The organism is Intestinimonas sp. RTP31139st1_F5_RTP31139_211217, from assembly GCF_040226735.1.
Lineage (GTDB): Bacteria > Bacillota > Clostridia > Oscillospirales > Oscillospiraceae > Intestinimonas > Intestinimonas butyriciproducens.
This window is the reverse complement of sequence record NZ_JBCOAQ010000003.1, coordinates 1-54,920: the sequence shown is the minus strand read 5'-3', so window position 1 is coordinate 54,920 and position 54,920 is coordinate 1. Positions and strand designations below refer to the sequence as shown.

Here is a 54,920-nt window from a genome sequence, read left to right as displayed (position 1 = left end):
CGAATAATTAGTGATATAATTATTAAAATGGGCGTTGGCTTTATAGTTCTATTATGAATCACAATCAATAAAATATGACTGCGACTGTGTATGAGGGCTGTCAGATGGGAAGCTGCTTCTTTATAGGGCATAGGGAGACACCAGATCGGGTGTACCCAACCCTGCTTGAAACCATAGAGCGCCATATCACGGAATATGGCGTATCTGAATTTGTGGTGGGGCGGTATGGCAACTTCGACCGTCTGGTGATCTGGGCACTGTCGCAGGCCAAGCGAGCGCACCCGGATATTACGCTGATGCTGATGACCCCATATTACCCAGTCAACAGAAAGGTGGATCTGCCAGAGGCGTTCGACGCTCTGTTCTATCCGCCGGATCTGGAAACGGTCCCCAAACGGCTTGCCATCGTCCGCGCAAACCGATATATGGTGGAGCGCAGCGATTTTCTCATCGCCTATGTGCGGCATCCGGCCAGCAATGCCAGAGAACTGCTGGAGTATGCCGGGACAGGAAAGAGAAAGGGAAAAATCCACATCACAAATTTGGCTGAGGAGCAAATCTCTCTTCCAAAGAAAACAGATGATGTGATATAATAAAATAGTAAAGTATACCCATTTAGAAATTTGTAACCCGAGGTCTTGCTATGGAAGAAAAACTGGGACAGTCCACGGCTGTTCTGTTCAAATATGAAAAATTGATTTTGGCTGAAGAAGAAACCACATCCGCTGGTGGATGTGGCGTCTCCCTTGCGGCCTTTTCATGCCCTGCGTCAGCCTGTCCAAGTGACAGGGTGTCGCGGGGATTTTTTATTGTCTAAACAGAGGTGATCAAGCATGAGCTTACCAAAGCGCGATGGTGTAAATGACCGTTATTATCTGATACATAAACCGGACACTTCACCAGAAGTACTGGCGGAGGCGGATCTCTGCATTCAGGATGTGCTGAACGGCACCGCCCGTGAAAATCACTCCGCCTACCCGACCGTGGTGCGAAACCACAACGGGACGCCATTTCTCCCTGATCAGCTGCTGGAGCGGTATCTGACCGAGCTGCCGTTGAAAGGATTTCCCTGTGAGGATGCTGTCTCTCTCTGCGACGCCATGCGGCGGCTGGTGGGCTGGCAGGAGATCCACTATACATTGGAGAAGTACATAGAAAAGCAGGTACAGGAACGCTACTTCCTTGTGGGAGAGCGGGATGATGGCTTTACCGTCTTTCCGCCCTGCACGGTACTGCCGGAATTGCGCCCCGAGGATGCGGATGAAGAGCTGCTGCGCTTTGCCTGCTATGTGGCGGTCTGCTGCACGGTGTATGGACAGAGCTTTGAGTATCTTAAAACCGAACACATCCTCGGCCTGGTTTCCCAGCTCCGTCCCGACATGGTGAAGCAGCTGAAAACAGCTGGCAGCGGCAAATTGCCAAAGGACATCCAGCGGCGTAAGACGGAGCATTTCACCGCCTCGGCCAACGACGCTTTCGCCACCATCCGCATTACCGCCAGGGACTGCGGCGAGGGGGCCTGTGAGGAGGCTCTCAGCTATCTGATTGAGATTTTGGAGCAGCCGGAGTTCCCCCGCAGCTACTCCATCGAGTTTCGCGGACCGGAGAAGATCTACCTGCCCATCCCCGGCCTGCCCAAGAAGGGTGTCCATCAGCTTTTTGCCTGTGCGGTGCGGTATCCCCGTCTCCATGTCCGGATGGAGAATTATGCTCGGCTGGCCATGCAGGAGGACGAGTGGTACAACAACCTCTCTGATGAGTCCTGCGCCATGCCTGGCACCTTTGCCGTGTTTGCCCTGGGACTGGAAGGGCCGAAGTGGTGGCGGCTGGTGTGCGATTACCTGGATCGCTGTGATGACGAGCACTCCTCTTTGCAAGAAAAGTTTATTCACACCTTTTTTAAGAAGTACGGGTTTACTGCTCAGTCCCTGCCGGTGTTGGTCCACGGTGTCCAGTCCATGCAGAATCTGAAGCCCGCAAAGGAGTTCCGCACCCTGATCGCCAATGAGGAGAGCCTGGATGCTCTGATGGAGATCAAAGGGCATCTGGAATATTACCTGCCGGAAGAATCCGGCAATGACAAAAGGGCGCTGGCCTACCTGTGGCGTGATGTGCTCTGGGCCATCTGGGGCACAGCCTCTGAAAACGGCGGCAGCAAGGTCATCAAGACGGCGCCCAAGGAACTGAAAGAGAAATACCAGCAGGTATTTGCGTAAGGAGAACGCCATGAAAAAGAGAACGGTCAAGGACTTTATTGCCCTGTACGCCCCGGAAGATGAGGAAAAACTGGTACTGATCCAGGACGGTGTCAGCGCAGACAAAACCTTTCTGGATACCTACTGGGCGGCGCATACCCATGCCCTCGCCATGGCGGATGCCCAGACCGGACAGGTGATCTCCGGTCGATGCTACCTGAGCTGGCCGCTGACGGACAAGGAACGGGATGCCGGCGACTATTCCAAGCGGTTTACCAAGGGCCAGATCTACCGGATCAAAGCCCGCGGCTGGAAAGGTGATGCCCTCTACGAACCTCAGTGGTATGTCACTGAGGTACTGGAGGAAGGCGTACCCTGTCCGGCACTGGAGGAGATTTGGGCGGAATACACAAAGCCCATTCTTCTGGAGGACGAAGTGCTGGGAACCCTCACGCTGGATCGTGAGATGAGCATATTCGAGGGGACCTGTAAGTGGATGGGAAAAGAAGTCCGGATCTCGTTGGATGTGGAGATTGAAAAGAAAGCGTCCTGGACCCGTGTCACCAATGTGATGAAGAAACTGGTGGCAGATCAGGAGGTGTGGGACAAGTCCCTGCGGGCGATGGCTGCCCAGAAGCTCACCGCTCAGGCCAACGAGTGGCTGGCGGACAATGACCAGACCGACCGGGAAGCGGAGAAAGACCCCATCACCGAAGATGAGTTCGCCCGGCGCATCCTGCTCACCGAGTTTACAGTATCTCCCGGCGGCCGTTTTACCGCCTGGTACGAGGACGACGATATGTTCTGGGGCCATGTGATCACTGTGGATGGAACGCTGAAAAAAGGCCCCGTTGACGCTGATATACAGGGCTGACAACAACCGTTTACAGGAGGAGGCATCCATTATGTGCGAGCACTGCCGAAACATTCAAATATGGAGAAAATTTGATGCCCCAAAGGACTACCTGGCCTGTATTGCCTATATCCAGCAGTTGGTAGGACAAGGCGAATTTGAACTGATTGCAGAGGAATCCACCTGTCCGCTGGAGAAGGTAAAGACTGAGGATGGATGGGCAGACGAAATTATGGCTCACATGATTAGGTGCAAGCACTGCGGTCAGATATTCACCTGCGTAGTCAACACCTGGCGAGGCAGCGGACACTTCAAAAAAGGCAAAGGATGAAACAGAAAAGGCGGTGAAACGATGAATCAGGCAGAAAGAGCAGAGCTGCTGGAGCAGATTGAGAAGTGGAATGATGCGGACGAGTTTGCCCGATGCATTGAGGCTATCGAAGCCATCCCAGAACGGGAGCGGGATTATCTGCTGACGCTAAAATTGGGCCGAGCCTACAGCAATCTGGCGGTGCTGAGTGACCGCGGTGCTCTTGGCGAGAACGCTGAAGTGGATGGAGATCTTCTCCGGCACGCCATTGATCTGCTGGAGTCCGTCCGCACCCAGGGTGAGAACGATCCCTACTGGAATGCTCGGATGGGCTACTCCTGCCTGATGGCATACGGCTCCACAGCCACCGCTTATGAATACGCAAAACGCTGGCTGTCCTTGGCCCCGGATGACATAGACGCCCAAAAGCTGGTGCGAGACTGCGAGGAGTATCTGGAGGAGGAAAATTCCTTGGAACTGGATTGGAACGAGCGGGAGAAGATCATCCGGCAGGAGACCATTCCCCCTGCCGATGATGACATCCTCGGCCATGTGAAAGTACATATCGACCAGCAGTTCGGTGTCTATACCCAGCTCCTCACGGACGACAGCGACCCAGATCACCCGCTGGAGATCGCCATCATCCCGCCCCGGCCGGAGCATGACTACTACACTCTGGTCACTGTCGGCCTGAGCCGGCATAGGATGGGTTTCCCGGAGGAGCGTTGGGAGGAAAAACTGGAACGGGCGGAGCTGCTCATCAATCTGCCCCGAGACTGGAAGCTGACAAAGGCGGACTGTCGGGAGGAGCGGTGGAGCTGGCCCATCCGGATGATGCTGGCCACCGCCCACTTCGCCATGGAGGACCCGGAGGTAGGGCTGGAATCCAGGACTACACTGGATGAGGGTGAGGATGGCATCCCCTTCGCGGAGAACACGGAGCTGCGTGGTGAGATCCTACTCTGTCCTGGTGTGTTTGGGACGGACTCCTTTTTCTGCCGCCTGCCGGACGGGGACGAAGTCAACTTCTATCAGGTGATTCCCCTCTATCGGGAGGAGATCCAATACAAGTTGGAGCACGGCTCGGACGCCCTGCTGGACCTCTGCCCGGACGAGAGCTTGGAGGTCATCAATCCGCACCGGCTCAATGTGGTCACAGACCGGGAGAAAATCAGTTACGACCCGGCGGAGATGGACAACGCCGCAGAGCAGATCAAGAAAATCCGGGCGCTTCACCTGCCAGTAGATGAATTGGATGCCTACAATCGGATGGCCTTCTTCCTGGGCTGGGCTATGAAACGAGGCCAAATGAGTAACCCATTCCTCTCCCGGCATCGGGAGGTGGTGGAGGCGGTTTGGGCCGGAAAGGGGCCGGACCTGCGGGCGTTCATCCTGAACAAGCTGGATGGGAAATTGTCCACTCAGTTCTTTGACCGGAGAGGCTCTGGCTTTGCTCAGTGGTACGCTCAGGACAACCGCTCCAATCCCTATATTTACCGCCGGGACTGCCGGAATATCGTCTTGGCCGAGTCCAAAGACCGTGTCTGGAACAGTATTGCGGAAAAAGATGCGGCCTACCTGCTTCTACCATACACTGAAAAAAGCCGTCAGCGTGTGGAGCAGTTGCTGGATGAGCGGTATCAACAGTATCTGGAAGCGGAATTTGCAGATGACCCCGAGAAGCGGGTGGCGCGGGCAGCGGAAGGGAAACCGGCTGTCATTCCCGACTGGGACGGCCCTCTGTTTTGCTACGCTTCCGACCGCGTCGCCCAGGATGGGTGCAAGGTGCAGATTATGGACCGGCTGTTCCCCGAGCGCGAGGATATGGGCTGGGAGAGCGGTTGGGCCTTCTACTCCGGGGATGAGGGCGATGTGTACGGCGAAGGTGATGAATACTACGAGTCGCACTGCGGCTTCTATGATATCCGGGACATCTGCCGCATCGATCCAGACATTATCCCGCTCCTGAACCTGCCCTATGGTACCATGCAGATGCGCGGAGAAGACGGAGCGTGGTATGAGGTGATACGCGACGACGAAGGCGAGGAGGAAACCTAAATGAACAGCGAGCAGATCACAGCTTTTTTACAGGAGCATTGGTACATTGCCTCAGTGGTCATCGGGGCCGTGATTTTGATTGGAGCGGTCCGCAACTGGAACTGGCTCTGCGACCCCACTGGTACGCGGGATGCCCACCGCCACAGCAGAGGATACCGGCGTGTGGTTTTCTTCCTGCTGGGCGTTCTTCTGATTGTAGTGAGTATCTGGGGATTTGTGCTGAAATTGAAGTAGGAGGATCAAAGCCATGACTCAAGAAGAACAGATCCGACTCTATCGGCTGATGGAAAAACTCAACTGGTTTTTCCACCAAGAGATGCACTACCTGAATAGAGATATTGCGGAAAAGACCGCACGGGAGTGTTACCCGGAGATTCGGGATTTTACATACGATATTTTGTGGAATGACCTGCCCAAAGAGGTGCAGGGACAACTTATGAAGGAGGACGAGACACTATGAATACTCTGATGATTTTAGAACAACTGCCTCCCAAGGGCGTAAAGAGAGAACAGGCCATTTTGGAGCTGGGCAAGGATGAAGCAAACGGCGAACTGCTGTTCCAACTTGTGAATACAGAAAAGGGTAAGTGCAAAACGGCTGCTCAGAAGGCTTTGGCGCAGCTGGAGTATGCCCCTGCTGCCCCACTGTGGGCCAAGCTGGTCAAGGGCAAATGGATGGGCAGCCATATTATGTCGGATGCCTGCTCGGATTGTGTATCGGAGCAGATTGCCCCAGTCATCCTGAAAACCCTCTCCCTGCTGTTGGATGAGGCGGATACAAAACCGCTGGAAGAGGGACAGGTGGAACAGATGAATTTCTGTTTTCATTTGATGCTGGGCAAAGCCTCCCCCAAGATGTTGGAGGTGTACCGTTTTCTGGCGGAAAATGCGGAACGGATCGGCCATCTCAAGCACACCCCCTTTTATGATGGTGACAAATGCACTACATGGCACATTTCCCAAGGACTGGGGCTCTATAAAGTAAAGCCAAAGGAAATGGAGAAGATTCCGGCTTTGATTCTGACCGCCTCCTTGATTCGAAACCCGGATACACGACTACAAGCACTGGCCGATGAACTATATGAACGCTATGGCGGCAGTTGGCTGATTCCAGTCTTTATGAAAGCAATTATCACCCAGCCCAAGGAACAGGTGTATGAAACCTATTCGCTCCTGCTGGGCACTCCCAAAGAAATCTACCTGTTCAATGCTCTGGGGATGCTGGATTACCGCTGTTATCCGGAGGACTGGACCTATGAACGCCTGGGGCCTGATGGAATGACTGCGTTCATCTTTTGGGGCCATGACCGCTACGGGTCCTATGACACGACCTTTATGTTTGAACGCTATGTGGAGCTGGATGAGCGGTGGCTTTTTGATCTGGCCAAAGACCCTGAAGGTCGAAAGCCTACGGTGACTTGGCAAAGTTACAACCGGAGTGGTGTTCTGTACGAAAGCTACGACGAAATGTTCATCAGCCTGCTGCCCCGCAAGGTGGAAAACCCGGAACTGAAGCGCATTCTACGGGACTACTTCCGCATCCGAAGCCAGAAAAAGAAGGTGGCCAAAAGCATCACCGTTTACCAGGATGCCGCCGAGCGGTTTGGCGATTAAGCAGGAATGGAGCGACTGGCATGATCGGGACAGATGAAAACCGGGCGGTGCTCTATGTGGAGGTCATCTTCTGGAGCGGCAAGCGAAAGACTCCCCCCAGTCTGATGAGTGGAAAATATTGTCCCCATTTTGTCGTCAAAGGAACCACGGAATATCTGGGGGTATGCTTTCTGGACGGAGACGAGTGTGCATTTGATGAACCGGCTTTGGGGAATGCCCAACCCCTCTATCCAGATACCATTGACTACGCTCCGCTGGAAAACAATGCGGAGTTCTTAATCTATGAGGGAGCCAATGCCGTTGGCAAGGGCCGGGTGCTGGGCCGGACCGTTCCCTATCAAGTGAAACAACAACGAAAGTAGGTGTCTTATGTACCAAATTGCATATATTGGCCGCTGGGAGACTCTCCCAGAAACGGCTGCTGCCATCTGCGACCATGACACTCCCAAGCTGGAAGCGCTGCTCCAAGGCGGTCTGGATTTAGATGTTCCCATCCAGCTCAGCGAATACATCAAACTGATGCCGCTGGAGATCGCGGTTTTTCGGAACGATGTGCCCATGATCCACTTCCTGCTGGAGCATGGAGCTGATCCCGGTCTGGCAGAGGAACAACCCCTGCTGCTCACCGCTGCCCGCTGTTGTGGGCCGGTGGTGGTGGCGCTCTTTGCTGGACAGGCCGCAAAACTCAGCCCGAAGCAGAAAGAGCGGGCCTTCCAGGAAGTGCGCTGGGGACAGCGAGCGGAGAATATCCCGGTGCTGGAGCAAGCCGGGATCACCGTGGACAAGTTTGGCGGCGAGGCATTCCGGGCCGCTGTGTCCGATGGACAGGCCGAGCTTGCCAAACTGCTGCTGGAAAAAGGGGCGGATATCAATTACCACAAGCCGGACATGATGTTCCCTTACGCCTCCACCCCAGTCACCGAGGCCGCCCGCTCCAACAATTTCCCTATGGTTCGCTGGCTCATTGAGCAAGGAGCCGACATCACCATTGCTGACAAATACGGCGACCGGCCTTACACCGTGGCAGTGCAGAACAAAAATCAGGAGCTGGCCGACTACTTAAAAGCCCTGGAGCCGGAGGACTGGCACAACGAACAGGAAAAAGCCCGGCAGCTCATGCCCTATAAGCTGCCCGCCAAGCTGGTGGAGTATCTGAAAACCGGCCCCCTTCGGCTGGAGTTTCCGGAGCAGGAATGGGTGAAGTGGGCGGAGCTCTACTCCTTCATGGATGTGCAGGAGATGACCTGGAAACGAAAAAAGCTGCTCTCCCTCATGGCGGCCATGGACAATTACAGTGACTACCTGCTGCTGTGGAGCCCCAGGGACAAAAAGCTGTGGTATCTGGATATCGAACACGAGGAGTTCCACCCTCTGGCCAAATGGGACGACTTCATCGCAGACCCTGGCCGGTATTTGAACGGAATGATCGAGGGCGAGTTTGAGGAATAAGGAGCAAACCGATGACATCAATAGATTTTTTGAACAAAGTACATAAAATCCTGGACTCCCAGGAATACAACCTCTCTTACTCTCCGGCCAAGTCCAAAAACTATATGCTGTACTGCAATGGTAACTTTATCGGCGGCCTGTTCGACGAGGAGTTGTGCTTCGTCTATGCCGACAGTGTGAGCGAACTGCTGGGACACCCGGAACCCGTCTACCGTGGCTACTCCAGTACCGCCCAGCACAGGATGCTGGTGATCCCGGAGGAACACTGGTCAAAGGCGCTGAAACTACTCTATGCCGAGAAATTTGACTGGAGCCGGTTGGTGTACGACATCACATACACCAGCATTGGCGCGGCTGTGGTGGAGGACTTCTACGACGAGAATGTGGTGTTTCTGCGCTTCTGCTTTGAAAAGGAACTGCTGAAAAAGAACCCTCTGGATCGGCAGGGCCGTATCCTTCGGATGGTCTATCTCAATCAGGATCTGACAAAAGCGGGCAAATATCTATTCCCCAGACTGATGCAGAAGTTTCTTGTTTTTACAGATCGCAACGGAAAGACCAGTCTGGAAACCATGCTGAAACGGTGGTACACCCAACTGGAGAAGGAATACCGCAATCAAACGGCGGGATAAGGAGAATGATCTATGTTTGAAGAATTTTATGAGATGTACGAGCCCGAGGAGCAGGAAGTGGTCGCTCTGATCAATCGCTGCATTGGAGGCGGATATAACTGGAAAGGAAACTTTTGGGAAATGACCGTTGTGACGCTGGGCGTGGTATTTTGTGACACCGGCAAGGTCAGCACCAAAGAGGAGCGGCTGGAGTGGCCGGTCACCGATGAGGAGCGTAACAGCGAAAAGGGCTGGGAACGCTTTCAAAACGAGCAGATCTGCCGCCTGAAGATCCGCCGGATGAAAGAGGAATGGGCAAAAGATCTGGTGGCATGGCCCTGGTGTATCTCCCAGGTGGTCAAGGCCCACGAGGACTGTCCGGAACTTCAAGCCGTTCTGGACGAGTACCACAAGCCGGTGGTGATCCAGGACCAGGTGCTGGGTGAGCTGAAGCTGGACAAGGACTATGATACCTTCGAGGGCGAAATCCAGTGGTGCGGAAAGGATGTGCTCCTTTCTCTGGAGGTCAATGCTGAAAGCAAGCCCTCCTGGACCCGCGCCCGCAGTGCCGCCAAGAAGCTGCTGGCCGACTGTGAAACCTGGGACAAAGCCATGCGGGAGCTTGCGGCAAAGAACCTGACCGAGCTGGCTAACAACTGGCTTTCCCAGGATGAGGAAAACCCCCGCGATCCGGAAACAGACCCCATCACAGAGGAAGAACTGGCCCGGCGGATCAGCATGACGAGCCTGTCCGTCACCTCCGGCGGCAGCTTCACCGCCTGGTTTGACTGCGACGAGATGTTCACCGACCATGCGGTAACGGTCTACGGTTCCTTGAAAAAGGGCCTCAAAGCTACCAACATTGAGGGGTAAGGATACGCCTATGAAACTGTATGAGTATTGGCTTGGGTTGTATCCCCTTGATTGGGAATTTTGCTTTATGCCAGTGCAAACCTATAAAAACTTCATCACAGAGCAGTATCATAAAAACCCCACTTTTTACAACATCTCAGCGGGTTCCATTGAGAAGGTATTGGCACACATTGATGTCATTTTATCTGCTGCCATGGAAGATTGGAATAATACCACGAACCATGCTGCCCTGCGTTGCCCCCCAATGATCTTTCCTCTCCCAAAGGGACAGGACAGCAATACAGCGGAATTTGCTATCATTCTCAAGATGGATAATGACGGAGATACAGTGGTCTATTCACCAATCCCATTACCCCATCTGGAAAACCAATGAGGAGGTGTATCTATGAAACTGAATTGTAAACGCATTGATTTTACATATACCCCTGGCGAGGAAATCTTCACCTTTCCCGATGAATCGGGACTGCCCTTTCTCTTCGATGTAGAGAAAGAACTGACAGCTGATCCTACCGCCATGGATGCGGTGGGAGAAATGCTGGATGAGGCGGAGAAATTGGCGGAGAAGGCCAAAGCCGCCATCAAAGCGGCGCTGGCGGACGAGGACAGCCGCTACCATAGCGTTGTGACATTTTTCATGGAGTTCCACCGGGACGATGTAGGCCCGGATATTGCGGCTGATCTTTTTCCGGGAACCGACCCATCCAAGCTGTCCTTTACTGAGATGGTGGACTTTTTGCGGCTCAAGCGGTTTGGCAGCCTGGTGGATGACGAGATGGATCAGCAAGTTTTCATTATGGATCTGTCCTTCAACCCGGAGATCACCGACGAGCTGATGGTGATCTACTTTGATTTGAACCAGGAGATTTTCTGTATTACTCATGAAAGCTGAGGAACGAAAAAGAGAAAAATATCTGCCCACACTTCTGGTTCAGCAGATCCGCCTGCAATGGTATAAAGACTGTCGGGGCGGAAACGCCGCCGCACAACGGAACCAGTATCCCAGAGCGATGCGGCTGCCGAAAGACTTCTTCTCTTACTATTCCTTTGGCCTGCCTACTCACTTTGCATCTATCGTACAGAGGCCCGATGGATTTCGGATTGATCGGGACTGTCGCAGGCTGATGGAATGGAAGCCTAATGGCACAATGCGGCTTCACCCTTTTGAACTGATTCAGCAGGAGTCTGGAATCCAGGTGCATTACCGCTATGATTGGCATATTGGTGCGATGCCGGAGCGATATACCTACGATAAGACAGGGCAAAAACAGCCCCTCAATGAGTTAGCACTGGATTTGATTCCTGGTGATTATGGTCGAGCTGTCTGCAATGGGCGGTTCCGGGACTGGGACACCGGGATCTGGTATTATGCACTGGATATTTTGAATGTGATGCCGCTTACAGAACTCACTGACTCATTGACCAGTTTTACGGACAGAGAACCCAGTAAGATATATACCAAGATCGACCGGCTGTGGTGAGGAAAGACAGGAGGATAACCACATGATTTCCACAAAAGATTTATCTGGCCTTCCCAATGCGGAGCGCCTGAAAAACTTCTGCAAAGGGCTGGCAGCTCTGGACATCATCATGGTGGAGGAGGAATGGAGCTTCATCCGCCACTATACATACAACCCCGCATGGCGAAAAGGCAAAGAGGCATTCTTTGCCACTGATGGCAGTGACCAGAGCATGATCGTCATGTTTGCGCCGGAAGGCTGTGTAATCAACGGTGTGGATTCCGAACTCTACGACTGGGAGAAAAAACTTCCCCGAATAGAAGACCTGACGGATGGGATGCCCCCTGCGTTGCAAAAGCTCATGGGCAGCCGTGAAGTCAAAAAGATGAAAAGTACCTTCTGCGTCTGGACGGAAGACGGCATCACCTGGTACTGCAATCCCATGGACGGCGAGGACGCATCCAAAGACCTGCTTCCCCTGATCGATGGCGATCCACAGACCTATGTGGAGTATGGAAAGTGGTTTTACCCAGCAGACCTGCCTTTGGAGACTGTGCGCCAGCTTGCTGATGGGGTTCCGGTGACAAAAGAACTGGTCATTGCGTTGAACCCTAAGCGCAATGAATGGGAAGAAATCAAGGCGGGCCTGGATAAGATCGGGTATCCGAATGAACTTTGACAGAAGGATGGGAGAACACAATCATGGACACGAATTTTAACGCGGCCCTTTACCAGGAAGAAATGCTGTCCCTTGTGAATACCGCCATCAAAAAGCTGAAAGCGGAGCATCCGGATTACACGGTGTTCACTATAAGCCTGACAACGGACTTTGCCTCTGGGGTAAGCGCCGTCCACTTTGACAGCCGGGCCTCCTCGGAACGGTATCTCAAGAACGAAGCAGAGCAATACCAGAAATATCTTCAGGCCGGCAATCTGAGTATGGCCGAGATGTATGCTCCCACTGGAGAGATCCGGATTACCAATCCTGCGGACTTTGAACTTCCATTCTACGCAGAGATTCAAAATGAATCCTTTTCTTTGAATTTTGAGGAGGAACAGGAAGACGAAGATTCTGAGTTGGAAGATGAAGCATCATGCGTCTACTGGGAGGAGGCTACCCCCATTCTGAAACAGGTCGCCGCTGTAGCTTATCGAACAGCCAAATCAGAACTGAATGTTGATACAGAAGCATTTGAGGTCAGTTACAATGGCCCGGAGGATTGGTATTATCCACTTGAGAAATAATGGAGGTGACCACCGTGACGAAAGAACGCATCCCCATTTCCGGCGATCTCAAAAGCAAGGTCAAGCAGCTGATGGAGTACGCCGGATGGCAGGAAGGGCGAAAAGTGGACATCTCCATTGCGGAGAAGTATTACGCCGATCATGGCGTCCCGATGATGAAGACCACCCAGCGGTTTTATCGCAAATATTTCGGCCTGTGCTGCGAGTGGTACCTGGCGCAGAAAAAGCTGAACTGGGCGGCGGACTTTGAGTTTGCTTTGTTCCCTTACCTGGTCAACGGGATCAAAAACCATTTGGAAGAAGCCTATTTCCGGGATATGTCCGGCTGTGAGCTGGCGGAAATCGAACAGGCTGCCGGTCAGAAGTGTCAGCCCATCGGTCACATCGGCTATTACTACCCGGCAGAGGTCTGGATCTCGGAGTACGGGAAACTGTATGCGAAATATGAGTATCAGGACGAGATCGAGTGCTTCCCCGATGTGTTTGCCCTGATTGAACGGGAACTGCGGCAGTGCAAATTTGATTCCGCCGCTATGAAAACCGTTGGGGCACTGGACGGAAAACCATGAAACAGGACTTTACTATTTGGCGCAATCAAATATTGCAGAATCCTCGGGACATTTCACCGCTGAAATTCGGAATATCGCAGGATGAGGTCATAGAAATCTTCGGGAATCCCGATGCCGTTTCCACCATGAGAAGCGACGGGAAACCTTTGATCCTCAAATACCATGACATTGAACTGCATTTCGATAGAAAGGCTCCTCATGGGCTCTGCTTGATTTACAGCGACGATGATATCGAGTTGAGCATCACAGCCGAGCAGGAAGAAACGCTGCAACCAATCACCAACACAGAGCCGGTGGACAACGAATTTTTCCTTCGGGATGGAGCCGTCTATTTCTCTGGCCTATATGAAAACGGCTTGTTGAAGGAGGTTGCGCCCAAAGACTTCTGCTGCTGGCATTACTGGGGCAAATCCTCTGCGGCCTGCTTTCTCGGCGGGATTCGCCTGCGTGGAGCAGACCCGGCATCGTTTCGGGTGTTAAACTATGCCTACGCGATGGACAAAACAGCCGTCTACACCACCAGCGGGAGAGTCTCAGATGCAGAGCTGGCAGCTTTCCAGGTGTTGGACAACGGCCAGAACGATTCGGGTGCGCCCCAGGGATATGCAAAGGACAGCCGGCAGGTCTACTTCCACAACGGAGACGGCAAGGTGAAGGTCATCAAGGGCGCGGAGGTGTCCTCTTTCCGCTCCTTGGGCGATACCTATTTTGCCAGAGATGAGAAGCGGATATATGCCTACGGCAAACAGCTTCCCAAAGCAGAGCTGACTTCCTGGGAACTGCTTGGGCACTGGTATTCCCGCGATGCCAGGCGGGTGTACTACCTCAACCGGGAGATCAAGGGGGCGGATCGGGACAGTTTTGTGGTATGTACCCCGCTGGACGCGGCTCCACTTGCTGATCATCTGGCCCGCGACAAAGACCATTTTTACCAGAATGATGAGATGATCGAAGAAACGCTGTGGCTGGAACGGCTGCACGAAATGACCCAAGAACCGTAAACGGAGGAAAACGGCTATGGACTATTTGAAGATATTGCACGAAAACCCTGATTTGGCGGATGAATTTGATTCGCTGTTTGACTTCTTCCTGCTGGATGAGTTGTCCCCGCGGGATGACGCGGAAGGCCGATGCACCTTTTCAATGCCCGGCATGGCCTTTGCCAGAGATGGCTCCGGCGGAGAATACCACCTGTTGGAAGATGGTTCCATTGGATATTACAGCAGCGAAGGGGAGGCTGGCCGTCTGGCTGAGAGCATGGATGATCTCTTTTCCCTGCTTGTGAGCTGTATCTGCTGGCACGACTGCTGTGACGCAAAGCAGTATGTGGATTCCAAAACACTGGAGGAGTATGGGCAGAGACAGCGCAACTGTAACTTGGAAGATATGGATGTGGACAGCTTACGGCGGGTGTCTGATGCCCTCGGCATCCCTACCGGTGAGCCGCTGGCTCCGGTTCTGGAGCGGTTCCGCAAAGCAACCCAGCGTGAGCCTGTGTACCAGTGTATATTTCACGAGGACGATGGAAGCCTGACTGAATCATACGGTTTGATGTTTGAATGAGAAAGGAGAAATCACGATGAAAGCATTTGACCCCAATTACAAACTGCTGGACGAAATGTATCAGGACGATTACTATCCTGCTTTTCTGGTGAACAAGGTAAAGGACGAGCTTCAGAAGGTCATCGACCTGTTGGAGAGCGGCGAAACCGACACCGATGCGGTGCAGGAAACGCTGGACGAGGCGGTCTGCGGCATCAACGATCTTCAGGAGGAATTTGACGAGAACGACAGCGAGATCGAAACGGTGGCGCGGGAATGTATTGCGGCAACCGTGGCCTACATTCTGGAGTGGTTTGGCATCCCCATTGACACTGAGGAGGCCATCCGGGAACGGGACTGGTGAGCCCTATGGCAGAAAAAGAACTGGCCCTTTGTGATGAGTGCGGCAGCCTGTTTTTCAAAGGCTCCTCACAGATGATGGGGCTGTGCCCGGAATGTGCCCATATTCTCTACGGCTACCCGAATTGTGACCATCATTTTCAGGATGGCCGGTGTGTGAACTGCTACTGGGACGGCTCAAAGAGTGTGTACATCAAGAAGCAGAATCAACAGGAGGAAACTGATATGCCTACGACCGAATGGCTGAACAAATACGAATCCATCAAGGATAAACTGACCTGCAAAGTTGACTTGGAGGCCCATTTTACAGAAAAAGTGATTGGGAATATGGCGGTGGATGTGCTGGACATCGGCACCGTCCATTTCCCCACCGGGCAAATCTTCGCCTGTGATCCGCTGGTGGAGCTGGAGGACACTCTGCCGTTCCTTCAAACGATCCCCGCCGGGACTTACCCGGTAAAGATCTGCGTGGTGCCCAGTGAAAAATACGGCGACCGCTACGCCTGCGTCAAGGTGGAGGTCAGCCGGGAAAAGCCTGTCCGCTATGAACTGGGCATGGTGGGCAACGAGAATCTGGACGCGGCACTGGGAGATGATGACTACTTCGGTTTCGGCGTAGATGCCGGAATGGGGTGTATTGCAGACATCCAGACCCAGGCGGCTTTCAAAACATACTGGGCCAAGCGGCTGGAGGAGGACCCGGACATCGACCCCTACAACGACCTGTTCTGCGACTTACTGGAGGAAAACGCCCAAGCCCACCCCAAATATCAGGGGGACTGCGGCGACTGGCTCAACTGGACCGTGCCGGACACGGACTGCAACCTGCCCATCTTCTCCTCTGGCTGGGGTGACGGTTACTATCCCGTCTACTTCGGCTATGATGCAAAGGGCGAAGTCTGCGCCGTGTATGTGCGCTTCATTGACATTGAAGCCAGCTACAAGGAGCAGGCGTAAGGAGGAAAACAGTAATGGAATGGCCAAAACGGGCGCGGACGGCGGACTGGGAAAACGGCGTCCTGACCCTGGATAGGGAAAAGAAATTTGAGACCCCGGAGCTGACCGCAGAGATCATGGAGCGGCTGGCCAGGTACACCCTGGTTGGCTTTCATGTAAAAGGCTGTCCTGTGACCGATGAACTGCTTGCCCCCTTTGCTGGTCACAAAAGCATGGTCAATTTCGGCGTGGAGGACGGCGCCCTCACCGACGCCTGTTTCCCTGTTTTCTCCGCTATGCCCAAACTGCGCTATCTTTTGTTGGACGGCAACGCCGCCATCCACGGCAGCGGCCTGCCCGCCTTGCAAGGCTGCAAGCTGGACCTTCTCACCCTCAACCGCACCGGGCTGGATGATGCCGGTCTGCTCCAGGCGGCCTCCATCCCCAAGCTCTCCCACATCCAGATCGACCATACCGCCGTTACCTATGAGGGCCTGCTGGCCATCGCTGGCAACAACCGCATCGAGCCGGTGGCCCATATGCAATTCACCAAGGAGCAGATGGAACACTTCTCCCAGCTCCAGCGGGAAAAGGCCAAAAATCCCGTCCAGCTGGATAAGCAGGCGGTGGAAGAATGCCGCAGGGTGCTGTCCGCTTTCTTTGCTGAGATGACGGAGTGGGAGCAGTATATGGAGCAGGCTGGATTTGAAGATGCCCAGGCTGTGCCCCGCCTGCTGGCAATCTGGGAAAAGTATGTGAGCGAAAAGCCCCGCCCGGGCTACCGGCCTCTGGGCCTCTCATACAGTGCCCAGGGTACCTACAAAGGGGAAGAATTCCTTGACGCGGAGCAGATCACCAAGAACAAGCTCTGCATCTACACCAGAGAGAAAAATACCGGCTTTGACCGCCGCTTCCTCATGAAGCGTGTGGGCGAGGGCTGGATGATCGACGCGGTGCAGGAGCGGCTGAACGGCTGGCAGCGCTCGGAATTGTGAGGCATCACATGGCTTTGGAATATAAAACCTTTGGTCCGGACGGTCAATGCAAATTGTTCGGTGTGAACATCTTTGACTACGACTGGCAAACCACCGGCAAGCGAGTAAAAGTCAAAGACCCGATCTATCACCAAGACCATACCTTCGAGGTCTGGCAGGTGGAGATTGACGGGCAGATCCACCGCTTTGCCGCTGGAGAATTCTCCAACTGCATATGGGGATTCTATCTGGAAAAGAACTGATGAGAGGAGCGTGGTGCCATGAAAGCCACCGCCGGAGAGGTCTATACAGTCTACAACCAATATCTGAAACGCTACACCGCCTGCCAGGTGGCCTATATTGCGCCGCCGGACTCGGTGAGCAAGCAGCCCTGGGCGGTGGTCCTCTCCCTGGACTGGGTGGGTGACGCCCCTCTGACGGCGGAGGAACTGCCCCAGCTCCGCCCGCTCTACAAGGACTTCATGTACTGGTCCCGTGACCTTCATCTGCTGCGGGTGCCGGTGGAGGTCCCGCCCCAGTACACGCTGGTGGGGACTCTGCCGCCCTTCACCGACCAGCCCTGCTGCTCCTACGGAGGCTGGAGTGACGGCCATGATGTGTATCTCCAGATCCGGTGGCAGGCCATCCCGGAGGAGCGGCGGCGGGCCTTCAAGGAGGCCATGGAGAGCGATGAGCAAACGGAGATCGGCGGTATCCCGGTGAAGGTCAGCAGTCATCGGGTGATGGATCAGTACGCGCCATTCAATTCGGCGCTGGAACTAAAGGCGCTGCCTTGCCTCTCCGAACTCATCTGCCAGCGGTGGCACCCGGATCTGCTGGAGTTTCTGAGGGGGAATCCCTTTATCAGTGAGCTGACCCTGCTGAACCACGGTCAGAGGACACTTGATCTGCGAGGCACCAGCATCAGAAAGCTGATGCTGGACATGACCGGGCTGGAGGAGCTGTGGCTGTGTGAGGGAACGGAGCTGCTCCTGTTTCAGAACAAGGGGCCGGACGCCTGTACCATCCATGCCCCCGAAGATGGCAGCGGCTTGACCCTCCAATTTATCGGGGAATACTGCCCGCACACGGAACTGCCGAACTTACGGGGGCTGCATGGCATCGAGCTGAAGGACTTTGATCTGACCGGGCTGGCTGCTGTCCATCCCCACCTGAAGGAACTGCGGCTCTGGGGCGCGCCGGGAAACCTGGGGAACTTCTCCGCCGTGGGAGGGTTCCGGGAACTGACGAACCTCTCCACCTTCGACCTGTTCGGCTTCGGCGCAGCTGACATCCCCACCCCGGAGCAGGTGCCGGAGCTTCGCTGGTTCTGGATGACCAGCCTGCCGGAGACGGCGGCAAAAGCGGCAAAGCAGCTCTGGAAAAGCAAGCCGGGAATGGATCTGCGGATCACTAAGGCCCGGAAACCGGAGTGGCTGGCGCAAAACCTGGACAATCCCTTCCGGGGCTGGGACGGTGCGGAGCATATCCCTGCCGCCGCTGCGAAAAAGGCAGCCAATCAATACCGCAAGACCCGTTCCCAGCTGATGAAGCTGGCCGCTGAGCCGGGCGAGGACGCCCAAGCCCAGGCACTTGAGGCGGTGGCAGCCTACACTCAGACCTTCAACAAGATGGGCTTTATCGAAACCGAGGAACGGGATGAAATTTACATGGCTCTGCGGGGGATCCTGGATGCCCTGCCAGGCGATGCACTCCAGAAAGATGCCCTGCTGGAGCAGTTTGAACAGCTGCGGGATTTTTGAGCAGGTAGCGTAAAACCGCGAAAAAACAGGAGCAGATCATGAAACGGATGCGAAGCCTGAAAGAAAAATGAGGAAAACAATATGGCACTACAAGATAAGAAAATCATGCCGCCCCTTGGCTGGCCCACCGGGAGATCGAGCGATACTCCATTGGCTGGCGCATGGGCTATGGGGAGGATTACATAGACCGATTTGACGATTGGAGTACAGCATGGCAGAAATGAAACTTTATGAACTGGAAATGCTCCGCAGCAGGATCTATCACGGGGAGCAGGAACTGATTTCCACTCTGACACCGGAGCAATTCTTTGCCCTGCTGTCTCACGACTATGATACTGGTTTTGCTGCTGGAAAAGCCTCCGCACAGAAGGAAATTCTCTGTATGCTGGCAGCGGACGGGATGCCTGTTGAGAAGATTGCGCTTCTGCTGCGGATAAAGCCAGAGAAGGTGCTGGAGATCATAGCCACCAAACAGGCCCACATTGAGAAATGCAGAAAGAGACTCAAACAGGAGGCAAAGCCATGAAAGACTTTTGCCAATACGGAAATCGTCGGGATGACGAATGGGAAATCTTGCCCTGGATACCTGATCCGCGCCCGCCCTTCAAAATCTGGGTAAAACCAGAGCAGATCGCGCCATTCTTTCTCATTCCCCACCACCCCTATGCGATCTCCCTTCTGCTAAAGATCAGCGACGGATTCCGGACAGAGAAATTCCGACGGCTGGGACTGACAGGCAGCAGCGCGGATTGGGAGCGGCTTGTCCGGGGCGTGATCCAGGAGTTCGAGGAAAATAACAGCGGCGTGGATCTGTTTCACTTTGATTCCGACGAGGATGTGTTCTGCGTGTACTCCCAATACATCGACGATTTGATGCTACTGTCCAAAATGATCCGGGCGGCCTGTGACAATGAAAAAACGATGGGGATGTATCTGAACATGAGCGAGGCTGCGAAAGCATGAAAGAGTTGACCACTCAAACAGGGATTATAGTAAAATGCAGTAAAACGGCCATTGAATTTTTCCAAAATGCTCAATCAGTGGATTTCTTCTCTGCACTGGAGATTCCGAAGGAATTCCAAGACATAGCGGTTGAGTTTTATGATTTGATTCTGGAAAACGACCATCCTACAGCTTTGCTGGGCTGTCGCGGCAATTATGATATTGCGGTACAGATAGATGAGGTAACCGGCACCATGACGGGGTGGCATTGGTTCAAATGAGGGAAATGGAATGATCGAGTACATCAAACTCTTTTGGGAGGGCGCACCGGATGGAGAGCCAGCGGTCATCCTCTATGAAGTGGATACCGAAAATGAGTGGCTGGTCCTCCGCTCCATCGACATCTTTGCAGATGGCCGCACCCGCAACATCCCTGACCTTTACGACGGCGCCATCGAGATTACACCGATCCCCACCGTGGATGAGTTGAACGCCCATGTCTGGGGTGAGGAGTTCCACGCCTGTGTAATAGAGAAAGCAGAATTTGAGTCCATCTGGGAAACTCACACCTATGATGGAGCGTTAAAGTAACCAGGAGGAGTCCCAATGAACAAATCCTTAAAAGCAAAAAATCTGCCGTTGTTCTCCATCATTGACCTGGACCAGCTGCGCCGGGAAAACCATCTGGAGGGCACAGAAGTAACAGACTTTTTCACGGCAAGGGATGGAAAAGTCTATCTTCTCATGGAACAGCCCTCCGAAACACAGGGTAAGGACTGGCTCAGCATTCCTTCCACCTATACCGCGGTGGAAATCCAGTTGGATTGGGCGGAACAGCGGGTGCTGGAAACGACGCTGTTTCCTCTTGGTCTCTTGAAGTTCCAGTTCCATTATTTGCGGCCTGCAGGTGAACACTTCCTCCTGCTGGGAGCAAGATGCGCCTATCGGGAAAACGGCCCCGACCAGAACGCCTGGATCGTCAGCCGGGACGGAGCTGTGCTGTCCCGTTTCTGCCTGGGGGATGGCATTCAAGACTGCGTGGTAAAAAAAGATGGCACCATCATTACCAGCTACTTTGATGAAGGTGTATTTGGTAATTACGGTTGGGATGAACCTCTGGGTGATTGCGGCCTGATTGCATGGACATCGGATGGAACTCCTCTCTGGAAGAATGAGAAGTATTCCATCTATGACTGCTACGCCATCAGCCTGGACGAAGAAGAAAACCTGTGGTTTTATTATTACGATGAATTCCGGCTGGTGCGGACGAACTTCAAAGAGGACTTTGTGTTTGAACTGCCAATCGAAGGAAGCGGAGCTTTTTCTGTTGCCCCGTCCGGCAATACCTTCCTGTTTCAAGGCGGATACCAGCAACGGGACAAATTCTACTTCCTTACTGCTCATGGTGATCGTCTTGGGCAAAAACAGGAGGCTATTCCCACCTGTGACGGAAACAAGGTCGCTGTGGAGCAGTGCAGCCTACTTCGCAGCCAGATGCTGTTCCTCGGGAAAAACGGTGTTCTCTATGGAGGTATTTTGGGGGGCGATGGCCTATGAAACAGACCGATATTTATACGGAGGCTCTGATCTGTCTGCGGTCGATTTTACAGACAGACCACCCGGAATTCAAAAACTGGATCGGCTGGCTGGAGCGGGATATTGAGGACTGGACCCAGCGGCGGGAGGTTTCCCACCACCTTCGGGCATACGGAGGTATGGGCTCGTTCAATGACCTACCCAGTATGCGTGGAAATCACGACTATATTTTCGGCTTTCTCAAATCAGTGTGCTATGCCTTCGGTCACCTTTATGGAAAACAGGAAGGCATTTCTCCGGAGGCACTGATGGAGGAGTGCCTGCACGATGTAGAGCAGGCCGCTTATCACCCCCATAAGGAATTGAACCGGGCCATTGCCCAACACTTGATGCAGGGCGATCTACAGGAAAATCTGGATGCTCTGTGAGGGAAACACAATGCATGACATGAATTTGGAAAAATACCGCAGTAAAATTCAAACTGCTTATAAAGCAAGCCCCTTCACAAAGGGTATCTTCCCGGAACCAGAGGATGCTGTGAAACGATTTGAAAGCAGATATGCTCCCATTCCGGCAGAGTACCGCTGGCTGCTTTTGAACTTCGGCGGCTGCTATTTGGCTGAGCCGTGGATCTTCACACTAAAGGAATTGGAGGAAGCCTACCCCACATTTCAGGATGCCTTTGTGGACTACATGAGCGAATGTGAGCATGGTCCTGTATTTCCTATTGGCGGTTTGGGTGATGGAAGTATCGTATTCCTTGACTTGGAGAGCGGCAGAGTCCAGGGTTATAACTGCGACTATTCCAATTTGGAGGAGATCGCAAATAGCTTTTCCAGTCTGCTCCTGAGCCTTGTGGAGCAGGCATTGGAGATCGGAAAACTGTGCGGAGAATCGTGAGGTGAGCACATGGCAAAGGGCATTCGTGAACGCCTGCTGAAGCAGGCAATCAAATTCCATCAATGGCAGGAAGCCACTTATCCCGGCAAAACCAGCGAGGAACTCGGCGGTGAATGGGAAGTCGATTATCCATACTGGAATGATACTTACAGTGCCTTTTGCCATATGTTGACCCAAATGGATGCAGAAACGGCAGACAGCGTCCTACTGGATGAGATGGTCTATTTAATTGCCAGGGCCAACGAAGCGGAGGGATTTATACAGGAGACCACTTCCCATCCACAATGGTTTGAGTGCCTCTGCCGCAGGGCCGCAGCTTCCAATGAGAATGAGGCCAAGTGGCAGTTTGCCGCCTATCTGCCGGAATGCTCATGTAGTCAGAAAGTCAGGGATATAATTCTGGATTTCGCAAAGGACCCCAATGAATATGTGAGCCGGCGGGCGCTTTTGGCGATGCCTGCTCTGCGTCCTGACTGTGTGGAACAGTTCGCTCCGCTGTTTTGGGAGCGCAACTGTTACTCTCCTGAACTTCAGGAATACCAGCGGATCGCCGTTCTGATTTCACTGGATGCCATCCATTCCGACCAGCTTCCACAATACTTGGAATGGGCCAAGCAGGATGGTCAGAGCTATCTGCTGGAACACGCAAAACGAATCGAAGGAGGACTTTCCATGAACGAAAAACTGTCCCGTCCCCAATTCAATCAAATGGATACCACCGAGAAGCAGGCGCTGATGGAAAGCCTGGCTGCTCGTTATACTATGACCTTTCTCGGTCTACATACCTTTGACCACTGGGGCCAGAGCTGCACCACCGGCATCTTCAAGAAAGATGGTCGGGAGTTCGTCTTTGTCCCCGGCGATACCGTCACCCTGGGCTGGGAGCAGTTTGCCGAGGGACTGAATCAGGAGAGCCGGGAGGAATTGGACTATCTGTTCCAGGAGTGGGAGATGGAACCGCAGAACCCGGAAGAGATGATCCGGGAAAGCATGGCTCCCGTTCGGCAGGCGGTCATTGGCCCCATGCTGGTGGGCCGGGAGCTGGAGGAACTGTGCTGGGAGCCGGTCAAGATGGACGATCCCAGGCTGACTGCCCACCCTGACTGGCTGAAGGAATTCCGTGATTTTGCTTGGAGTGACAGCAGCAGTCTTACCTTGCATCAGTCGGCCCGCATAGAACGGACAGAAGATGGATTTCATACCTGGATCTATCACTGCACAGACTACGATGCGCTTCTTGCCGGGCTGGAAAAGCAGGGGCTTTCGCTGCCCACAGCGGACGAGTGGGCCTACCTGTGCGGCGGCGGATGTCGGACCCTGTTCCCATGGGGAGATGGGTTAGACTACTCCATGCGTCTACGCTGGTTTGAGGACATGGATGAGGATGAGAACCGGCCCTATGATATGGAGGAACCCAACTTCTTCGGCCTGTCCATCGCCTACGATCCCTATATGCGGGAAGTGGTGCAGGCTGATAGACTTACCACCTGCGGCGGTGACGGCGGGTGCAATATCTGCGGCGGGCTGGGCCCATTTCTCGGTTTCCTACCCTGTTCGCCCCACTGTAAGCCGGAAGTGCAGGAGGACAAGGAACTAAACGGAGATTATGACTTCTACCGGCCCATTATCCGGGTGGAGAACCATGATTGACAATAGAAGCTTGATACGAAATAAAGAAAGAGAGGTGCCGACATGGGAGCATGGGGTATAAAAGCATTAGAGCGTGACGAAGGGCTGGATGTACTGGACATCCTCAAAAATGAATATGTACCGGAGCATCCGGTAATGGATCTGGGCGAGATGATTGAACTGATGAAAGAGGAAGTCATGCTGGGATCTGACTTCTCACAAATCGACTTTCTCTTTGACAATACTGCGATGGCTCTGGCGGAGCTGTATTTCCAATGGAAGGATAACGGCAAGCTGGACTACGATCATGAAGAAGCTATATGGGATAAAGTCACCGGTTTCACAGCATCCAAAGAAGCACTTGCTTTCCTGCTGCGGCAGCTCACCGACATCAAAAACGAGGTGCCGGACGAGGACGGCATCCGTGAGATTATGGATCTTTGGAAGAACGAGGATAGCGGTGAGATCGCTCCTGCGTGGTTGGAACACTTGAATCAGCTCATTGATCGACTGGATTCAGAACAGGAGGCACGACAAATGTATATCAAAAAATACTGGGGCAACTTTATTGGCGGTTCCGATGACAGTCTGAACCTTGTGGCATTTTTAGAGGATCAGAAAAAGGAGGAGATCCCCCTCAGCGAGATTTTCTCCAAGATCGGTCTGGACAAGCAGAACTGGGACTTTCGCCAAACCGTGGAGTACCTGGAGTTTACACATTCCGATGGTGTGGAGATGGACTTTCACTTCGCCATTGATGTGGTCACCGACCTGGCCGCCATCCTGCTGGAGTGCAGCGTCAGTGGCAGTGTAAACCTTCAGGATCTGGACGAGTACAACACCCCCGCCCGCCGTATCCGCATCACTGCTACGCCAGAGGAGCATGACGCCATGAACAAGGCCCTGGCGGACTTTGTCCATGCCCCGCTGGAATACGACCTCAGCGAGATGATGGATAACGAGGAGATCCAGGAGATGGCTCGGGATGTGGAGGCGCTGCGGAAGGAGCTGTACGAGGCCGCTGGCCGCAACCGGGACTACTATGTAAAGGCAGAGGACATGAAGAATCTGCTCCCCGACTGGGAGGGCGCCGATGGCTGTATCGCCACCAACCGCATTACGATGGAGGGCTACAAGGTTGGCTACTGCTACCGGGAGAATCCGGACGGCGGCTGGGACAGCGGCTGGCGCTTTACCGCCGGTGACGAGAGCGAGGCGTACATGGACGACCCCAACAATGCCGGGATTTACAAGCTGAACACAATTTGCAACGACGATCCCGACATCATTTCTCTGCTGAACACCCCCGCCCCCTGCGCCTTTGAGCGGGATGAGAACGGTGTGTTCCAGCAGATCAAAGACTGGAAACCGGATGAGGACGAGGAGGACCCTGATATGGACATTTTGAAGCAGTGCCAGAAGTGGCATGAGGAGAGCAAACAACATAAAATTATTGATGCGCTGGAGGCCATCCCCGCCGAGGAGCGTACCCCTGAGATGGACAGTGAGTTAGCCCGTGCCTATAACAATCTGGCAGACCCACATAAGCCAACTTGCAAAGAAATGCTCAAAAAGGCCCTCGCTCTGCTAAAGCCCCATGAGGAATACTTCGAGGACGATTATTACTGGAACTTCCGCATGGGTTACTCCTACTTTTATCTGGATCAGGAGGGCCGGGCTCTGCGATATTTTGAAAAGGCATTGGAAGTCCGCCCTGGTGACGATGACACCAAAGAGTTTATCGACCGGTGCAAGCAGGGTATTTCTCTGCCGCAGTTCTGGGAGTGCTTCCGGGATCGGACAGAGAACTGGTGGGAAACCTTTGCCGAGATGGAAGCAGAATTGCGCCAGATGATGGATGACGACAAGGATCACACCCGCGGTGCAGAACTCGTGGCCCAAATGGAGGAAACCCTGAATCTGGCCTTTGATGAAATCTCCTTCGAGATGGGCTTCAACGGCGAGAAGTACGAGCTGATCCTCACCCCGGAGGGTGATAAGGTCAAGCTGTTTGAGCTGGTCTACTTCCAGAAACACGCCCCCAAGGAGGTGCTGGAGCACTGGAACATCCTTGTGGGCCGTCAGCCCCTCCAGAACATCGGTCTGCGTACCGAGGATGGATGGGACATCTCCGGGGATGATGTGCAGATCTGGCTGGAGGAGCAGGGCGAAAACAGCTTCGCCCTCTCCGCCTACTGTGAAAAGCTGCTGCCCATGCTCCGGGAGGCGGAAGGCCGGGTCTGGTGGATGCTCACCACCCTCACCGACCAAGTGCTGGGCGAGATTCCCCACATGAGATACATAGACAGCTTTGATGTGCTGGAGGAACCCAGGGCGGAGCCGTCCATTCTTATGTCCCAGCTTCCCGACGCTCTGAAGGAGCGGGGTCTGGAACTCTCTACCGATCCAGAAGCCTATCTGGAGAGCTATCTTGGCTACGAAATGAAACCCAATGAAGACCCCGACGCTGACTGGCGGCTGGATGTAATGGCCGGTTCCACCTGCTGTGTGCCGCTCATCAACGGCTACCTGAATGCCGACAATGACTTCATGGACGATCTCCATGCTGACGGCGCGGTGGCGGGCTTCTTCTGCTACCCTCTGGATACCCTGCGGGAGAAAGAAGGAACCCAGAAGATCTTCGACTTCCGGGATAAGCTGGAGGAATTGTTCACCACCGGCGACGGTCCGGAGGTACTCACTCTCACTGGAGGAGCCACCGGCCTCTACTGCGGCTATGTGGATTTCATCGCCTGGGACATCCAGACGGCGCTCCAGATGGCCAAAAATTTCTTTGAGGACAGCGATATCCCCTGGGCCAGTTTCCACACCTTCCGCCGGGAGGCGGGCACAGTGAACCTAAAAACACCGTCCGAGGAGGAACCGGACGATGAGGATCAGGCCCCCGAGCTGGACGAGACGCTGGCGGGCATGGATTATATCCCTTACACCCCGCAGAACGAAGAAGAATACTTCCAGCAGCTGGAGCAGTGGAACGACGAGGACGAGTACACCCGCTGCATCCAGGCCCTCAACGCCATCCCGGAGGACTGGCGGAACTATCGCATTGCCTACGCCATGGCGCGGGCGCTGGAGAATTACGCCATCATCGGGGACCACGACGAGGGTACTCCTAACTATAAGGGAGACAAGGCCCTGCGCCGCGCCATTGAGGTACTGGAGTCCGTCCGGGAGGAAGGCCAGGACAAGGCGGAGTGGAATATGCGGATGGCCTACGGCTATCAGTATCTCTATGGGCAGGAGGAACAGGCTATCCCCTACGCCCAGCGGTGGGCAGAACTGGACCCCGAAGACAAGGATGCCCCGGCGGTGATTCAAGAGTGCCAGAAAGAGATCGCAAAGCGGGCCGAGGCAGAGGCCGAGGATGAGAGTGACCACACAGGCGTTTTCACCGGATTTGTCCTCCTGTCCAAGGGAGAATGGGATAAAGAGCAGTTCATCCGGGACATGAAGGAAAAGTGGGATATCGCCGTGGATGAATACGATGCCAGCGAGGAGAAGGACGATGACGCGCTGGTGTTCGAAGTGGGCGACATGGTCGCCGCCGTCAGCCTGGCGACCTATCCCATCCCCAACGGCGAAGCGGAACTGAATGCCGAGAACAACTATATGTGGGAGGACGCCGTCAAGGTTGCCAAGGAGCACTGTGCCCACATCATGGTGGCGGTGCTGGGCAAGGAGGAAAACCTGCTGGAAAAGGGCAAGCTCTACACCAAGGTGGTCGCCGCCTGCTGCCGTCAGGAATATGCCACCGGCATCTACACCAGCGGCGTGGTGTTTGAACCCCGGTTCTATGAGGGCTTTGCCGACATGATGCAGGACGGCGAACTACCCATCTTCAACTGGATCTGGTTCGGTCTGTGGAGAAACGAGAATGGCATGAATGGCTACACCTACGGCATGGATGTGTTTGGCAAAGACGAGATGGAGGTGCTGGGCACCGATGCCAAGCCGAGCGACCTGCGGGACTTTTTGGCCAGCCTTGTGTCCTATGTGCTGGAGAACGATGTGGAACTCCACGATGGAGAAACTATCGGTTTTGCGGCAGATGATAAGCACACCATCACCCGCAGCCCTGGCGTCGGTCTGCCGGAGGAGCAGATGACGCTGAAAATCTCCTGGGAGTCATCGGACGGTGACCCTGACGATGACGGCGATGACCCGGACGGCGAAATGCCCGAGGATGAAGAAGCCGGTGTTCCCGAGGTCTACACCGAGGAGGAGATGGAGGCCGTCGAGGGACACATCCAGCAGTATTTCGGCAAGGTCGAGAATGTGTTCCACGAGCTGGTTTCTCCAGACATCCATGTGGACATCTGCATGGTGCCGCCCACTGAGGAGCGGGACTATTGCACCCTGGTCACCATGGGTATGGGCGCTCACCGGATGAATGTGCCGGAGGAGCTGGTGGAATATAAGCTGGAGCGGGCGGAGCTGGCTATCGCGCTGCCTGCGGACTGGAAGCTGGATCAGGAGTCCATGAAAGACGAAAAGTGGTACTGGCCCATCCGCCTGCTGAAATCCTTGGCCCGTCTGCCCATCAACTGTGACAGTTGGTTGGGACATGGTCATACAGTGGAGAACCGGGAACCATTTGCAGACAACACCAAACTGTGTACTGCTACCCTGATCGGTCCCCAGGATACGGAGGATGGCAGCGAGGTCTGCACCCTGCCGGGCGGCGAGGAGGTCAACTTCTATCAGGTCATTCCGCTTTATGAGGACGAGTTGGACTATAAACTGGAACATGATACAGACGCTCTGCTGAACAAAATGAGGGGGATCAGTTTTGTAGTAAACCCCACCCGCCAGGATGCTATCACTCGTGGCACCCTTTCCAATGATGATTTTGACGGTGAGATGGACGATGCTTCCTATCACATCGAGAGCATCGAGGAAAAGGAACTGCCTATTGACCCCATCAATGCTTATAACCACATGGCCATCTACCTGCGCTGGTGCATGGAGCACGACCTGATGGGTGAAGAATTCCTTGCGGAGTACGGAGAGGTCGTAGAAAAGGTCAAGGCTGATTCTGCCAGCGTGGATCTGCGGGAGTTTATCCGGGATGAGCTGGACGGCTGTCTGTTCTCTGTGCTGTTCAATCATCAAGGCCGTGCCTTTGCGGGCTATTACTATGGAGAGGGCGACAGTCCCTACTATCCTGCCGATGTTGACGACAACGCCCTCTGCTTCTTCGGCCCAGAGCGGTATCACTCCGATGAGTTCCAAGATGAAGCCTACCTGTTCATCCCCTTTGACGAGGACTACTATCAGGCTATGGCAGAGGTGATCGAAGAACGCTTTGCTAACTGGCAGGGACAGGACTTCGACGAGGACACACTGGAGCCTTCCGAGGTGGCTCAGGCCATCATGGAGTATTTGGACTGCGAGTGTACCTATTTCCCATCCATGGCAGATGATGACCCCATCATGTCGGCATACAGCTACGCCCAGCGGCTGGGGGTACGGGAGGGCTTTGTTCCCGTGCTTATCCAGGCGGATGATGAAACGCTGTTGGAATGTCTGGTAATGAACGCCGACCCGAAGAATGATGTAGACATTTACGAATTTGACCTCAAAGCTGTAACGGAGTACCGGAAGAAGATGCTCTCTACCCCCGTCAAGGACGGAAAGACGGTTTTGGAGGAATTGACCGGCCAGCGCAAGGAAGAAGCCGAAGATGACGATATGGACTGGGATGAGGAAGTCTTGGGCGAGATGGAGGGCGGAGAACCTAATGACCGCTTCTCCAGCTACTGGGATGATGATACTGAGATGACCTATCCGCTCATTCTGGCCAAGATCCCGGTGAAGAATCCTTGGGAGATCTTCGCCTACCTGCCCTTCGGAAACTGGAATGACTGCCCCGACACACCGGAGCTGATGGCTGCGGCCAAATACTGGTTCCAGCAGCATGGTGCCATCCCTGCCGCCATGAGCCACGATGAATTGGAGTTTGAACTTCCAACTCCGATCTCCAAGGAAAGAGCTATGGAGGTGGCTGTGGAGCAATATGGCTTCTGCCCAGATCTGGATCAGAATGAGGATGGAAGCATTGGCTCCTTGGCAGATGTCCTGTGGCAGTCCACCGTCTGGTATTTCTGGTGGGATTGATGGGAGGTATTTCGGTAAGTGATGAAAACCAGAACACTGACCATTCAACTGAATGACGAACTACTGCCTATCCTCCCAGTGGAACCGGAAGCCTACCTCTCCTTTACCACCCATGCCGATGGAAATGAATTGGAGTTAACGGGAAACCGGGCGGGGCTGCTCCTGTTGGCGAAAGCCGCTCTGGGGATGGCGGAAACCGCTCGTGTGGATGGCTTCCATATCCATTTGGATGACCTTTATGACATCAACGCCGAGGGAAAAACCATCCTGATTCAAAGGGAGGAGTCAAAGCCATGATTGAAAAAACCTTCCTCAACCCCACTACAAATAAGCAGTGGCGGATTGAAATTGACGGCCATACCATCCGAACCTGCTTGAATGGCGGGAAGGTCAAGGAGATCCTGTGCGACTCCGCTTTCCAGGTCAGGAGCAAGGCTGCCAGCGCCATGATGGGCCAGATGCGGAAAGGATTTGTCTATCAGAATCGGGATGCCGCTGTTGGGCAGGCGCGGTGCCATCGGTTTGTCGGTAAGGACAGTAACGGCTTCATGCCCCTGGCCGCCTCTCCCGCAAGGGATGACTTCTTCCTGACGAGGGTGGTCGGAGATTTTGAGGACGAGACCCTCTATCACTTCGATGGCAGCGGGGAGAGCCTTGAAACGGTCTCTCTGGGTGCCAAGCGGATGACCTATGAGCAGGTCCTCTGCTCCAATGACACCCTTCTTCTGAACAACAGCTATCTTCTCCAGCAGTTCTCGCTCCGCACCCATGAGGTCACGCCCTTTGCCAACAAGAAAAACAGCATGAAGACCATGCTGGATGTCAGTGGCGACCTGGCCCTGTGGTACACGGGCGAGGAGATCGTCGTCTTTGCCTTTGGCAGCAACACGAAAGTGTGGCGGGAAACGGTAAAATGTAAGAAGTCAAAAGATCCGAATTTTGCCTATTACTGCTTCGGGATGCTCTCTCCCCGGCAGAGCAAAGCGGTCTACCGTGTCACCGAGGGTGAGTATGTGCTGGTCGATCTGAAGTCCGCCCAAAAAGTTGTGATCCCCAATGCGGGCTGGCATCCCTTCTTCTCTCCGGATGACCAGTGCTTCTCGGTGGGCGGCAGGTTCTATCTGACCCAGACCGGAGAGGAGATTGCCAATCCTTTCCCGTTTTCGGTCCGGCAGGGGCTAAATTTTTCAGACACCTGTATGGTGCGGACAAGGGGCAGTCTGATGGCCGTTCAGCAGGATCGTGGCAGCTCCCCCATAGAGCTGTGGGATACCGGCAGCGGCCAACTGCTGGCCTCTATTGACGACCCCTTTGTGGTGCGGCAGGTGAATTTTGCCTTTACCCAAAGCGGGCTGGTCCTGCACACCGATTACGGGGCCATGAGCATCTATTCCTGCGCCCTCTGAAACGGAGAAATGAACTATATTTATTTTTACGATGAGAAAATGGAGGGGGCACAATGAACTTTAACGAAGCAATGCAAATGCTTGGAACCAAGTTGCAAGGGAAGTACGGGCATTTAGGCTTCAAGTATAAAAAATCCGACAAAACACTTACGAGGCACAGTAAAAATTTCACCTATATGATTGCGTTTTCCTCATTCGGCGGGAACACAAAGGATAGCATAAGCATAGAGGTTTGCTATATAATCAACACCCGTCCATACGACCCTTATGGTTATGCCAAACCAGACATCAACACACAACCACTGTTTTACAGTTTGAGAGACAATGAAATATATCTTGATATAGGAAATGAAGAAAAGATTAACAATACCTTTGAGATTGTTTGCCAGTGGATGGATAAAATACTGATTCCAAAAATGAATGAGCTTTGTGCTACCGAGTAATGTGGAAGTGATGGCGGAGAAAGAGCGTGGACACCTATGGACAAAGAATCATTGACAGAAAAACTCCTGGACTTGGTCGAGGGGCGGGAAACACCAGAAAGTTGGCGGAACTGGTGGGACGAACATGAGACGGAGTTGGAAGCCCTGCTGAGTCGGGGTGAATTTCTGAAACTGAAGCCCTGCCGACACGGTTTTCAGTGGGTCCCGGTGTTTGGCAGCCAAAAGAGAGCCATCGCCATTCTGGAAAAGAGCGGCACAGCATTTGAAGCCAGCAATCTCTACCAGGAGCGGTATCTGGCGGAGCTGGACGCTTTCTGTAAGGAGCAGGAGCGGGTGCAGAGGGAAAAGCAAAAGGAATTCAAGGCCAATAACCCGGAGTTATTTGGCCGATACCCCAAGTTCTCCAAGGCGTTGGCAAAGGTGCTGGACCCCTCTGACGAGATCAAACCCGCCGCCACGGAGGAGCAGATCGGGAATCAAGAAAGCGTGCTGGACTTCACGCTCCCGTCCCAGGTGCGGGAGTTTTTCCTGCTGACCGCAGGCATCAATGTATCCACAGGCGTAATCGTTGAACTCTCTGGAACATTTAATCTGACCATTCATGGCGAGCGGTATTGTGTGCTGGGCGAGTTCTGGAAAGAAGCGGACGGCGACCAGCTCCTGCTCCGCCCCGGAGAGGAAACCATCTGGTACTACGCCCATGAGCAGGACAAGGTAAAGCGCCTCTGCAATGATATGGCAGAACTGCTGGAGAAGAAACTGGCGAGGTATCTCAATGAACACTGAAAACATTGCCCACTATTTTTATGGAAGCGCCCCTGCTGAAGATGAACTCATGAATGCTGTTTTCAGTGGCGAGAATACGGTTGATGCTTTGAAAACAGCGGCAAATCAGCATGAATTTCTCTACACCGAAAAAATCCGCCTGTGGAATGAGCTCCACATGGCGCTGGTGGGATGCCCTGGGACAGAACCGATCTCTCATGAACCGCTCAGCCAAGCAATCGTAGGTGTTGATTTCGTTGATGATGGTCAGGTGGCCTACACTCTCTTGGAGGATCTGGATGACATCGTTTCTGCCCTCAATGAGGTGGATGAAGATGCTTTCCTGGACAAGTATCTCCAACAGAACGGAGTGGAAAATCGGGATGCAGCGTTGGCCGAATTTAGAACTTTGAGAGACTTCTATAACAAGTGTCAGGATTTTCATGGAGATGATGACTATATCCTGGTCGTGGGTATCTATCGTGACTGAGAGGTGGTAACATGGCAAGCGTATCCACTTGGAGTGGAATCCGGAACAAATTGGAGAATGATTACCTGTGCCCGGCGCTCCGGGGTCACATTCAGTATTTTGCCACCAGTTACAGCAAAAGCGCCGACCATGAGGGCCGGGCAGCCATTCGTATGGACGGTGTGGAAGTACTGCGGAGCAACTACTACATCTATTTTGAGAATGTGTGGACGAAATTTCATCACCTGCGGTCCACAACGCTGAAAGATTGCGACTCCGCGAAAGAAGCCATCGACCAGGCTCATGCCTTTGCGCTGGAGCAGGGCACCTTTGACCAAAAGGTGTTCTATGAGGCGTTTGGGATCTTTGACAACCAGAGCATTGAGAAAAGCCTTGTCAGCCAGAATCCTCTTGTCCGCATCTTTGCCCTCCTGGACCGCAGGCTGGGAAAGCGCCACCTGCTGGCTTTGGAGAAATCCATGGAGCAGGAACTGGACTGGGTGCGGGCCTTCTATGTGATCCGGATGCAGGCAGAAGGGCTGATGGAAAAAGAATAACATTCAGGAGGAACAACTATGTCACAGATCGCATCCTTTTACCTTCTCAAAGACGGCCGGCGGCAGGAACTGTCAAACGGCGACTGCTCCGGCGCGGTCTATATGGCCATCTGGGACTGGTGTGAGAGCGAACTGGATCTGGATGTCCGTTTTCCTGCTCCCCAGACGGAGGACACCCTGGACTGCGCTCTGCTGGAGGGAGAGCTGGCGTCTCAACTGCTGGCAGCTCTGCGGGAGCAGGACCTCCCGGAGCTGGCCGCTGAAATTGCCCCGGACTGGGATCTGCCCACCGAGGCGGTGCAAAGCGGGCTTGAAACGCTGCGCTCCCATCTGGAACTGGTGCAGGGCGACGCTGCCCTGCTGTATGAGATGACTTGACGGGGCCATGCCCCATAGAATATTGCGAGGAAATTATGATCGAAATCAAAGGAAAATACAATGAGGCCAAGATCTTCACCGATGTGGTGGACAGCGCCTCCATCGCACAGGTTCAGGAGCTGTGCAATCAGGAATTTACGGCGGGTAGCCGCATCCGGCTCATGCCCGACATTCACGCCGGGGCGGGCTGTACTATCGGCACCACCATGACCATCACCGACAAGGTGGTGCCCAATCTGGTGGGTGTGGACATCGGGTGCGGCATGGAGACCACCCGCATCCGGGAGGGGCGGCTGGAGCTTCAAAAGCTGGACAAGCTGATTTATGAAAAGATCCCCTCCGGCTTCTCCATCCGGGATAAGGCCCACCGCTACCTCAATGAGATCGACCTGAGTGAGTTGTGCTGTGCCCGCCATGTGGATCTCCTCCGGGCGGAAAAAAGCATCGGTACGCTGGGTGGTGGGAACCACTTCATTGAGGTGGACAAGGACGACGAGGGAAATCTCTACATCGTGGTTCACTCCGGCAGCCGTCACTTGGGTGTGGAGGTGGCCAGCTATTACCAGGAGGCGGGCTATAAGGTGCTCAACCGCACTGACGATGCCTCCATCGAGGCGCTGATTGCCCGAATGAAAGCGGAGGGCCGGGAGAAGGAGATCCAGAAAGAACTGAAGAAACTGAAAAACCTCAAGCAAACCAACATCCCCAAGGCCCTGGCCTATGTGTCCGGAGAGTTGTTTGAGCAGTATATCCACGACATGAAGATCGTCCAGCACTTCGCCATGCTCAACCGGCAGGCCATGATGGACGAGATCGTCAAAGGCATGAAGCTCCATGTGGAGGAGCAGTTCACCACCATCCACAACTATATCGATACCGACGCCATGATCCTGCGGAAAGGAGCTGTGTCCGCCAAAGAGGGCGAGCGACTGCTCATCCCCATCAATATGCGGGACGGGAGCCTGCTCTGCGTGGGCAAGGGTAACGAGGATTGGAACTGCTCTGCTCCCCACGGCGCCGGCCGCCTGATGAGCCGGGCGGACGCCAAACAGTCCTTCACGGTGTCTGAATTCAAAAAGCAGATGGCAGAGGTCTACACCACCTCGGTGAGCAAGGCCACCTTGGATGAGTGCCCCATGGCCTACAAGGGGATGCAGGATATTCTGGACAACATCGGCCCCACGGCGGATGTGGTAAAGGTCATCCGCCCCATCTACAACTTCAAGGCCGGGGACGAGGAGTAAGAAACGGAGCAGAATATTATGGTGAGAGATGGCATCGTGTTCAAAGATGAGGATGGTCAGGTCATATTCAACCAGCACAGCTTCTGTGAACTGGTGAAGCACCTGCTGGTGGAGCTGGTGGGGATCTCCTATGAGGAAGCCTCCCAGATAGTGGATCGCTCACCGCTGGCAGAGCCAGTGGCCGATGCCATGGGAGTGGCGATGTTCAGCCATGACCTGCCTTATTACTGGGCTATGTTTTTCTACTATGGGAACGGTTATTGGCAAAAGGGTATTCCAGCGCAACCAGAGGATATGGATGCCTATGAAGCCTTGGAAAATAAGATCATGGAGAAATATGACTTAAAGGAGCCGTTTATATGGACATGAGAGAGATGTTCACCATTGACGGTCGCCGCTTTTCTAACATGGCCGGTTTTTATGACGAGGTGGAGCAGGTGTTCATCTGTGGCTTGGATTGGAAGATCGGTCGGAACCTGAACGCTTTCAACGATATTCTTCGGGGCGGTTTTGGGCGGCATGAGTATGGACAACCCATCCACATCCAGTGGCTGGCCTATGAAAAAAGCGTCCGTAATCTCGGAAAAGAGACGATGGACACCATTGTGGAAATCATTTTGGATACAGACCATTCCGGGCACGACTGTACCCTGGAACGGCTTTGACCAAGCAGAAAAGGAGGCAAACACTATGGGACTTGACATCTACGCCGGGACGCTGACCCGGTACTATTCTCACAACTGGAAAACCGTTGTTCAGCAGTGGGCGGAGGAAAACGGATATTCCTTCAACCGCATCACCCCGGATGGGGAACCCGCCGACGACGAGGAATTGTCCCCGACCGATGTTCAGGCGGCGGTGGAGAACTGGCGGGATCAGATTCTGGCCGCCATTTCTCAGCCGGACCAGCCCCCCTACGCCCCCTGGCCGGAGAATAATGAGAAGCCCTATTACACGGACAAGCCGGATTGGGATGCCTTCGGCGCTATGCTGCTGGTGGCCGCCTGTCGTACATACGAGGAACCGGTGCCTCCCACCGTGGAGAAGGACTGGATCTTCGGGGAGCATCCCTTGATTGCCCGCCTTGCATCGGACGAGGAGCGGGTGTGGTCCCTGTTTCGGGGCGTGACTTGGTGGCTTCCCCTCACCGACAGCTTTCTGTTCCAAGGCCCTCTGCCCACCGATGACACCGTCGCTATCGCCACCTTGGGCGGACTGCGGAAGGAGCTGGAAAGGCTGAACCAGCTGGCATGGCAGGCCGATGAGGATACCATCCTTGGCTGGGCAGACACGGAGGGATACCCGGTAGACGGAACCGTAGACTCAGATGGACAGTATAGCAAGGCAGACATCCCGGAACACACCCAGTATGACACCCAATCTCTTGCCAAGTTCGCCTTCTCCATGTTCTGGCGGGCCATGCGGTTTGCCGAGGAACAGCAGGTGCCCATCCTGCTTGATTATTAAGGAGGATTCGTCAGGAGGTGGAGACCGTGGAGCAAAAACGCCCGGCAGATATATTTCAGGAGTTTCTGGACTACCTATGGAACGGCCTGGGGCTGGAGGAAAAGGGCTGGAAGCGGCTGAAAAAAGGCGACTTCAAAAAGAAAATGAAAAACGGCCTGACCTATCAGGTCTGGTTTGACCGGAGCCGCTACAACTACATAGACTACGAAATCGGCTATGGAAATGTGGAGGTGGGCTTCAGCTGTATCATTAAGCAGGGAGATGATCGGCTCTACTCTTTCAAAATAGAACCGACAACAGGCGGTTCATTCTTTCGGATGCTGACAGAGGACCTGCGGCTGAACACCAGGTTGCTGGACACCTTTCTGCCCCTGATCAAAGCTCACTACCTCGACTTTATCGACCGCTTTGAGGTGGACCCAGCAGAGGCGCTCCAGCCGGTCTGTGCCCCCTTTATCCAGCCGGGGGATTACAGCTGGTGCATCCATGTGCGGGAACAGATGGTGGAACGGTACGGAACAGCGGAACAGCTGGAGGAGTACCGCCGTCAGGCGGAATTGCTCGGAACGCCGGAGCACAAGGCAAAGAACTGGATGGGTTCGATGTTGTTCCACCTCTCCCACGCCAATGATGTGGATCATGCCTGGGCCTCAAGCCTCACCAAAGAGGAACTGGACCAGGTGGTGGAACCCTTTGTGCAGGCCAAGCGGCAGACAGGACAGTGGACTCAGGAGGATGAGGCGGGTTATCAGCTCTACCAGCAGGAAACAGATCCGAAGAAACGCACCTTTCGGGTATGGTATCTCATTGCCAATCCCCGGGGCCTGCCGAAAGAGTTTGTCCAGAAAGAGTTGGAGTTCCGGTGGAAGCTGTTCCCGGAGAAGAAGGAGGAAACCAAATGAGCAATCAACTTTTCCAGCAAAACCTGGATGATAAAAAGGGTCCCCAGCCCGGAGGCCCCTATCTCATTCAGATTTTGTTTAAAGAACCGGTGGACATGCCGGACAAAGAAACCATGACCGCTGTGATAGAGAAACACATCGGATCAACAGAGTGCTTCTGTTATGATAAGCAAATGGCCGGCTTTGCCGCACAGGAGCATATCGCGGAATTCAAGGACGGCAAATGCCCGGTACAGCTGATGGTGATGAAATGCGACAGGTTCAAGGGCAAAGGCTTCGACGCCTTCCTCATGAGCCAGATGTGGGACTGCCAGGAGGACCGGGAGCGGATCTTCCGGGAGTGCAAATATCAGGTGGTGGCCACCGATATGCTGGCTGCGGCGCTTCCGGCGCTGGAGCGTGCCAACCTGGATGCCGACTTTCTGGAGGCTCTGGCGGAGCTGTACCCCACCTGTGAGGCATTCTATTTCCAGAACTGCGGCAAGCTGTTTCTGGCGGAGGATGTGCGTTCTCACCAGATTGAGGGGTCGGACCGTTTCATTCGCTTCGGGGTCAATGTCCGCTTCTTCAACATTGAGGGCACCGAGGATATGCTCATCGACACGGTGGGCATGAGCACCCTGTTCCTGCCCGACCTCCAGTACCACTTCCACAACATGGACCCCAACTGGGTGGTAAACCACGCCTACAATGTGGCATCGTACATATTGGAGCATGATAACCCCATTCAGGATGGGGAAACCATAGACGGCGTGGCGGATGGCCAGATGAGCCGGGAGATTCAGTGGAAGTGCCAGTATGAGGACGCGCTGATCCAGCCGCCCAGAGAAGTGCTGGACATCCACATGGGGAAATATGCCTCGGGAGGACGCTGAATGAACGGCGTTGTGCTCCTGGTGGGCGGTCTGCTGCTTGCGGCGGTAATCAAGCTGATCATAGACCGGAATTGGATGGGCCTGCTTCTCTGTGTGGTTGCCCTGTTCCTGGTCTTTGGGACTGGACACCATACAAAATAGACCATTTTAAGAATCGAGGAGGTGAAGTATGCAGAATTCAACAAATATGCGGATACTGGAATTGCTCCAGTTTCTCTATGAGCGGACTGATGAAAACCATCCCGCCACAGTATCTGACATCATTGCCCATCTGAATGAAAAAGGAATTCAGGCAGTGCGGCAGACTGTTTACGCGGATACCAATGCGCTGATCGATGCAGGAATTGATATTGTGGTGGTCAAGAGTACCCAAAACCAATATTTTATGGGAAGCCGCCTGTTTGAGTATCCAGAACTGAAAATGCTGACAGACGCAGTAGCATCCTCGAAGATCATTTCTGCCAGGAAATCCGAGGAACTGGTACAGAAATTATGCCGTCTGACCAGCACACATCAGGCAGAGCAGCTTCGGCAGCTCGCCAGCCTGTCCAGCCGGGTGAAACCGGACAATGAGCAAGTCTATTACATCATTGATGCCATCCAAACGGCAATCTTGGAAAAGCGGCAGATACAGTTCCAGTATTATGAATATACGCCCGAGAAAAAACGAGTTCTCAAACATGGCGGTTATCTCTATCAACTGGACCCTTACGCTTTGGAATGGAAGAATGACCACTATTACCTGATTGGCTTTTCTCACAAACACCAGCGGATGGCCCACTTTCGAGTAGACCGTCTGTCGGGGATCAAGATACTTCCCTCCGGCTTTACCCCCGATGAAGACTTTGATGTGGCGGGCTACACCAACAAGATCGTTGATATGTTTGCTGCTGACCGCACAGTTTCTGTTGAACTGCTCTGTGAGAACAAGCTGATGAAAACCATCATAGACCATTATGGAGAAGCTGTACCAACCCGCACATATGACGAGGAACACTTTACGGCAAACATTGAAGTCGACCCAAGCGGCACCTTTTACGGATGGGTATTCAAATTTATGGGCGGGATTCAGATCATAGCACCTCATGAGTGTGTGGAAGAAATGAAGCGGATCGCCCACAGGTTTCTCTAAAACAGGGACCAGGTGTTATGGAATTTTAACACCTGGCCTCTGCTTTCTTTTTTGCCCTTGTGTCGAACAGATGTGCCAGTTATAATATAAACAAGATGTTCGCAAACCAGCGAAACTCTATGAAGGAGGGAGACCAGTGACCTTTGGAGCTTTCATCAGCACACGGCGCAAAGAGGCCAAATTAAATCTCCGGGATACCGCGAAACACCTCGGTATCTCCAATGGGTACCTGTGTGATATTGAGCAGGGTCGCCGGCCAGCGCCAGAGGGAGCATTTGTAGAGCGGATCTCTTCTTTTCTGGAATTGGATAAGCAGGAGCATGAAATGCTGCTGGATCTGGCCGCAGATTCCAGGCAGACGGTTCCGGCCGATCTGCCTGACTATATCCGCCAGCATGACATCGTCCGCGCAGCATTGAGAGTGGCAAAGGAAGTAGATGCTACCGATGAGGAATGGAAGGCATTTATGGAAATGCTACAGAACCGCCAGAACTAAGGGGGGATTTTCTTGTCTGTACCAAAGTATCGATTGGACGCAATTGAAACCATTGGACGGAAGATCCTGCAAGAGTATGATCCCGCTTTGTTGGACGGGCCTCCCCAGGCAGTTCCCATTGAAACTATCATAGAGACCAAGTTTGATCTAACTCTGGAATATCATTGCCTACGCAAAAACGGGAGCATCCTTGGGGAAACGATTTTTGATGAAGGAGCGGCTATTTTATACGACCAAGATGAAAAACGCTACCGTTTGATTGCAGTCAAGGCCGGAACAATCCTGGTGGAGGAGCGGCTTTGTGTGGACAGGCTCCTCGGCAGGCTGCGGTTCACCTGTGCTCACGAATTGGGGCACTGGGTCCTGCACCAGAAGCTGTACTCCGGCACAGGCGATGTGGCTGCCTATGAAGGAAAAACATCTTTGGATGAAAGCCACGGTCTGGTCGAATGGCAGGCGGATGCTTTGGCTACTGCTCTCCTCATGCCCCTGCCGCAAATCAAAAGAAGTTTTTACCGTTTGCGTGCAGGCAGGAGCAATGAGCAGTTGGTTGCGGAAATGGCTCAGATCTTCCAAGTCTCCAAGCAGGCCATGCGTATTCGGTTGGAAACACGCAATCTCATATAAGTTTGGTACGGCAAGCCCCCCTCCTGAGAGAGGGGCGCAGCCGCACCAATGTTCACAGGCTTTGTTATATGCATTTTGTTCGCAGTTTAGCGAACATGGGAGGAGGAGAATGGCATGAGAAAAGAAAGTTCCACTTTGCAGAAATGTAAAAGGCAGATGGCGACCCTTGGATTTGACAGCCAGCTGGCCTATCACCGGGTAAAGCTGATTTTGAAAATCTACCGGGATGTGGTGTGGGTCCTCAGTGAGCGGGTGGAGGAACTGCATGAGTACGCCTGGGAGCTGGGCGCTCAGGACGCTGATACCGGGCTTATCTATCTGCAAAGTTTCGCCCCGGATATGGATCTGCAGGAGTTTGAGGAACGGGTCTGCTGTGTGATGGAAAACCGGATGCTGGTGGATGTGATCGACCGTGCCCTTCTCCGCTTGAAACGATACCCTGACCGGGGTGAACTTTACTATGAGATCCTGACCAAACAATTTATCCACCGTTTCAACAGCACAGAAAAGGAACTGCTGGATGAGCTGAATATGGAGCGAAGCGTATTCTATGACCGAAAGCGCGAGGCGATCTTCTTATTGTCCCTCTGCCTTTTTGGTTATGCTGTGCCGGAACTTCAGGAAGAATTGGAGATGCCCCGACTTTATCCCGACTGATTCCCGATGAAAAACCGACGAAATCCCTACTCCCTTCCGACTTTGCCTCTGCTATACTCAGTACAGTGGCAGGTATGCGCAAAAATGAATAGGACCAGCTGACAAGGGCCGGGACGCTGTAAAGTGTCCCGGCCCTCTGTATTCCTGCCGCAATATGGCGGCGGGGATCGGCCGGGGATGCAGAAATGCGTCCCCGGCTATTTTTCTGCCCGGCACTGGGAGGGCCGGCATGGGCTGGGAGGCTTATATCGCCAAGTACCCCTGATTTCAAGATTTTGATTCGCCATCAAAATCTTGAAATTTGGAGGAAAGGCACATGGAATCCAACGGGAAGTTTACCCTTATTGTTTTTAACACCTGCACTCAGGAATATGAGGAAGTCATAGTGACAGAGGAGGTCTATCGCACTTACTGCAGAACCCGGTGGAATATCAAGGACAATGATCAGAGCTTTTTTGACCATGAGATCCAGACGAGTGGGATGATCGGAAGTCAGGATGGCGCCTATGAAAATTTCCGGGAGTTTATTGACGCCATCAACACTCCGGAACACATCATCCTTGAACAAATAAAGAAAGAGGCCCTGTACCAAGCGATCTCAGCGTTGCCTGCTGCGGATCAGGCATTGGTACAGGGGTTGTTTTTTAAGGGACAAAGTGAACTTGACTATGCAAGAGAGATTGGCGTTTCACAGCCTGCAGTGCATAAACGGAAAGTCCGTATTCTCAAGTCTTTGAAAAAACTTTTAGAAAATTGAAATTGGAGGGTTATTAAAATGCCGACACCTTCCCCTATACAAGCGAGAAGGAAATGCTTCTCACTTGTTCCTTGAAAACCGAATATCCGATTGTCTGAATACTTTCCTGACGGGGCCCCTGCTGAACAGGGGCAAGCGACGCTGGAGGATGCGCGAAAACCATCTGTAGAGGTTCTGGTACAGGCTGCAAACGAAGTCACCTATACATTTTTGTTCGGTTATGACAGCCTGACGGATTTCCCCTCTATCAACGACGGCCAAATAAGGTGCTAAGCGGGTCCATCCGTCCAAAAAACAGCCTGTGGCAAGCTGTATCGCAATGACTCCGCCAGGGATAATGATACTTCCGTCCAGTCACAGCCCCCACCGAAATGGGGATCAAGCAATGAGGGCGGCCGACAGAGATCCTGCCGGGGGTGAGAGTCCCATGACGCGGTGAAGCCAGCCGCGGTTCAGATGGTCGCCCTATGGAGCTGATGCCAATGGCACAGGCTCCTGCGCTTGGGGAAGTAGTGTCGAATACAAGCGCCAAAGAAAGACAACACAAATGTGAAGTCTTAATATCAGAAGCTATGGGGATCGCTTCTGTCCAAAACCCGTTTACTGACCGGAACATGCCGTATGAGCAGCCATTCCAACCAGATGCGGGAGATGCGGAGGCGGTCCCTATTTTTGTGATATTAAGCCCAATATGCTGAGGAGGTGTATTCTGTGAAAACATATTGCAGACAGGAAATCAGCCGTGGTGACATTTACTATGCTGACCTGCGGCCAGTCATCGGGTCTGAGCAAGGTGGTATCCGTCCGGTACTCATTCTGCAGAACAATGTAGGCAACCGCCACAGCCCCACAGTGATCGCAGCCCCCATCACCAGCAAGATGGGAAAACCGCGGCTGCCTACACATGTTTGTTTGAATAGGCAAGCGAATGGATTGAGCTGTGGTTCCGTTATCCTCTTGGAGCAACTTCGCACTATTGATAAGTCCAGGCTCAGAGAGCGCGTTGGAGCATTGGACACCTCCGAGATGAAACAGATTGACTGGGCGCTTGGGGTCAGCGTCGGTCTGGTGGAAGGATATCGGTAGAATAGGTCAATTTATGAACATTTATTCTGTTGGTATTGGTGAATAGATGTTGCCGCCTTACTTGTGGTATTGTTTGAAAAAGCACTTGGGAATAGGAAAACGAGGTGAAGCAAGAGTGGAGTACCGAAAAGTTTACTTCCGGATTCGCAGCCGCTATCAGTTCGATTCCGGCTGGCCGGCTGAGACTGACGCCGCCAAATTTCATGAAGAAAGCCGCAGCCTGTTCCAGAGTGCGGGCTGGGATCTACAGCCCGGTGGGGACAGCACATCTGATACCGTTACGAAAGGCTGGCAGGAGTTATACTGCATCCGATGAACTTTAGTGGTATTATAGAGATGGACGAGATCCCAGCCATCCAAGAACTACTGAAGGATGCGAAATCGTTCTGCTGCTATGGCTTCGACTGCTACGAGAGGTATTGGGATATTACCGATGAGGAATATCTGGCACAGTTGGAGACCAAGCGCGAGGAGATCACACATGAAATTCTGGAACGGTGCCGGACAAAACGGAAAAACCTGTATATCACAGGCCCGGTTGCTTTAAATGTCGCTCAAAAGTTCTCTGTACACAGGCTCTGTGATAAAGAAGGCAAGCATAATCTTGCCAACCGCTTCGTGGGCGAACTGATGGAGCAGCTTGTTCAAGATGGCCTGCTGGTGACAACGAAAACCAGGAACGGTCCTGGTGTCCGCACGGCAACCGATGCAGAAATTAGCTCCCCACTGCCAGGGCAGCAGCAAATGACCCTGTAAATCGAGGTGCGATGGAATGGCAATTTATATTACGGGTGATACTCACGGCGACTTCCAACGCTTTGGGAGCAAATACTTCCCACAGCAGAAGGAGATGAGCCGGGGGGACTATGTGGTCATCGCGGGTGATTTTGGAGGACTGTGGGATGGAAGCCAGAAAGATCAATATTGGTTGGACTGGCTGAACAAGAAGCCCTTCACCACCCTGTTCGTGGATGGGAACCATGAGAATTTTGACTTGCTGAACACTCTACCAGAAAAAGAATGGAATGGCGGACGGGTCCATGTTGTGCGGGAGCATGTCCTGCACCTTATGCGGGGACAGGTCTTCGACTTCGGCGGCCTCGCCTGGTTCACAATGGGCGGTGCGGCCTCCCATGATATTCAGGATGGAATCCTTGATCCCGCCGCTCCGGACTTCGAGCGCCAGTATTGGCTGATGCGCCGGATGCGGTCCATGTTCCGGGTCAAAGGCGTGAGCTGGTGGGAGGAGGAGATGCCCAGCTTGGAGGAGTACCAAGAAGCCCTGGCAAACTTGGAACGGGTCAACTGGACGGTAGACTGTGTTCTCACCCACTGCGCTCCCAGCGGTGTGGTGCAGGAGATCAATCCATCCTATGGAACGGATGAACTGACGGACTTTCTTGAAATGGTCAGCCAGCGGTGTAAATTCGCCTACTGGTTTTTCGGCCATTACCATGAGAATCGAATCATAGATCAGAAATACATCCTCCAGTGGGAAAAGATATCTGAACTGGGTTTTTAATCGCAATGGATCAGGGAGTGGGTAACCAGCATTCCCTGGTCTTTTATTCTGAACGGAGTGGAAGACGCCAAATGAGCAAAGAGATAGGCTACACAAAGGGAAAAAGCGATTTTACATATATGGTAGAGCATAGGTGATATTTTGTTATCAGGAGGAAAAAATGACATTTGAAATTAAAGATTATTTTGAGACGCCCGTTATATTGGAGCCGAGGGTGGAATTGTACACGGTTTATGATTTTATGGGCAAAGAACTGCCTGGCCTTGCGATTGTTCTTGATATGCCTATCCAAGGAGCAGATGAGAAAGAACAGTTCGCTATTCTTACAAAATCTTTTGAAGAATTTATTGGCTTGAAAAACAGTGCATATGTCGATATAAACAACTGTCCCTTTGCGCCGCAGCTGCTCAATCGTGGATTTGCTAAAGATACTGGGCTCTACAAAGAAAGTGGGTTCTGCTCCTACCCTTTATGGACATTTGATGAAACCGTTCTGAAAGAAACCGGCGGTGAGAAGTACGAGAGATACGCACGGGCTTATGACGAGTATATGGAGTCCTCTTTTATAGGAATGATGGGTGCGGAAGATGAAACAGGCGAAGAAATATGTACAGGAATGATGATGTAATAAGTCCATAATACAGTCCGTGGCTGGACTGAGGAATACCAAGAGGCTCTGGTGAACTCGGAATGGGTCAACTGGACAGCGGACTGCGTTCTCGCCCACTGCGCTCCCAGCAGCGGAGTAATGACGCATACGGAGTGGTCCGATGTATATCCCGGAATGATTGTGGAATAGACGAACAGCCCGTCCTGTGATATGATGGTAGTAAGTCAAAAAGATTGGAGGACAGGCTAATGCCGGAAAAACAGAAGAAAACCATTCGGGAATTGACCCTCATGCTGATGTACCTGACCTCCTGGGAGGAACGGGATACACCGGAAATGCGGGCGGTCAAGAAAAAGGAACTGGAAAAGTATCCCCTTGTCCGCCGATGCTGGAAGGGCTATGATCACGACCTGCTGAACAAACTTTCAGAGGAAGGGCTGATCAACGCTGCCGGGCGAACCTATCCCGCCCTCATCACACCGGAGGGAGAAGCCGAAGCTCGGAAACTGCTGGCCCAATATGGAATTGATACAGAAGAAAGAAGGCGTTGCAGTGCGGAACGATAAACAAGAACAGGCGATCCGATCCAGCGCAGCGGAATACCTGACCTTTGTGGCCGCTACCGGTGACAGTACAGAGAGCATGGAAATGCGCTATGAGGATGAGAATATCTGGCTGACCCAGAAGATGATGTCGGCTCTCTATGATGTGGATGTTCGGACAATCAATGAGCACATCCAGAAGATCTATGAGGATGGTGAGCTGACAGAGGAGGCAACTATCCGGAATTTCCGGATAGTTCAAACTGAGGGCTCCCGTCAGGTTAGCCGCCAGGTGAAGCACTACAATCTGCAGATGATCATTGCGGTTGGATTCAAGGTCAACAATGACCGGGCGGTCCAGTTCCGCAAGTGGGCCAATACCATCGTTAAGGACTACACCATTCAGGGCTGGGCCATGGACAGTGACCGGTTGAAAAACGGGGGTAGTGTACTTACCAAGGAATACTTCGACCACCTTCTGGAGCAGATCCGGGAGATTCGGATGTCTGAACGCAAGTTCTACCAAAAGATCACCGACATCTACGCCACGGCTCTGGATTATGATAAATCAGCCAAAACCACACGCCTGTTTTTTTCCGAGGTACAGAACAAACTCCACTGGGCGATCCACCGTCATACTGCGGCGGAGTTGATTGTGGAGCGAGCCAACGCTGAAAAACCTCACATGGGCTTAACTTCCTGGGAGCAGTATCCAAACGGAAAAATACAGAAGTATGATGTGTCCATTGCTAAGAACTATCTTTCCAGAGAGGAACTGCAGGCGCTGGAACGCATTGTGACCATGTACCTGGACTATGCGGAATACCAGGCAGGCCGCCATATCCCTATGACCATGCAGGACTGGTCACAGCGGCTGAATCGCTTCCTGGAATTCAATGAGCATGAGATCCTCCACGACACCGGCCGGGTGACGCATGAGATCGCCAAAGCCTTCGCAGAGAGCGAGTTTGAAAAATACCGGATTGTGCAGGATCGCATGTTTGAAAGCGACTTCGACCATTTCCTTGCCCTGGAGGAACAAGCAGAGAGAAAAAATGACTGACAAAAGAGAGCCGCCGGTTTCCAGACTGGCGGCTCTCTTTTACAGTTGCGGCAGAAAGATGGAGGCATATCGCTTTAGAAATCACAGCATTCTGTGCTGGTTTTCCAATGGGTACAAGATGGTGTTTTTTCACAATAGAACAACCAGAACAAATGTGCTATAATGGCTTTGAAAATGCGTCGGAAGATAAAGAGGAAGGGGTGACCGAAGCATGAAGGAGCGAACCTACATTTGCTGTGATCTAAAATCGTTTTACGCAAGTGTGGAGTGCATCGAGCGTGGGCTGAATCCACTGGACACCAACCTCGTGGTGGCGGACCTGAGCCGCACTGAAAAGACCATCTGTCTGGCGGTCACACCTTCCCTGAAGTCTTATGGCATTTCCGGTCGAGCCAGGCTGTTTGAGGTGATCCAACGGGTCAAGGAGGTCAATGCCCAACGGCAGCGGAATACCCCTGGCCGGCAGTTCACCAGCGCTTCCTCTCACGACCCGGAGGTACGGCGAAATCCTTCCCTGGCCCTCGACTATATCGTGGCTCCACCCCGGATGGCCCACTATATTGACTGGAGCACCCGCGTCTACAGTGTTTACCTCAAGCATGTGGCGCCGGAGGACATCTACCCATACAGCATCGATGAGGTGTTCATCGACGCCACCAGCTACCTGCAGACCTACCATCTGTCGGCCCGTGAATTTGCCCGGAAAATCATCCTCGACATTCTGCAGACGACCGGTATCACCGCTGCGGCGGGCATTGGGACGAATCTGTATCTGGCCAAGGTCGCCATGGACATTGGCGCGAAGCATGTCCCCGCCGATGAATACGGCGTCCGCATCGCAGAACTGGATGAGATGGGCTATCGCCGCTCCTTCTGGACCCACCGTCCGCTCACCGACTTCTGGAGGGTGGGAAAAGGCTATGCCGCCAAGCTGGAAGCCAACGGCCTGTACACCATGGGAGATATTGCCCGGTGTTCTATCGGGCAGCCTACAGATTATCACAACGAGGAACTGCTCTATAAACTGTTTGGTGTCAACGCAGAACTGCTCATCGACCATGCCTGGGGCTGGGAACCCTGCACCATTGCGGACATTAAGGCATACAAACCAGAAAACAAGAGCATCGTCTCCGGGCAGATTCTGCAGTACCCATACCCATTTGAAAAGGCAAGGCTGGTCATCCAGGAGATGGCCGATGCACTGGCGCTGGAATTGGTAGATAAGCGGCTTGCGACCAACCAACTGGTCCTCACAGTAGGCTATGACATCGAAAACCTCAAGGGTACAGTCTACACCGGAGAGGTCACCACGGACCGCTATGGGCGCAAAATTCCCAAGCATGCTCATGGTACAGTCAATCTGGACGGATATACTTCCTCCGGCGAGGAGCTGCTCAAGGCAGCCACCAGCCTGTATGACCGGATCGTAGATAAAACCCTGCTGGCCCGCCGGCTGACCCTCTGCGCCAATCACCTGCTGGACGAGTCTTCTGTGCCGGAGGATTTGCCGGAGCAGATTGACCTGTTTACGGACTACTCGGCAAAGGAAAAGCAGAAAAAAGAGGCTGACACTGCCCATGCACGGGAGAGAAAACTCCAGGAAACCATGCTGGACATCAAAAAGCGTTTTGGCAAGAATGCCATCCTCAAAGGACTGAATCTGGAGGACGGCGCCACAGCCAGGGAGAGAAACAACCAAATCGGAGGTCACAAAGCATGACCGGACCATACGATGATATCATCAACTTGCCGCATCCTACCTCAGCCAAGCACCCGAGGATGCCGCTCTCAGACCGTGCGGCCCAGTTCGCACCCTTTGCGGCCCTGTCCGGCCACAGCGCCGCCCTTGTGGAAACGGCCCGGCTGACCGACCAGCGCATGGAACTGGACGAGGATGCCAGGGCTGCCTTGGACTCAAAACAGCAACTGCTGTTGGAGCGGATCAAAGAGCGGCCGGAAATCACGGTGACCTGGTTCCAGCCCGACGCAAAGAAAGACGGCGGCCGGTATATCGTATCAACCGGGAGGCTGAAAAGAATCCATGAGGCGGATCAGGTATTGATTCTGGTTGATGGCTTAAGGATACCGATAGGCGACATCGTTGAACTGGAAAGTGAGTGCATTCGGGGGCTTCTTTGAGAGAAATTGAAAAGCTGTGTACAGTGTTTGCGCCAACATACGACTAATTTTATAAGTTATAACTGATAAAATTAGATTATATCAGTTGATTTTCAGTTGTAAATGGGATATACTGAGGTCAACGATAGAAAGGAGGCGTTCCAATCATGATCAAACGAGAACTGTATATGAACCGCATCCGTCCCTTCATTGGGGGCGAACTGATTAAGGTAATGACCGGCATTCGCCGCTCCGGTAAGTCGGTGATGCTGGAACTGATCAAAGAGGAACTGGCGGAGGCTGGTGTTGCCCCGTCTCAGATGATCTCAATCAATTTTGAAGATATGCGGTACTCCCATCTGCAGACCGCAACGGCTCTGCACGATGAGATCATAAAACGGGCAGAGGGCATCGAGGGAAAAGCGTATCTGTTTTTTGACGAGATCCAGGAAGTAGAGGGCTGGGAAAAGTGCGTCAATTCTTTGCGAGTGGCGCTGGACTGCGATATCTACATTACGGGCTCCAACGCAAAACTGCTGTCCGGTGAACTGGCCACTTATATTGGCGGACGGTATGTGGAGTTTGTGATTTACCCATTCTCCTTCGCTGAATTCCTGGAACTGTACCACACAATTGCACCAAGCGATTCGATCCAGCAATGCTTTCAAAAATATCTGCTGGCCGGAGGAATGCCCTATCTGGCCAACCTCCGGTATGAGGAAGAACCCTCCCGGCAGTATCTCACAGATCTATTCAATTCTGTGCAGCTCAAAGATATCGTAAAACGGAACAAGATTCGGGATATTGATTTGCTGGAGCGCATCATTGCGTATATGACCGCAAATGTCGGAACAGTTTTCTCAGCGTCCTCTCTGGCTAAGTTTTTCAAAAATGAGCAGCGGACTGTCGCGGCAGAAACCATCCTGAACTATGTGCGGTACTGCTGTGACGCATATCTCTTCTATCAGGTAAAGCGCCAGGACCTGCAGGGCAAGCAGATACTGGCCTCCAACGAAAAGTATTATATTGCGGATCACGGTATTCGGGAGGCTGTGTTCGGCGGGAACATGAAGGACATCAACCTGATCCTCGAAAACATTGTCTACATGGAACTGCTGCGACGGGGTTATGTTGTCACAGTAGGCAGAGCAGGAGAAAAAGAAATTGACTTTGTATGCGAAAAAAGAGGAGAAAAACTCTATGTGCAGGTAACATACCTGCTGGCCTCTGAAGATACGGTGAAACGGGAGTTCGGTGCATACGATGGCATCCAGGACAATTTCCCCAAGTATGTCGTATCCCTCGACGAGTTTGACATGAGCAGGAACGGGATCAAGCACCGGAATATCCGTGACTTCCTTCTGGCGGAAGAATGGAATTGAGAAAGCGGTAACATATCAGGGCGTGATTGGCGAGGAGGTGACGCATAAGTGAGTGGAAGCAGCCCGAAAAGCATATCAATATCAGGTGTCGAAACCGATATAACCATCGGCAAAGAACTGGCTGCCGTTGCGCAGAAATCAAAGGCACTGGCCTCACGCGACTGCTTTGAGCAACTGGAGATGTACCTCCACGGCAGAAGTCATGACCGCGTGTGTCTGCTCTTTGGCCTGCTCCAGACTGGAAAAAACACCATGCTCCGTCAGGCCATTGGCAGAATGACAAAGGAGGACTTGAGCCGTATCGCATACATCAAAGCCCGCAGGACTGACAATATGGCGATGATGAACCGGGATCTCAAGAAGTTGTTTAACGCGGGATTCCGATATGTGTTCATCGACGAGGTCACGCTGATGGAAGACTTTATTGACTCGGCTGCCCTCTTTTCCGATGTGTTCGCCACCATGGGAATGAAGATCGTCCTGTCTGGTACGGACTCCCTGGGCTTCTGGCTGGCAATGGATGAAGAATTGTATGACCGGGCCAAGTCCATCCACACGACCTTCATCCCATATCGGGAGTATAGCCGTCTGCTCGGGATCGACAGCATTGATGAGTACATCCGATATGGCGGCACACTACGCGCCGGAGAGCTGGCCTTTGACGATGAAGATGTGAATGCTCAGGATGCATCCTTCCGGGATGACGAGTCCACCCGAAGATACATCGACACGGCAATCTGCAAGAACATCCAGCACTCCCTGGCCTGCTACGAGTCGGGCGGGCATTTCCGCCACCTGTACTCTCTGTATGAAGCTGGAGAGCTGACCAGCGCCATCAACCGGATCATAGAGGATATGAACCACCGATTCCTGATCTCAGTGCTGACCGATGATTTTCTCTCCCATGACCTGCGGCTCACTGCCGCAAATCTGCGGAAAGAGCGTGACCCCGAAAAGCGCACAGAGGCGCTGGATGCCATTGATACAGAGGCGGTCACCCAGCGTTTGATGGAACTGCTGGATATCCGGAACAAGGAGGAGCAGTCCATCGGTATCACAACTGCTCACATCATAGAGATTAAGCAATATCTTACCGCGTTGGAGTTGATTGTGGATTGTCCCATTGAATCGGCGGACCCCGGAATTGAACCAGTGGAACATATTCTCTTCACACAGCCTGGAATGCGATATTGTCAGGCCCAGGCCCTTATCCATTCCTTGTTAAAGGATGAGCAGTTCTCGGCGCTCAGCGAATATGATAAAACGCAGATCACGGGCCGCATCCTTGAAGAAGTCCGTGGCCGGATGATGGAAGATATTGTGCTGCTGGAAACCATGAAGGCGGCCGACAAGGATCACCGTGTTTTCAAACTGCAGTTTGAGGCTGGCGAGTTTGACATGGTCATCTATGACCAGAAAGAAAACTCCTGTGAGATCTTTGAAATCAAACACAGCAGCAAACAGGTTCCCTTTCAATACCGGCACCTCGTCGATGAGGATAAATGCCAGAGGACGGAACGGCGGTTTGGTCCCATCCATGGGCGCTATATCCTGTACCGCGGCGAAGATGCGCAGATGGAAAATGGGGTCCAATACTGGAATGTAGAGAATTATCTGAAGGCTCTGCCAACATTGGATATCGTCCAAGTACAGGAAATCGGTATGCAGTCAATCGAACCTACTCTGTAAAAGGACTATCGCCACTAAGCAGTTACAATTAGAAATTGAAAAGCATCGGCTATCTTTTTAGGATAGCCGATGCTTTATTTTTAGGAGGATTACTATGAACAGGGTACTCAGAATCGACGAAGAAAAGCCTGAAATGCATATCTCGGTTCAGGGCTATAAGGTCACTCTCTGCTTTGCAGAAAAAGAAAATCCTGAAGTTGCTGTATTAGTAAAGCAGGCTCTCCTGAGCGCCTATGCAATGCCCCAGAAATAGAACGACTTGCTGAAGGTCTTGCATTCAGAAGATTTGATGAAGGGATGGTCAGTAAAATGGCTGAAAGAGTCTATTGCTTATACAGAGGTAAGGATCAGGAAAGCATTCTCATGCAGAAGAACGCCTGCCACGATTTTGCAGAGAAAAAAGGCTGGAACATTGTTGGCGAGGAGCAGGAGATCGGCGTGTCCGGCTATAAAGTCAGCACTGATGACCTTGTTAAGTTAAAGCGCATTAGAAAGGCTGCTGAGCAGGGTGAGTTTGATATCCTGCTGGTCTTTATGTATGACCGGCTGGGACGCAATCTCAACGAAACCCCATTCATCGCAGAGTGGTTTACCAAGAAGGGCATCCATGTTTGGAGCGTCTATGAGGGAGAGATCATAGACGGCGTTGATGCAGAACGCATGCTTGACTACATTCGCTTTTGGCAGACTGATGAGGCCCAAAAACTTTGAGCAAAGTACAGGATAACCCAACACACCAGCCCATTTACTGCAGATTTGTTTATAAAAAGATTATCAATTCCCCTGGCTATTCTGGCCGTAGTGTGAGATAATGGGTATGGCAAAAGCCGGGAACCTTGATAATCGAATAGAATGAATTGGGTGTCCGCCCTCTCACACAAAAAACATGAGAGGACGGATATCAATGGCTGAAAGAGTTTATTGTTTATACAGAGTTTCCACCAACAAGCAGGTCGATCACGATGAAAACAACCAGGCAGACATCCCTATGCAGAGAAAAGCCTGCCACGATTTTGCGGCGAAAATGGGCTGGGTCATCGTGGGCGAGGAGCAGGAAACTGGCGTATCCGGTTATAAAGTCAGCGCCGATGACCGTGATAAACTGCAGCTCATCAAGAAGTATGCAGAGCAGGGCAAGTTCGATATTCTGCTTGTCTTCATGTTCGACCGACTGGGCCGCAAGTCAGATGAAACACCCTTCGTTGTGGAGTGGTTTACTAAAAAGGGCGTCCGCGTCTGGAGCGTACAGGAAGGAGAGCAGCGGTTTGAGTCCCACACGGACCGCCTGACCAACTATATCCGTTTCTGGCAGGCCGATGGAGAGAGCCAGAAAACTTCGATGCGCACCAAAACGGCCCTTGGCCAGATGGTAGAGGAAGGCCGGTTCCGCGGTGGAAACGCACCATACGGGTACCGGCTGGAAAAGAGCGGCATCCTCAACAAGCGCAAACATGAGGTGTACATGCTGGTCATTGATGAGGACGAGGCCAGAGTCGTCCGGATGATGTTTGACCTCTGCATTTCGTCCGGTTACGGCAGATGGCGCCTTGCCAACTTCCTCAACGACCACGGGATCAAAAACCGGAAGGGACAAAACTGGCACGACGCCAGTGTGGGGGGCATCCTGCACAACCCGCTCTATAAGGGAATCCTTCGGAGCGGAGAAACCTATGCCGGCCCCTTTGAGGCCCTCCAGATCATCGCCCCAGACCAATTCGACCTGGCGCAGAAACTGATGCTGGAGCGGACCAATGAGCGGAAAGAGCGGCGCACAGTACCGCTGAATACCGCAGGCCAATCCCTGCTTTCCGGGAACATCTTCTGCGGCCACTGCGGAGGCCGGCTGGTGCTCACTACCAACGGGACAACCACCCGCCTTGCGGATGGGACGCCGGTCCATAAAAAGCGTATTCGCTATGTATGCTACAACAAGACCCGGCGCCGTCAGGAATGTACAGGACAGACTGGATACACAATGCACATTCTGGACGGGATCGTCACTGAGGTGCTGCATCAGGTCTTCGACAAGATGCAGGGAGCTTCCAACGACATGATTGTGGGAAGTGCGGTTCAAAAGCAGATGGCAATGATACGCTCGGAATTGCAGCGGGCCAGAGCCGAAAACACCAAGGCCAATAAGGAATATGAATCCCTCAAGTCCGAGGTGCTGAAGGCGATCCAAGGGAAAAGCGCCCTGCCGCAAGATGTGCTGACTGAAATGCTGGAGGATACCCGACAGAAGGTACTGTCCACCAGTGAACGAATCACGACCCTTACCGCAGAACTGAATGATGGAAACTCTAAGATCGAGGAGATGAAGGCCGAGTTCAACCGGATCGTGTCCTGGTCCAAGATTTTTGATGAAAGCCCGATGGAGGTCAAGAAAATGATCTGCGGCTACATCATCAAGAAGGTTTCGGTGTTCCGGGACTATAGGGTCAAGATTGAATTCAACATTAATGTGGAGCAGTTCCTGAATGGTATCGACAGCATCGACGAATGCGCTACCTATGAACTGCCCATGGCGCAATAAGCTCTCACCCTCGCCACGACCACGGCGAGGGGTACATATCGTAAAGGTATGTCCAGTTGACAACATATACCTTCTATGCTATACTGCAACTTGTCTCTCATCAATTGCCGGGGCGGGATATTCAAGCCCTTTCCCAAGCCATCAGGGGGTGCATACCCGATGGTTCGGGAGAGCGCTTGAATGGCATTCAAGAGGTCAGCGGTTCGATCCCGCTTATCTCCACCAAACGGAACACCCGTTGAAATC

68 protein-coding genes and 1 tRNA gene are annotated in these 54,920 nt (G+C 53.1%); all 69 read left to right on the top strand.

Annotation, left to right across the window (positions count from 1 at the left end; genetic code table 11):
- Positions 1-104: 104 nt before the first annotated feature.
- The 69 genes from ABUA09_RS03725 to ABUA09_RS03385 all read left to right on the top strand — a co-directional run bounded on the left by ABUA09_RS03725 (position 105) and on the right by ABUA09_RS03385 (position 54,899).
- The gene (locus ABUA09_RS03725; protein WP_009259978.1) at positions 105-593 is read left to right on the top strand and encodes a hypothetical protein; all 489 of its coding nucleotides are present in this window, start codon (positions 105-107) and stop codon (positions 591-593) included.
- Positions 594-643: 50 nt separating this feature from the next.
- Complete coding sequence (locus ABUA09_RS03720; protein WP_170180083.1) at positions 644-817, top strand: hypothetical protein; 174 nt, start codon at positions 644-646, stop codon at positions 815-817.
- A gap of 16 nt (positions 818-833) precedes the next feature.
- Positions 834-2,216 carry a DUF6138 family protein gene (locus tag ABUA09_RS03715; RefSeq protein ID WP_024730824.1) on the top strand — a complete coding sequence of 461 codons (1,383 nt, stop codon included), beginning with the start codon at positions 834-836 and terminating at the stop codon, positions 2,214-2,216.
- A gap of 10 nt (positions 2,217-2,226) precedes the next feature.
- Positions 2,227-3,069 carry a DUF2262 domain-containing protein gene (locus ABUA09_RS03710; RefSeq protein WP_006877285.1) on the top strand — a complete coding sequence of 281 codons (843 nt, stop codon included), beginning with the start codon at positions 2,227-2,229 and terminating at the stop codon, positions 3,067-3,069.
- 31 nt (positions 3,070-3,100) lie between these two features.
- On the top strand, positions 3,101-3,379 hold the full coding sequence (locus ABUA09_RS03705; protein WP_009259976.1) for a hypothetical protein: 279 nt from the start codon (positions 3,101-3,103) through the stop codon (positions 3,377-3,379).
- Between the two features lie 21 nt (positions 3,380-3,400).
- Entirely contained in the window at positions 3,401-5,416 is a 2,016-nt protein-coding gene (locus tag ABUA09_RS03700) for an immunity protein Imm33 domain-containing protein (RefSeq protein ID WP_009259975.1), read from the top strand.
- Positions 5,417-5,650: an immunity 17 family protein gene (locus ABUA09_RS03695; protein ID WP_006877288.1), complete on the top strand. Its 234-nt coding sequence runs from the start codon at positions 5,417-5,419 to the stop codon at positions 5,648-5,650.
- Positions 5,651-5,663: 13 nt separating this feature from the next.
- Entirely contained in the window at positions 5,664-5,876 is a 213-nt protein-coding gene (locus ABUA09_RS03690; protein ID WP_006876758.1) for a hypothetical protein, read from the top strand.
- Complete coding sequence (locus ABUA09_RS03685) at positions 5,873-7,030, top strand: hypothetical protein (RefSeq protein WP_006877289.1); 1,158 nt, start codon at positions 5,873-5,875, stop codon at positions 7,028-7,030. The genes ABUA09_RS03690 and ABUA09_RS03685 overlap by 4 nt, the downstream gene beginning before the upstream one ends.
- Positions 7,031-7,050: 20 nt before the next feature.
- Positions 7,051-7,392 (top strand): hypothetical protein, encoded by a 342-nt coding sequence (locus ABUA09_RS03680; RefSeq protein ID WP_006877290.1) that lies wholly within the window; start codon positions 7,051-7,053, stop codon positions 7,390-7,392.
- Between the two features lie 7 nt (positions 7,393-7,399).
- On the top strand, positions 7,400-8,479 hold the full coding sequence (locus ABUA09_RS03675; RefSeq protein ID WP_006877291.1) for an ankyrin repeat domain-containing protein: 1,080 nt from the start codon (positions 7,400-7,402) through the stop codon (positions 8,477-8,479).
- A gap of 11 nt (positions 8,480-8,490) precedes the next feature.
- Entirely contained in the window at positions 8,491-9,111 is a 621-nt protein-coding gene (locus ABUA09_RS03670) for a hypothetical protein (RefSeq protein WP_006877292.1), read from the top strand.
- A gap of 12 nt (positions 9,112-9,123) precedes the next feature.
- Entirely contained in the window at positions 9,124-9,963 is an 840-nt protein-coding gene (locus ABUA09_RS03665) for a DUF2262 domain-containing protein (RefSeq protein WP_009259974.1), read from the top strand.
- A gap of 10 nt (positions 9,964-9,973) precedes the next feature.
- A complete protein-coding gene (locus ABUA09_RS03660; RefSeq protein ID WP_009259973.1) occupies positions 9,974-10,336 on the top strand; it encodes a hypothetical protein in 363 nt (120 codons plus the stop codon).
- Positions 10,337-10,348: 12 nt separating this feature from the next.
- The gene (locus ABUA09_RS03655; protein ID WP_009259972.1) at positions 10,349-10,852 is read left to right on the top strand and encodes a DUF2004 domain-containing protein; all 504 of its coding nucleotides are present in this window, start codon (positions 10,349-10,351) and stop codon (positions 10,850-10,852) included.
- Entirely contained in the window at positions 10,842-11,441 is a 600-nt protein-coding gene (locus ABUA09_RS03650) for a hypothetical protein (RefSeq protein WP_009259971.1), read from the top strand. Before ABUA09_RS03655 ends, ABUA09_RS03650 begins: the two co-directional genes overlap by 11 nt.
- A 22-nt stretch (positions 11,442-11,463) precedes the next feature.
- On the top strand, positions 11,464-12,099 hold the full coding sequence (locus ABUA09_RS03645) for a hypothetical protein (protein ID WP_009259970.1): 636 nt from the start codon (positions 11,464-11,466) through the stop codon (positions 12,097-12,099).
- Between the two features lie 23 nt (positions 12,100-12,122).
- The gene (locus ABUA09_RS03640) at positions 12,123-12,665 is read left to right on the top strand and encodes a hypothetical protein (RefSeq protein ID WP_009259969.1); all 543 of its coding nucleotides are present in this window, start codon (positions 12,123-12,125) and stop codon (positions 12,663-12,665) included.
- Between the two features lie 14 nt (positions 12,666-12,679).
- Positions 12,680-13,234: an SUKH-3 domain-containing protein gene (locus tag ABUA09_RS03635; protein ID WP_009259968.1), complete on the top strand. Its 555-nt coding sequence runs from the start codon at positions 12,680-12,682 to the stop codon at positions 13,232-13,234.
- A complete protein-coding gene (locus ABUA09_RS03630; protein WP_009259967.1) occupies positions 13,231-14,235 on the top strand; it encodes a DKNYY domain-containing protein in 1,005 nt (334 codons plus the stop codon). The genes ABUA09_RS03635 and ABUA09_RS03630 overlap by 4 nt, the downstream gene beginning before the upstream one ends.
- 16 nt (positions 14,236-14,251) lie before the next feature.
- Entirely contained in the window at positions 14,252-14,797 is a 546-nt protein-coding gene (locus tag ABUA09_RS03625) for a hypothetical protein (RefSeq protein WP_009259966.1), read from the top strand.
- A 16-nt stretch (positions 14,798-14,813) separates the two neighbouring features.
- Positions 14,814-15,140 (top strand): DUF5713 family protein, encoded by a 327-nt coding sequence (locus ABUA09_RS03620; RefSeq protein ID WP_002569137.1) that lies wholly within the window; start codon positions 14,814-14,816, stop codon positions 15,138-15,140.
- Positions 15,141-15,145: 5 nt separating this feature from the next.
- Positions 15,146-16,093: a DUF4241 domain-containing protein gene (locus ABUA09_RS03615; protein ID WP_009259965.1), complete on the top strand. Its 948-nt coding sequence runs from the start codon at positions 15,146-15,148 to the stop codon at positions 16,091-16,093.
- A 14-nt stretch (positions 16,094-16,107) separates the two neighbouring features.
- Positions 16,108-17,067, top strand: a complete 960-nt coding sequence (locus ABUA09_RS03610; protein ID WP_024730825.1) for an NTF2 fold immunity protein — start codon at positions 16,108-16,110, stop codon at positions 17,065-17,067.
- 8 nt (positions 17,068-17,075) lie between these two features.
- On the top strand, positions 17,076-17,309 hold the full coding sequence (locus tag ABUA09_RS03605) for a hypothetical protein (RefSeq protein WP_009259963.1): 234 nt from the start codon (positions 17,076-17,078) through the stop codon (positions 17,307-17,309).
- 18 nt (positions 17,310-17,327) lie between these two features.
- Positions 17,328-18,809 (top strand): hypothetical protein, encoded by a 1,482-nt coding sequence (locus ABUA09_RS03600; RefSeq protein ID WP_006877306.1) that lies wholly within the window; start codon positions 17,328-17,330, stop codon positions 18,807-18,809.
- A 211-nt stretch (positions 18,810-19,020) separates the two neighbouring features.
- On the top strand, positions 19,021-19,335 hold the full coding sequence (locus tag ABUA09_RS03595; RefSeq protein WP_006877307.1) for a hypothetical protein: 315 nt from the start codon (positions 19,021-19,023) through the stop codon (positions 19,333-19,335).
- Positions 19,332-19,772 (top strand): Imm51 family immunity protein, encoded by a 441-nt coding sequence (locus ABUA09_RS03590; RefSeq protein ID WP_006877308.1) that lies wholly within the window; start codon positions 19,332-19,334, stop codon positions 19,770-19,772. Before ABUA09_RS03595 ends, ABUA09_RS03590 begins: the two co-directional genes overlap by 4 nt.
- Positions 19,769-20,032 (top strand): hypothetical protein, encoded by a 264-nt coding sequence (locus ABUA09_RS03585; RefSeq protein ID WP_003524806.1) that lies wholly within the window; start codon positions 19,769-19,771, stop codon positions 20,030-20,032. The genes ABUA09_RS03590 and ABUA09_RS03585 overlap by 4 nt, the downstream gene beginning before the upstream one ends.
- Positions 20,033-20,042: 10 nt before the next feature.
- The gene (locus ABUA09_RS03580) at positions 20,043-20,342 is read left to right on the top strand and encodes a DUF6881 domain-containing protein (RefSeq protein ID WP_006877309.1); all 300 of its coding nucleotides are present in this window, start codon (positions 20,043-20,045) and stop codon (positions 20,340-20,342) included.
- Positions 20,343-20,357: 15 nt separating this feature from the next.
- Positions 20,358-21,308 (top strand): hypothetical protein, encoded by a 951-nt coding sequence (locus tag ABUA09_RS03575; RefSeq protein WP_006877310.1) that lies wholly within the window; start codon positions 20,358-20,360, stop codon positions 21,306-21,308.
- Entirely contained in the window at positions 21,305-21,715 is a 411-nt protein-coding gene (locus tag ABUA09_RS03570; RefSeq protein ID WP_006877311.1) for a DUF6966 domain-containing protein, read from the top strand. The genes ABUA09_RS03575 and ABUA09_RS03570 overlap by 4 nt, the downstream gene beginning before the upstream one ends.
- Positions 21,716-21,824: 109 nt before the next feature.
- Positions 21,825-22,187, top strand: a complete 363-nt coding sequence (locus tag ABUA09_RS03565; protein ID WP_334259791.1) for an SMI1/KNR4 family protein — start codon at positions 21,825-21,827, stop codon at positions 22,185-22,187.
- A gap of 672 nt (positions 22,188-22,859) precedes the next feature.
- Positions 22,860-23,837, top strand: a complete 978-nt coding sequence (locus ABUA09_RS18315) for a hypothetical protein (RefSeq protein WP_033118031.1) — start codon at positions 22,860-22,862, stop codon at positions 23,835-23,837.
- 42 nt (positions 23,838-23,879) lie between these two features.
- Positions 23,880-29,954 (top strand): immunity protein Imm33 domain-containing protein, encoded by a 6,075-nt coding sequence (locus ABUA09_RS03555; protein ID WP_006877314.1) that lies wholly within the window; start codon positions 23,880-23,882, stop codon positions 29,952-29,954.
- 21 nt (positions 29,955-29,975) lie between these two features.
- Complete coding sequence (locus tag ABUA09_RS03550) at positions 29,976-30,251, top strand: Imm32 family immunity protein (RefSeq protein WP_006877315.1); 276 nt, start codon at positions 29,976-29,978, stop codon at positions 30,249-30,251.
- Positions 30,248-31,360, top strand: coding sequence for a hypothetical protein (locus tag ABUA09_RS03545; protein ID WP_006877316.1), 1,113 nt, complete (start codon positions 30,248-30,250; stop codon positions 31,358-31,360). The genes ABUA09_RS03550 and ABUA09_RS03545 overlap by 4 nt, the downstream gene beginning before the upstream one ends.
- A gap of 53 nt (positions 31,361-31,413) precedes the next feature.
- Positions 31,414-31,803, top strand: a complete 390-nt coding sequence (locus ABUA09_RS03540) for a hypothetical protein (RefSeq protein WP_006877317.1) — start codon at positions 31,414-31,416, stop codon at positions 31,801-31,803.
- Between the two features lie 36 nt (positions 31,804-31,839).
- Positions 31,840-32,589 carry an SMI1/KNR4 family protein gene (locus ABUA09_RS03535; protein WP_006877318.1) on the top strand — a complete coding sequence of 250 codons (750 nt, stop codon included), beginning with the start codon at positions 31,840-31,842 and terminating at the stop codon, positions 32,587-32,589.
- Positions 32,579-33,058 carry a DUF1877 family protein gene (locus tag ABUA09_RS03530; protein WP_006877319.1) on the top strand — a complete coding sequence of 160 codons (480 nt, stop codon included), beginning with the start codon at positions 32,579-32,581 and terminating at the stop codon, positions 33,056-33,058. The genes ABUA09_RS03535 and ABUA09_RS03530 overlap by 11 nt, the downstream gene beginning before the upstream one ends.
- An 11-nt stretch (positions 33,059-33,069) precedes the next feature.
- Positions 33,070-33,594 carry an SF0329 family protein gene (locus tag ABUA09_RS03525; protein ID WP_006877320.1) on the top strand — a complete coding sequence of 175 codons (525 nt, stop codon included), beginning with the start codon at positions 33,070-33,072 and terminating at the stop codon, positions 33,592-33,594.
- Between the two features lie 18 nt (positions 33,595-33,612).
- On the top strand, positions 33,613-33,972 hold the full coding sequence (locus tag ABUA09_RS03520) for a hypothetical protein (RefSeq protein WP_006877321.1): 360 nt from the start codon (positions 33,613-33,615) through the stop codon (positions 33,970-33,972).
- A gap of 35 nt (positions 33,973-34,007) precedes the next feature.
- Positions 34,008-35,216 carry an RtcB family protein gene (locus ABUA09_RS03515; RefSeq protein WP_006877322.1) on the top strand — a complete coding sequence of 403 codons (1,209 nt, stop codon included), beginning with the start codon at positions 34,008-34,010 and terminating at the stop codon, positions 35,214-35,216.
- Positions 35,217-35,234: 18 nt separating this feature from the next.
- Positions 35,235-35,585, top strand: coding sequence for a hypothetical protein (locus ABUA09_RS03510; RefSeq protein ID WP_006877323.1), 351 nt, complete (start codon positions 35,235-35,237; stop codon positions 35,583-35,585).
- A complete protein-coding gene (locus tag ABUA09_RS03505) occupies positions 35,576-35,881 on the top strand; it encodes a barstar family protein (protein WP_006877324.1) in 306 nt (101 codons plus the stop codon). Before ABUA09_RS03510 ends, ABUA09_RS03505 begins: the two co-directional genes overlap by 10 nt.
- A gap of 25 nt (positions 35,882-35,906) precedes the next feature.
- Positions 35,907-36,683: a hypothetical protein gene (locus tag ABUA09_RS03500; RefSeq protein WP_006877325.1), complete on the top strand. Its 777-nt coding sequence runs from the start codon at positions 35,907-35,909 to the stop codon at positions 36,681-36,683.
- Between the two features lie 17 nt (positions 36,684-36,700).
- Complete coding sequence (locus ABUA09_RS03495) at positions 36,701-37,585, top strand: hypothetical protein (protein ID WP_006877326.1); 885 nt, start codon at positions 36,701-36,703, stop codon at positions 37,583-37,585.
- A complete protein-coding gene (locus tag ABUA09_RS03490) occupies positions 37,582-38,460 on the top strand; it encodes a DUF4261 domain-containing protein (RefSeq protein ID WP_006877327.1) in 879 nt (292 codons plus the stop codon). Before ABUA09_RS03495 ends, ABUA09_RS03490 begins: the two co-directional genes overlap by 4 nt.
- Entirely contained in the window at positions 38,461-38,601 is a 141-nt protein-coding gene (locus ABUA09_RS03485; RefSeq protein WP_006877328.1) for a hypothetical protein, read from the top strand.
- 28 nt (positions 38,602-38,629) lie between these two features.
- A complete protein-coding gene (locus ABUA09_RS03480) occupies positions 38,630-39,592 on the top strand; it encodes a helix-turn-helix transcriptional regulator (RefSeq protein WP_009259958.1) in 963 nt (320 codons plus the stop codon).
- Between the two features lie 136 nt (positions 39,593-39,728).
- Positions 39,729-40,088: a helix-turn-helix domain-containing protein gene (locus tag ABUA09_RS03475; protein ID WP_006877047.1), complete on the top strand. Its 360-nt coding sequence runs from the start codon at positions 39,729-39,731 to the stop codon at positions 40,086-40,088.
- A gap of 33 nt (positions 40,089-40,121) precedes the next feature.
- On the top strand, positions 40,122-40,715 hold the full coding sequence (locus ABUA09_RS03470) for an ImmA/IrrE family metallo-endopeptidase (RefSeq protein ID WP_007487968.1): 594 nt from the start codon (positions 40,122-40,124) through the stop codon (positions 40,713-40,715).
- A 114-nt stretch (positions 40,716-40,829) separates the two neighbouring features.
- Positions 40,830-41,372, top strand: a complete 543-nt coding sequence (locus tag ABUA09_RS03465; protein WP_009259956.1) for a hypothetical protein — start codon at positions 40,830-40,832, stop codon at positions 41,370-41,372.
- Between the two features lie 316 nt (positions 41,373-41,688).
- Entirely contained in the window at positions 41,689-42,129 is a 441-nt protein-coding gene (locus ABUA09_RS03460; protein ID WP_009259955.1) for a sigma-70 family RNA polymerase sigma factor, read from the top strand.
- A gap of 711 nt (positions 42,130-42,840) precedes the next feature.
- A complete protein-coding gene (locus ABUA09_RS03455) occupies positions 42,841-43,215 on the top strand; it encodes a type II toxin-antitoxin system PemK/MazF family toxin (RefSeq protein ID WP_009259954.1) in 375 nt (124 codons plus the stop codon).
- A 115-nt stretch (positions 43,216-43,330) separates the two neighbouring features.
- Entirely contained in the window at positions 43,331-43,531 is a 201-nt protein-coding gene (locus tag ABUA09_RS03450) for a hypothetical protein (protein ID WP_009259953.1), read from the top strand.
- Positions 43,528-43,971, top strand: coding sequence for a hypothetical protein (locus ABUA09_RS03445; protein ID WP_009259952.1), 444 nt, complete (start codon positions 43,528-43,530; stop codon positions 43,969-43,971). The genes ABUA09_RS03450 and ABUA09_RS03445 overlap by 4 nt, the downstream gene beginning before the upstream one ends.
- Positions 43,972-43,987: 16 nt before the next feature.
- Complete coding sequence (locus ABUA09_RS03440; RefSeq protein ID WP_009259951.1) at positions 43,988-44,737, top strand: metallophosphoesterase family protein; 750 nt, start codon at positions 43,988-43,990, stop codon at positions 44,735-44,737.
- A gap of 160 nt (positions 44,738-44,897) precedes the next feature.
- The gene (locus tag ABUA09_RS03435; protein WP_009259950.1) at positions 44,898-45,365 is read left to right on the top strand and encodes a DUF4313 domain-containing protein; all 468 of its coding nucleotides are present in this window, start codon (positions 44,898-44,900) and stop codon (positions 45,363-45,365) included.
- A gap of 230 nt (positions 45,366-45,595) precedes the next feature.
- Positions 45,596-45,913 carry a DUF6429 family protein gene (locus ABUA09_RS03430; RefSeq protein WP_009259949.1) on the top strand — a complete coding sequence of 106 codons (318 nt, stop codon included), beginning with the start codon at positions 45,596-45,598 and terminating at the stop codon, positions 45,911-45,913.
- Entirely contained in the window at positions 45,900-46,952 is a 1,053-nt protein-coding gene (locus ABUA09_RS03425; protein WP_009259948.1) for a virulence RhuM family protein, read from the top strand. Before ABUA09_RS03430 ends, ABUA09_RS03425 begins: the two co-directional genes overlap by 14 nt.
- 211 nt (positions 46,953-47,163) lie before the next feature.
- Positions 47,164-48,672 (top strand): Y-family DNA polymerase, encoded by a 1,509-nt coding sequence (locus ABUA09_RS03420; RefSeq protein WP_009259947.1) that lies wholly within the window; start codon positions 47,164-47,166, stop codon positions 48,670-48,672.
- Positions 48,669-49,091 (top strand): YolD-like family protein, encoded by a 423-nt coding sequence (locus tag ABUA09_RS03415; RefSeq protein ID WP_007487987.1) that lies wholly within the window; start codon positions 48,669-48,671, stop codon positions 49,089-49,091. The genes ABUA09_RS03420 and ABUA09_RS03415 overlap by 4 nt, the downstream gene beginning before the upstream one ends.
- 146 nt (positions 49,092-49,237) lie before the next feature.
- Entirely contained in the window at positions 49,238-50,452 is a 1,215-nt protein-coding gene (locus ABUA09_RS03410; protein WP_006873635.1) for an ATP-binding protein, read from the top strand.
- A 48-nt stretch (positions 50,453-50,500) separates the two neighbouring features.
- Positions 50,501-52,141: an AAA family ATPase gene (locus ABUA09_RS03405; RefSeq protein ID WP_110440920.1), complete on the top strand. Its 1,641-nt coding sequence runs from the start codon at positions 50,501-50,503 to the stop codon at positions 52,139-52,141.
- 94 nt (positions 52,142-52,235) lie between these two features.
- Complete coding sequence (locus ABUA09_RS03400; protein ID WP_007487984.1) at positions 52,236-52,394, top strand: hypothetical protein; 159 nt, start codon at positions 52,236-52,238, stop codon at positions 52,392-52,394.
- Positions 52,395-52,438: 44 nt separating this feature from the next.
- Positions 52,439-52,852 (top strand): recombinase family protein, encoded by a 414-nt coding sequence (locus ABUA09_RS03395; protein ID WP_006873632.1) that lies wholly within the window; start codon positions 52,439-52,441, stop codon positions 52,850-52,852.
- Positions 52,853-53,045: 193 nt separating this feature from the next.
- Positions 53,046-54,674 (top strand): recombinase family protein, encoded by a 1,629-nt coding sequence (locus ABUA09_RS03390; RefSeq protein ID WP_110440919.1) that lies wholly within the window; start codon positions 53,046-53,048, stop codon positions 54,672-54,674.
- 144 nt (positions 54,675-54,818) lie between these two features.
- Positions 54,819-54,899, top strand: a tRNA-Ala gene (locus tag ABUA09_RS03385).
- Positions 54,900-54,920 lie beyond the last annotated feature (21 nt).

Excerpts from the sequence above, each read along its gene's own strand:
- ABUA09_RS03520 (WP_006877321.1), top strand. The coding sequence starts at position 33,613 with ATGTCACAGATCGCATCCTTTTACCTTCTCAAAGACGGCCGGCGGCAG.
- ABUA09_RS03510 (WP_006877323.1), top strand. The coding sequence starts at position 35,235 with ATGGTGAGAGATGGCATCGTGTTCAAAGATGAGGATGGTCAGGTCATA.
- ABUA09_RS03610 (WP_024730825.1), top strand. The coding sequence starts at position 16,108 with ATGGAATGGCCAAAACGGGCGCGGACGGCGGACTGGGAAAACGGCGTC.
- ABUA09_RS18315 (WP_033118031.1), top strand. The coding sequence starts at position 22,860 with ATGAACGAAAAACTGTCCCGTCCCCAATTCAATCAAATGGATACCACC.
- ABUA09_RS03575 (WP_006877310.1), top strand. The coding sequence starts at position 20,358 with ATGAACAAATCCTTAAAAGCAAAAAATCTGCCGTTGTTCTCCATCATT.
- ABUA09_RS03430 (WP_009259949.1), top strand. The coding sequence starts at position 45,596 with ATGCCGGAAAAACAGAAGAAAACCATTCGGGAATTGACCCTCATGCTG.
- ABUA09_RS03410 (WP_006873635.1), top strand. The coding sequence starts at position 49,238 with ATGATCAAACGAGAACTGTATATGAACCGCATCCGTCCCTTCATTGGG.
- ABUA09_RS03615 (WP_009259965.1), top strand. The coding sequence starts at position 15,146 with ATGGCAGAAAAAGAACTGGCCCTTTGTGATGAGTGCGGCAGCCTGTTT.
- ABUA09_RS03555 (WP_006877314.1), top strand. The coding sequence starts at position 23,880 with ATGGGAGCATGGGGTATAAAAGCATTAGAGCGTGACGAAGGGCTGGAT.
- ABUA09_RS03675 (WP_006877291.1), top strand. The coding sequence starts at position 7,400 with ATGTACCAAATTGCATATATTGGCCGCTGGGAGACTCTCCCAGAAACG.
- ABUA09_RS03700 (WP_009259975.1), top strand. The coding sequence starts at position 3,401 with ATGAATCAGGCAGAAAGAGCAGAGCTGCTGGAGCAGATTGAGAAGTGG.
- ABUA09_RS03500 (WP_006877325.1), top strand. The coding sequence starts at position 35,907 with ATGGGACTTGACATCTACGCCGGGACGCTGACCCGGTACTATTCTCAC.
- ABUA09_RS03645 (WP_009259970.1), top strand. The coding sequence starts at position 11,464 with ATGATTTCCACAAAAGATTTATCTGGCCTTCCCAATGCGGAGCGCCTG.
- ABUA09_RS03625 (WP_009259966.1), top strand. The coding sequence starts at position 14,252 with ATGGACTATTTGAAGATATTGCACGAAAACCCTGATTTGGCGGATGAA.
- ABUA09_RS03420 (WP_009259947.1), top strand. The coding sequence starts at position 47,164 with ATGAAGGAGCGAACCTACATTTGCTGTGATCTAAAATCGTTTTACGCA.
- ABUA09_RS03605 (WP_009259963.1), top strand. The coding sequence starts at position 17,076 with ATGGCTTTGGAATATAAAACCTTTGGTCCGGACGGTCAATGCAAATTG.
- ABUA09_RS03540 (WP_006877317.1), top strand. The coding sequence starts at position 31,414 with ATGAACTTTAACGAAGCAATGCAAATGCTTGGAACCAAGTTGCAAGGG.
- ABUA09_RS03505 (WP_006877324.1), top strand. The coding sequence starts at position 35,576 with ATGGACATGAGAGAGATGTTCACCATTGACGGTCGCCGCTTTTCTAAC.
- ABUA09_RS03415 (WP_007487987.1), top strand. The coding sequence starts at position 48,669 with ATGACCGGACCATACGATGATATCATCAACTTGCCGCATCCTACCTCA.
- ABUA09_RS03515 (WP_006877322.1), top strand. The coding sequence starts at position 34,008 with ATGATCGAAATCAAAGGAAAATACAATGAGGCCAAGATCTTCACCGAT.
- ABUA09_RS03530 (WP_006877319.1), top strand. The coding sequence starts at position 32,579 with ATGAACACTGAAAACATTGCCCACTATTTTTATGGAAGCGCCCCTGCT.
- ABUA09_RS03710 (WP_006877285.1), top strand. The coding sequence starts at position 2,227 with ATGAAAAAGAGAACGGTCAAGGACTTTATTGCCCTGTACGCCCCGGAA.
- ABUA09_RS03695 (WP_006877288.1), top strand. The coding sequence starts at position 5,417 with ATGAACAGCGAGCAGATCACAGCTTTTTTACAGGAGCATTGGTACATT.
- ABUA09_RS03670 (WP_006877292.1), top strand. The coding sequence starts at position 8,491 with ATGACATCAATAGATTTTTTGAACAAAGTACATAAAATCCTGGACTCC.
- ABUA09_RS03660 (WP_009259973.1), top strand. The coding sequence starts at position 9,974 with ATGAAACTGTATGAGTATTGGCTTGGGTTGTATCCCCTTGATTGGGAA.
- ABUA09_RS03445 (WP_009259952.1), top strand. The coding sequence starts at position 43,528 with ATGAACTTTAGTGGTATTATAGAGATGGACGAGATCCCAGCCATCCAA.
- ABUA09_RS03545 (WP_006877316.1), top strand. The coding sequence starts at position 30,248 with ATGATTGAAAAAACCTTCCTCAACCCCACTACAAATAAGCAGTGGCGG.
- ABUA09_RS03680 (WP_006877290.1), top strand. The coding sequence starts at position 7,051 with ATGATCGGGACAGATGAAAACCGGGCGGTGCTCTATGTGGAGGTCATC.
- ABUA09_RS03535 (WP_006877318.1), top strand. The coding sequence starts at position 31,840 with ATGGACAAAGAATCATTGACAGAAAAACTCCTGGACTTGGTCGAGGGG.
- ABUA09_RS03550 (WP_006877315.1), top strand. The coding sequence starts at position 29,976 with ATGAAAACCAGAACACTGACCATTCAACTGAATGACGAACTACTGCCT.
- ABUA09_RS03600 (WP_006877306.1), top strand. The coding sequence starts at position 17,328 with ATGAAAGCCACCGCCGGAGAGGTCTATACAGTCTACAACCAATATCTG.
- ABUA09_RS03580 (WP_006877309.1), top strand. The coding sequence starts at position 20,043 with ATGATCGAGTACATCAAACTCTTTTGGGAGGGCGCACCGGATGGAGAG.
- ABUA09_RS03485 (WP_006877328.1), top strand. The coding sequence starts at position 38,461 with ATGAACGGCGTTGTGCTCCTGGTGGGCGGTCTGCTGCTTGCGGCGGTA.
- ABUA09_RS03440 (WP_009259951.1), top strand. The coding sequence starts at position 43,988 with ATGGCAATTTATATTACGGGTGATACTCACGGCGACTTCCAACGCTTT.
- ABUA09_RS03570 (WP_006877311.1), top strand. The coding sequence starts at position 21,305 with ATGAAACAGACCGATATTTATACGGAGGCTCTGATCTGTCTGCGGTCG.
- ABUA09_RS03460 (WP_009259955.1), top strand. The coding sequence starts at position 41,689 with ATGGAATCCAACGGGAAGTTTACCCTTATTGTTTTTAACACCTGCACT.
- ABUA09_RS03715 (WP_024730824.1), top strand. The coding sequence starts at position 834 with ATGAGCTTACCAAAGCGCGATGGTGTAAATGACCGTTATTATCTGATA.
- ABUA09_RS03655 (WP_009259972.1), top strand. The coding sequence starts at position 10,349 with ATGAAACTGAATTGTAAACGCATTGATTTTACATATACCCCTGGCGAG.
- ABUA09_RS03585 (WP_003524806.1), top strand. The coding sequence starts at position 19,769 with ATGAAAGAGTTGACCACTCAAACAGGGATTATAGTAAAATGCAGTAAA.
- ABUA09_RS03685 (WP_006877289.1), top strand. The coding sequence starts at position 5,873 with ATGAATACTCTGATGATTTTAGAACAACTGCCTCCCAAGGGCGTAAAG.
- ABUA09_RS03640 (WP_009259969.1), top strand. The coding sequence starts at position 12,123 with ATGGACACGAATTTTAACGCGGCCCTTTACCAGGAAGAAATGCTGTCC.
- ABUA09_RS03480 (WP_009259958.1), top strand. The coding sequence starts at position 38,630 with ATGCAGAATTCAACAAATATGCGGATACTGGAATTGCTCCAGTTTCTC.
- ABUA09_RS03400 (WP_007487984.1), top strand. The coding sequence starts at position 52,236 with ATGAACAGGGTACTCAGAATCGACGAAGAAAAGCCTGAAATGCATATC.
- ABUA09_RS03705 (WP_009259976.1), top strand. The coding sequence starts at position 3,101 with ATGTGCGAGCACTGCCGAAACATTCAAATATGGAGAAAATTTGATGCC.
- ABUA09_RS03620 (WP_002569137.1), top strand. The coding sequence starts at position 14,814 with ATGAAAGCATTTGACCCCAATTACAAACTGCTGGACGAAATGTATCAG.
- ABUA09_RS03525 (WP_006877320.1), top strand. The coding sequence starts at position 33,070 with ATGGCAAGCGTATCCACTTGGAGTGGAATCCGGAACAAATTGGAGAAT.
- ABUA09_RS03435 (WP_009259950.1), top strand. The coding sequence starts at position 44,898 with ATGACATTTGAAATTAAAGATTATTTTGAGACGCCCGTTATATTGGAG.
- ABUA09_RS03390 (WP_110440919.1), top strand. The coding sequence starts at position 53,046 with ATGGCTGAAAGAGTTTATTGTTTATACAGAGTTTCCACCAACAAGCAG.
- ABUA09_RS03690 (WP_006876758.1), top strand. The coding sequence starts at position 5,664 with ATGACTCAAGAAGAACAGATCCGACTCTATCGGCTGATGGAAAAACTC.
- ABUA09_RS03665 (WP_009259974.1), top strand. The coding sequence starts at position 9,124 with ATGTTTGAAGAATTTTATGAGATGTACGAGCCCGAGGAGCAGGAAGTG.
- ABUA09_RS03630 (WP_009259967.1), top strand. The coding sequence starts at position 13,231 with ATGAAACAGGACTTTACTATTTGGCGCAATCAAATATTGCAGAATCCT.
- ABUA09_RS03725 (WP_009259978.1), top strand. The coding sequence starts at position 105 with ATGGGAAGCTGCTTCTTTATAGGGCATAGGGAGACACCAGATCGGGTG.
- ABUA09_RS03720 (WP_170180083.1), top strand. The coding sequence starts at position 644 with ATGGAAGAAAAACTGGGACAGTCCACGGCTGTTCTGTTCAAATATGAA.
- ABUA09_RS03650 (WP_009259971.1), top strand. The coding sequence starts at position 10,842 with ATGAAAGCTGAGGAACGAAAAAGAGAAAAATATCTGCCCACACTTCTG.
- ABUA09_RS03590 (WP_006877308.1), top strand. The coding sequence starts at position 19,332 with ATGAAAGACTTTTGCCAATACGGAAATCGTCGGGATGACGAATGGGAA.
- ABUA09_RS03395 (WP_006873632.1), top strand. The coding sequence starts at position 52,439 with ATGGTCAGTAAAATGGCTGAAAGAGTCTATTGCTTATACAGAGGTAAG.
- ABUA09_RS03465 (WP_009259956.1), top strand. The coding sequence starts at position 40,830 with ATGAGAAAAGAAAGTTCCACTTTGCAGAAATGTAAAAGGCAGATGGCG.
- ABUA09_RS03595 (WP_006877307.1), top strand. The coding sequence starts at position 19,021 with ATGGCAGAAATGAAACTTTATGAACTGGAAATGCTCCGCAGCAGGATC.
- ABUA09_RS03490 (WP_006877327.1), top strand. The coding sequence starts at position 37,582 with ATGAGCAATCAACTTTTCCAGCAAAACCTGGATGATAAAAAGGGTCCC.